This is a genomic window from Neobacillus sp. Soil_C_43, assembly GCF_057656715.1.
Genome location: NZ_JBDGJV010000019.1, coordinates 1 through 56665 on the forward strand (window position 1 = coordinate 1; position 56665 = coordinate 56665).

Sequence of the window (56665 nt, forward strand, 5' to 3'; positions counted from 1 at the left end):
GTAGTTCACTATACTCATTCTTTTTTTACAAGCGAAAACATTGTTGACACTTTTACACAATTAAATGGACTTGACTTTCTATGCGACCGAAGAGAAAGAAAAAACAGCAAAAGGGCTCATAGAGGGGTTCTATGCGACCGAAGAGAAAGAAAAAAACAGCAAAAGGGCTCATAGAGGGGTTCTATACGACCGAAGAGAAAGGAAAAAATAGCAAAAGGGCTCATAGAAGGGTTCTATGCGACCGAAGAGAAAGAAAAAAACAGCAAAAGGGCTCAAAGAGGGGTTCTATGCGACCGAAGAGAAAGAAAAAAACAGCAAAAGGGCTCATAGAGGGGTTCTATGTGACCGAAGAGAAAGAAAAAAACAGCAAAAGGGCTCATAGAGGGGTTCTACGTGACCGAAGAGAAAGAAAAAAACAGCAAAAGGGCTCATAGAGGAGTTTTATACGACCGAAGCCAAAGGGAAGGTTCTGAACCCGAACGGTGGAGAAAGAGAGCCCAAGGTAACGTAGGAAAATTCTAACTTTAAATTGAACAAATCCCTTCGTACATATCTTTGTCATAACATTTCTAACAAACTGTGAACTTATCACTATAGCCATGTTATTTAAGCGAAAAAGTAATATATTGTAACTATAAAGAACAAAACAAAAAATGAAAGAAGGAATCATTTATGTTTAACAAATTTTTAAGAGAAAACAAAATTGCATCTGTTATCTTAACAGTCTTACGTTTATACCTCGGTTACTCTTGGTTTACTGCAGGGTTCCATAAATTAACTGGCGGTTTTGACGCTGCTGGATTCTTAAAAGGAGCCATTGCTAACCCGGTAAAAGGTCCAGATGGCGCAGTCGTTTTTGGCTGGTACGTTGACTTCTTGAAACACTTTGCTCTTCCAAACGTCGATGTCTTTAACGTTCTTGTTCCTTGGGGCGAAACATTAATTGGTTTAGGCTTAATCCTTGGATGCTTAACAACTGCCGCTATGTTCTTTGGTCTCGTCATGAACTTCAGCTTCTTCTTAGCTGGCACTGTATCTCACAACCCTAGAGACATCTTCCTTGGCTTCATTATCTTAACAGCTGGCTACAACGCTGGTAAAATCGGTTTAGACCGTTGGGTTGTACCTTATTTCAGAAAAATGAGCAAGGGTACTGTAAAACATAAGAAAACTGCTTAACGACGGTGGAAACAAAAAGAGAGACTGCAACTAGTTTGCAGTCTCTTTATATTTATATAGGTAGGGGGGATGTTGTTGTTTGAACCGATAATGATTAGATTACGCAGTGCGTTTCATGCTTTTTAAAATAAAGCTTACAATAAATACAAGGACAATCGCACCAATCAGAGCCGGGATGATAAAGAAACCTCCGACTTCAGGACCCCAGCTTCCTAGTAGGAAGGATCCCAACCATGCTCCAATGAACCCTGCGATAATATTTCCAATGATACCACCTGGCAGGTCACGCCCCAAAATAAGTCCGGCTAACCAGCCAATAATTCCTCCGATAATTAATGCCCAAATAAATCCCATGTGATTTCTCTCCTTTCTTTTTTTCAAGTAAGTAACTCTGCTTATTAAATACCCGCTTTAAGCAGCCTTAAACCTAAAAATTAATTTATTGAAACTTTACACTATTTTTACAAATGATAGGACTTCTTGTCCATCTAACCATCTATATCCCAGTGTTATAATAGCGGTGTTATATTTTACACAAAGAAAAAATCAATCGAACACAGGGGGAGTCAAACGTTTATGCCGTCTAAGACACAGAGTACCTTGAAGAAAGTTTTTTCTATCGGAGCGTTATCAACTGTCCTATTTTCTACTCTTTTTACAGGAAATGAACCTGCAAAAGCTGTAACCAATTCACCCGTGGCCATTAATGAAGTGGCATGGATGGGTTCAAGTGCAAGCTACAACAATGAATGGATGGAACTTAAAAACAACACCAGCCAGGATGTATCTTTAACAGGCTGGAAGCTGCAGGCGAAAGACGGAACTCCTGCAATCAATCTATCTGGTACGATTAAGGTGGGCAGCTATTTTCTGTTAGAGCGTTCGACCGATGATGCCGTGGTTGGGGTAAAAGCCGACCAAATCTATACGGGGGCATTAGGAAATTCAGCTGAAGCGTTAGAGTTGTATGATGCAAATGGTAATTTAGTAGATACAGTGTCTTCGTGGTACGCCGGTGACAACAATACGAAAGCTACCATGGAACGTGTCAATGCGGCAGAAAGCGGCGATGTTTCTACCAATTGGAAGACAGCAACTGCAGCCTATGATGGGGGATATGGGACACCGAAACAAGCGAACTCTGTGGGGACAACACAAGGGACCGTCCACCACTTAAATCACGTATCTAATGCGGACGGTGCCATCAATGTATATTTTAACAAAACAGCACTGCCGCAGTTTGCCTATGACGGAAATGAAGCGAATTGGAGTATCAATTTAGAAGATCAATTAGTGAATCGCATCAGTCAAGCCACCAGTTCGATTGATGTAGCCACATATGAATTAAACCTGCCTAAAATAGTGAATACCTTAGTGGACAAAGCCAGCCAAGGCGTGCAGATCCGAGTGGTTGCTGATGCAAAAGACGTGGACCCGAATGATACAGAAAACCGTTACGGCATTCATAGACTTAATTTAGAAAAATTAATTCGGGGGAAGGACCAGGTAGTGGGAACAGCAGATGATGCCCATATATTAGGCGATTCCGCGATGTTTGTGGAAGAAGACGCTACCTTACGTTCGAAATACGGCCTTCCGGCTACATTCGATGATTTCCCTGTTCAAACGGTGAAAATAGGTTCAAGCAATCAAACCGGACATCTGTTAGTGGATGCTGAACGAAAAGCTGATGGGTCTTACTATGCTCCTGGTGATCAAATGCATAATAAATTTATGATCATTGATGGGAAGTGGGTGTGGACAGGTACGTGGAATTTTACCGAGACGGGTACATACGGAACGGATGAAGATATGAATCAAGATTTGTTGAACGGCAATCAAAACCAGACAGTAGAAATTAACTCTGTTGACCTAGCTTCGATTTACAAAACGGAATTTCAAGAAATGTATGGAAGTAGCACGGCTGTTCCAAATCCAACAAACGCGAAATTTCATAGCCGGAAAACCGATAATACTTTGCATCAAGTCAATGTAAATGGGACGCTGGTCGAGGTCTATTTTTCCCCTGGCGATGGCGCGTTAAATCGTATAACCAATGCAGTAAAAAATGAAGCACAACATCGTGCCTATTTTGAGATTTTTGCATTTTCTGATCAAACCTTAGTCAACGAATTAAAGTATAAGTGGGAAGGTTCCTATAATGATATGGAAGGAACTCGTACGGGATTTGATATGAAGGGATTGTTTGATCCGAGCTTCTGGAATCAATGGTGGTCGGCTTCTGTAGACATGACGCAACGAACCGCATCGCAAACAAGTGTGGACAATCCGAATACTCGTTGGAACACGCCTGCGCCAGTTTTTGCTGGAAAAGAATCGCGTAAGCTTCATGCCAAGACGATGATTATCGATCCAAATACGAGCAGTGATCCGATGGTAGTAGTGGGCTCAACGAACTGGAGCTCAAACGGGGATGCAACCAATGATGAAAACATGCTCGTGATTCACAGCGATAAAATTGCCAACCAATTTTTACAGGAATTTTATGCTCGTTATCAAGTAGCAGGTGGACAGGTTCCATCACAGGAAGCATTCATTCAATAATTTATATAGGAAAAAACTCGACCGCTGAACAGAACTGAATCCATACGGCCTTGTTCAGCTCGTCGAGTTTTTTTGTTGTTAGACTACATCTCTATTATGCTGCACTCTCTCACGTAATCGTGCAGTCGGGTGGGGAGCGCCCGTCTTTAATGCTTTCTCGCAGGCTTTTAGTTCTTTGGTGAGCTTTTTGAAGCCATCTTTGTCTCGCTCATCCAGACAGGTGTCGATTTTCCTCTTTAATAAACTAATCTTAAAAATCAGTTCGGTTTGACGCTTCTGTTCTTCATGATAGACTTCTTTCCATTTCTTTGATTCCTCCCAGCGATAATCGCTGAGCTTCGATAATCGGCAACCACACTTGCACAATGTTTCGTGCATATTAATGACGTAAAATTCAGCGTTTCCACAGTTTTTACATAGAAGTTTCCTCATCCTTCATACACCTCCATAATAATTGCAGCTTGTAGCTCGTCTGTAAAAATCTACTTCCTATATACCCACAGTGAATTCATTTTTAACCCTTCAAAATTTTTAAAATTGGTTGTGTTAAAGAACATTGTTGATTTTTATACTCTGTTGATTGGAGCGGAAGGTGCGAAGACTCCTGTGAAAGTATGGTTCAGGGGAGACCCCGCAGGCGCTAGCGCCGAGGAGGCTCGCCGAAACACCCACGGAAAGCGAAGCACCTGGAGCGGAAATCAACAGACTAATTTACAAAACCATAAAATTAATAGGTTTTAATTTTTCAGGAGCGGTTATATAACAAGTAGAACGACAAGCTGCTAATGAAAAAGGCAGCTCCATCAAATCACAAGGAGGAAACAACAATGGAAACAGTTAAAGTCGTTGAAAATGGTGTACAAGCGAAGAAGGAAATTGAACAGTTGATGACGCAGGGCTATACGAAGGATGAGATTTATTTATTGGCGCACGATAAAAATCGCTCTGAGAACCTAGCGGATAATCTGGATCTTACCGATGTTGGTGTCGCCGAACAAGGCTTGTTTGATAGTATGGCCAATGTTTTTCGCTCACGAGGAGATGAGCTGCGCTCGAAGTTGGAGTCGTTAGGCTTGTCGCAAGCAGAGGCTGAGCGCTTTGAGGAAGAAATGGATCATGGCCGAGTGGTCGTTGTAGCAACAAAATCAGCATGAAGTCAAAACTTGATAGGAAGCAAAAGCGTGGGTCTTTTGTTTCCTATCGATTCAATTTTATTAAAAAAAAGGAGAGGAACGAGATGAAATTTTCGAATTTAAGTTTGGAGAAATTAGTAGGAGCCAGTGAGCGAGCACGTCATAAAATACGGTCAGACCGCAACCTGGAGCAACATTTTGAGACTCCTATTATCCACCGAGAGATTCAGGGCGACCGAGTGTACGTCCCATTAAACCTTTATCGAGTATGGAATGAAGCGTAAATTAAAAAATACACACCCAAACTAGCTGCCTAAATCCCGTTAAGAGAAGGACGAACGGAATTTAGGCAGTTAGTTTGTTATTTGGGGGAATATTGGCGATTTGCAGGAATGGATTTCACAATTCAGACACAATTCAGGGGGATTTTGAAAAATATAGAAACTGTTATATCTTTCCTTCGTCTATATGATAGAATAATCCTTGTGTGTAAAAAGGGGGTAGCAGAATGATAAATGATTTTGGGCAAATGGCGTTAGTAAGCATCCTGTCACATTTGGTTTTTATTGCAATTTCCTGGTGGGCACTGCAGTCGATTCGCTTAGAAAAGCTGATTAAGGCTAACCATGTCTTTCAAGCTCGGCTTCTCTTCATATTGTTAGCCATTTTCATTGGATCATCTGTTAGTAATTTTTTCCTGGATTATCTTCAATGGTCCAGACAACTGCCATTAATTTTCAGTAATTAGAAAAAGTGGTTTAAAATGACAAACTTACTAATCCTGTACATACAAATTGGTAAAAATTTAGGTCTTCGTACATGTTCCCATTTGTCGATATTTTGAGTACAATCATCTTTATGTGGAAAGCTAAGGTTGTCTCCCTTAGGAACTTGTCTAATTTTAGATGGCTTTAAGGTTAAGTTTTTGGAACTTGTCTAAATGTGACGACAATTCCCAAGTATGCTCACCCGCTACCTGGTAACAATGGTAGTAAGGGGGAGTAGAGAGATGAAAAGATATTGTATGTTTTTTTTATCTGTGATGACAATTTTGAGTTTGATCCTGGTTGTTTTCGGGTACAACACAACTGAAGCAAATGGTAATGGTGCTTTTACACGTCAAGCGAATCCGGATGGTGCCGACGATCTGGCAAAAATCGGCTCTGTTTTAGATGCCGAAAATATTTTGCTCGATGAATGGTCTTTTTATGCAAGAGAAAAAATGACCGGCATAAAAAGTGAGCAGGACGTGAAGGAATACGCCGAAAAACTTCAGGAAAAGTTCCCCGATTGGGATTGGTCTATAAAAAATACCAGCCAAAAATGGGAAGTAACAGCAGTATCTCCAACATCTAAACACCACAGCGAAATGCTTCAAATTATGGCAACCCACACAAAACAACCTGTTAATGCGTATATAGTATATAGTGTCATTGGAAAAGAGTGGAATAAGGCGATAGCGGCCTATTTCGCTACTGAGGAATTTAAAAGTAGGCTATCCGACATATTTCGAGGAAAACCTACAGTTTTTTCTTGTATGAAAGGCGTTTTCAGTGATAAGATTGATACGGCTTTACCCATAACAGTAAAGAATTTACTGTCCGTTTTTCATGCAAAAGAGATCGAAGCGTTAAAAGAGGAGACATTCATGTCTGTTTCGGCGAATTCGCCGATGTTTACTGGCTCCATAGAAAATCAAAGAGATAACATGAATTTACAAATTGGCATACGCTCCGAACGATTGGGCGGTAAGACTACCATTGTAGTTGGCACACCAATCATAACGATTGAATATTAATATAGAGAAAATGGACGCGGAGGGGAATACTCTTGGAAAAGATCATCGTCCGCGGCGGACAAAGGCTTACAGGAACGGTTAAAGTAGAAGGCGCAAAAAATGCCGTCCTGCCTGTTATCGCTGCAACATTATTAGCAAGTGATGGAAAAAGTGTGATACGTGATGTACCTACACTCTCCGATGTATATACTATCAATGAAGTTTTACGCAACTTAAATGCTGAAGTCGTATTCGAAAACAATACAGTTGTCGTCGATGCATCCAGAGAGTTGAAAGTAGAGGCGCCATTCGAATATGTTCGAAAAATGCGCGCGTCTGTTCTAGTCATGGGATCTTTGTTAGCACGCAATGGCCGTGCCAGAGTCGCTCTTCCTGGCGGCTGTGCAATCGGATCTCGTCCAATCGACCAGCACTTAAAAGGCTTTGAAGCCATGGGTGCAACAGTGAAGGTTGGAAATGGCTTCATCGAAGCGGAGACTGAAGGCCGCTTAAAGGGAGCAAAGATTTACTTGGATTTCCCAAGTGTTGGTGCTACTGAGAACATCATGATGGCAGCGACTCTTGCACAGGGTACAACCATCATCGAGAACGTCGCAAAAGAACCAGAGATTGTCGATTTGGCTAATTTCTTAAATAAAATGGGCGCTAAAGTAAGAGGCGCAGGTACGGGCACGCTTCGTATTGAAGGTGTCGATGTGTTATTTGGTGCCGACCATAACATTATTCCTGACCGTATCGAAGCAGGTACCTTCATGGTTGCTGCTGCGATTACTGGCGGAAATGTATTGGTAAAGGGTGCAGTTCCTGAGCATCTTTCTTCTCTTATTGCAAAAATGGAGGAAATGGGTGTTGAAATCAGTGAGGAAATGGACGGCGTCCGAGTCATCGGTCCTGAAAAATTAAAGGCCGTTGACATCAAAACGATGCCACATCCAGGCTTCCCAACAGATATGCAATCCCAAATGATGGCGTTATTGCTTCGTGCAGAGGGTACTTCTATGATTACGGAAACGGTATTCGAAAACCGTTTTATGCACGTAGAAGAATTCCGCCGTATGAATGCGGATATCAAAATCGAAGGCCGTTCAGTTATTTTAAATGGTCCTTCTAACTTACAAGGTGCGGAAGTATCCGCAACAGACCTTCGTGCAGCAGCTGCCTTAATCTTAACTGGATTAGTATCAGATGGCGTGACACGCGTGACAGAGTTGAAGCACTTGGATCGCGGTTACGTGGACTTCCACGGCAAACTAGCTGGATTAGGCGCTGACATCGAACGCGTCAAAGAAGCAGACGAAATCTTCGTTGCAGAGGAAAAATTTGTCTCCGACATGAACGCATAATGTAAATAATTAAGACAACGGACCCTGATGGATATCGGGGTCTGTTTTTTATGGGGTTTTGAGGCATCGTACTTTGTGCGGTGCCTCTTTATGTGGTGCCTGACACCGTTGAAAAAGTACTGTATATGGTGCTCTCGATAGGGTGCCTGACACCAATCATGGACATCTGTGTGCGTGCGATGGGCACTGGTTTGGTGTACTGACTTAATCTCAGCTAGAACCTTGTGGGGTGCCGGGAATGGAGTTCATTTTTATAAAAGTTTGTGTAATAAATGCTTGTCCGCTTCCATATGTATGAATGAGACGCAACTCGGCTGATTTGCGCCGGGTGTGAATTTTACAAACTGGAGGCACATTCATGAAAAAAATCAAACCACTCATCGTACTAGCGACACTCCTCATTGCCCTGACTTTAGTTGTTCCAGCTGTTCTTGTGTTACCGTTCTCGGATGAGCATAAGGCGAGTGGAAAATTAGGTGAAGATTTGAAGAAGACCTCGGCAGAAAATGCGAAAGCGGCGTCACCTTCCGCGGATGCTGCGGTCGAAGTAGCGGTGTTTCGTTCCGCGAAATCAAAGATCGAGACAGTGAACTTAGAAAATTACCTCGTTGGCGTTGTGGCAGCAGAGATGCCGGCAGATTTCAAAGAAGAAGCACTCAAGGCCCAGGCACTAACGGCGAGAACGTATATTGTGAAGCGATTGGTCAGTAAGGATACGCTAGGGGCTCCTAAAGGGGCGCAGGTCACGGACACGCAAATTCACCAGGTGTACAAGAGTGATGATGAGCTAAGGAGAGCGTGGGGCGCGGATTATTCTTGGAAAATGAAGAAGGTAGTGGAGGCGGTTCGTTCGACGGCAGGGCAAATTTTGACCTACAAGGGTGAGGCGATTCAGGCTACTTTTTTCTCTACTAGTAATGGATATACTGAGAATTCGGAGGATTATTGGCCAGGTAACATTCCTTATTTAAGGAGTGTGTCGAGCCCGTGGGATAAGAGTTCACCGAAGTTTAATAGCCAGAAGGTGATGACGGTGAAGGCGTTTGAGGCGAAGCTCGGTGTGAAGGTGGGCACAGGGTCGCAGGTGGGCAAGATTGTGGAGCGTACGACGGGTAAGCGTGTGGCGAAGGTAGATTTTAATGGCAAGGTACTGTCTGGCAAGGAGATCCGCGAGAAGCTGGATCTTCGGTCATCGGATTTTGCTTGGGAGCGCAAGGGCACGAATATTGTGATTACGACGAAGGGCTTCGGCCACGGTGTGGGGATGAGCCAGTATGGTGCGAACGGAATGGCGGAAGAGGGCAAAAATTATAAAGATATTGTGAAGCACTATTATCAGGGGGTCGAGATTACGTCGGCAGAGAGTTTGATGGCGACGATTACGGCGCAGAAGTAGTGGTGTGTGGGAAAGCTGGGCGTGGGTGCCTGGCTTTTTTTGTGTTTTGTAGGGTATTTGTGGTGGTGGCTGATAAGTTGGTGAAAGTGGCGGATAAATTCAAAAAAGTGGCCGATATCTCAGGGCAAGTGGCCGATATTGTATTCAAACCGGCTGATAAAGGAGAATAAATATAAAAAAAGGTAACTTTAATGACCTTGGGGAAGGGCATTAAGATTAAATATGATCTGAATTTTGGGATTGCACCAGACCGGGGGAGTTTTTTTGGGTATTCAGAGTGTGGTGGCTGATAAATTGGTGAAAGTGGACGATAAACTCAAAAAATGGCCGATATAATGTTAGAAGTGGCCGATATCCACTCAAAACCGGCTGATAACGTAATTCATTACCTATCTATAATTGTAATTTTCACAAAATAGACAAGAAGAGTGGGATTTTTTCGAAGGAAATCATCTAAGAAAGGTGAACTTTTAACAAAAAAAGAAAGGAATGATGCAATTGATCGCAAAAGAATGCAAAGTTTCGTTGAGAATTCAAAAATATGAAGCGCTTGATCGGAGAATTCGAGCAAATCATCCGATCCGCCCACTATTAGCTGAGGAATACCATAATTGGATGGCTGGGTACAAAGGAGAAGAGTCTTTGGTATATCACTTAAGTATGCTTCCTGAGGCAAAATATCTGATTTTCCACAATCTTCGTCTTTTACTAGGGAAGTACTACTTTCAGATGGACTACTTTATCCTATGTGCAGCATTTGGCTTGGTTCTTGAAGTGAAAAATCGAAAAGGGACATATTTTTTTGAAAAATACCTAAATCAAGTCACTCTCAAGACCCCGGAAAAAGATAAACGAATTAAGAACCCAGTGTTGCAAGCAAAGCTGCAGGCGACCAAATTAAAGAGGTGGCTAGCAAAGCACAATTCTCTGGAATTCCCAATCCATTATCTTTTTGTAAATAGTAACAACAAGGCAGTCATCCGAATTGAGCCTGGTCACGAACAGATCCTGCGGTATATCTGCAACAGTGAAAGCTTGGTGGATAAAATAACTCTCATTAGCAACTATGAAAAGAGGGAAATAGTAGACACAAAGACTTTACGTAAATTGAAGAGGCTTCTTTTATCCAGTGATACACCTGAAATTTTCGATATTCTAGAACACTTTCAGCTTACTCTCCATGACATCATCACCGGTGTCCAATGTCCCGAGTGCGGCTTTTTGTCCATGGTTTATAAATATGGCACATGGTACTGTCCAAACTGCCTTTGCCATTCAAAAACTGCACATATTCAAGCCATCCGTGATTATTTCCTCTTAATTAAGCCCTCGATTACCAATTCGGAGCTGCGGGCATTTCTACACATTGATTCCCAAAAAGTGGCCAATAAAATTCTTAGACAATTGAATTTACCTTCGAAAGGCACCTTCAAAGGTAGGATCTATTTTCCAAAAGCAGAATGGTTATAAGCGTTTCAAAACTTTCCCCAACCATAGAAATCTCCCTCCAAACAACGCCCCTCTTATAAAATAAAAACACACGCTGATTCCAATAATATCTTTTACAAAATCGAATAGCGACGAGGAGCGGTAGGGTACGAATGATTGGTGAATTTCATCGCTGATTCCGTAGAGGGCGGCGAATACGGCGCAGGCTACGTTTAGGAATGGTGTAAACTGGCGGCTTCGCGTTAAGAAGGCCAACACTAGTAAAACATACAAAATCGCAAATTCTATTAAATGCAAGGATTCCTTGATGGTCGAGTCGAGGGATGCATCAGGCAGTTCAACAAAATGGTCGGATGGCAGGCTGGATTGGATCCAGATGATGGCCATATACACAAGGGGCAGAACCCGTAAGCCCCATTTTAATAGTATGTTCATGTGAATATTCCCCCTAGTAGTAAAAAAATTTTCAGCTTCATGCATAAAAAGAATAGGGTTGTCGAAAAATAACTGCAAAAAAATTTTTTTGACTTGTGTATATAATTCTACTTATCTGTTCAGAATGATTGCTGAGGTGATGAAAATGAGAGAGGAAGAAAACAAACGATCTTCTCAAAGTTCCAGTGTAAAACGCTTTTTCAAAAAGCGTTGGGTATTTCCAGCCATTTATATTGCAAGTGCAGCAATCATTCTGACCGCAGTTCTATGGTTCCAAACTAGCAATAGTGCGACAGACAAATACGATTACAAGTCCACTGATCTTGCTGGTAAAAAGAATCAAACACCAGCAGTTGAAGTTAACAAAGCTCTTGAAAACTTCAAAATGCCGGTAGCCAAGGCTGATGACGCAGTCGTAAAAATGAAATTCTATGATTTCCAAGGCAAAGCTGAAGACCAGGAAGCAGCATTAGTATTCTACAACAATACGTATGTGCCAAACACTGGTATCGATATCACAATGAAAGACGGCGAAACGTTTGATGTAGTTGCATCATTAAGCGGTACCGTTACTCGTGTCGATGAAGATGCAGTCCTAGGTAATGTCATTGAAGTAGAGCACGACAAAGGTATTGTAACACAATATCAATCAGTTAAAGATATAAAGGTCAAGGTTGGCGAACAAGTAAAACAGGGACAAGTTCTTGCCAAGGCTGGACAAAGCTTGTTCAATGAAAAAGCTGGAACCCATGTACATTTTGAAATTCGTAAAGACGGTGTTGCTGTAAACCCAACGAATTATTTTGAAAAATCGTTGACTACATTACAGGAAGACAAGCTTTCGGATGATAATTCAAGTGATTCTGTAGATAGTCCACAAATCAAGGAAGATGAGCAAATGATTGATGATCCTGCGAACTCTACCGACGAAAAAAAATCAGGCGACGACAAGTCTTCTGATGAAAAAAAGGACGACGAATCAACGAACTCAACACAAAATAAAAACTCATAATATGAATGTGACCAAAGGGGAAGGGGAAATACTTTCCTCTTTTTTTTGTCTTTATTTGGGTGTCATGCCCCACAGATAGACACTTTCCACTTGAGGAGGTCAAATGTCCACGAGTGGTGCCTGACGCCCATCTTGTATCCAATTTATGTTAAAATGGGTTTAAAGGGAGGGATTGGTTTGAGGAGAGTTGCAGGATTTATGTTTGTGGTGCTGCTGGTTGTTGCTGCGCTGGCCGGGTGCAGTAAGGAGCCGACACCGCAGGATCGTTTTTCGGAGTACATAGCCTTATGGAATAAACAGAAGTTTGATAAGATGTATGACTATCTTTCAAAGGATGCAAAACAGCATATCACCAAAGAAGAGTTTACGAGCCGCTATACAAAAATCTACAAAGACCTTCAGATTACAGACCTCAAAATTAACTTCAAAAAACCAAAAGAGGATAAGCAGGCTGACAAAGAACAAGCCCAGTATTCTTTTACCGCAAAAATGAGCAGCAGCGCAGGAACGATTCAATTTACCCAACAAGCGAAGTTACAAAAGGAAGAAAAAGACGATAAGAAAAACTGGTATGTAGACTGGCATACAGGGTTCATTTTTCCAAAGATGAAGGAAGGCGATATGATCAGTTTGAGCACGGTGGCGCCGACCCGAGGGGAAATCCTTGACCGCAATGGAAATGGGCTAGCTGTGAATGGCCAGGTGTATGAAGTAGGTGTGGTTGCCGGGAAGGTGGATGAGGCGATCATCGCACAGGTAGCACCACTCTTAAAAATGACACCCGAACAGATCCAGAAGGCGCTAAGCGCAAGCTGGGTAAAGCCGGAGCTGTTTGTCCCGTTGAAAAAGGTGTCGATGGATGACCAAGAGCGGATCGCCCAGTTGATTGCGCTCGGGCCTGTGCAGACGCGGAAGGTAGGGGCACGGATTTACCCTTATAAGGAAGCGGCGGCGCAGTTAATCGGCTATGTGGGGCCGATTACGGCGGATGAGCTTGAAAAGAGGAAAGACAAAGGTTACACGAGTCGAGATGTGATTGGGAAACGCGGCCTCGAGCAGGTGTTGGATGAGCAGCTGAAGGGCACGAGCGGCGTGAAGATTATCATTAAGAAGAAGGCTGGAGGCGAGGAAGTGCTCGCCGAGAAGCCTGTCGAGAACGGGCAGAATGTCAAATTAACGATTGATGCGGAGTTGCAGCTGGCGGCCTTTAATGAGATGAAAGGGGAGGCCGGGACGGCAGCAGCGATGAATCCGATGACAGGCGAAACGTTGGCGCTTGTGAGCAGTCCGTCGTTTGACCCGAACCAAGCGGTGATAGGATTCTCGGCGGATGAGTGGAAGGCGTTGCAGGATGACGTGAAGAAGCCGTTAACGACCCGGTTTAAGCAGCTCTATGCGCCGGGCTCAGTCATGAAAGCAATCACGGCGTCTGTGGGGCTTGATAAGGGAACGATTAACCCGGTGGAGGCAGTTCCTATTCTTGGTCCGAAATGGCAAAAGGATCAGTCGTGGGGCGGCTATTTTGTGACGCGGGTACATGTGGGCAGTCCGATTAATTTGGAAAAAGCACTCGTGTTCTCGGATAATATTTATTTCGCACAAGCAGCGTTGAAGCTGGGGAAGGAGGGCTTTGCGGATGGCCTGAAGAAGTTCGGGTTTGAAGAGGAGCTGAAGTACACGTATCCTCTTGAGACATCGCAGATTGGAAAAATGGACAGTGAAATTTCACTCGCGGATTCTGGGTATGGTCAGGGGCAAATCCAGATGAACATCGTGCATTTGCTGGCATCCTATACTCCGTTTATGAATAATGGCAATATGATTAAGCCGACGCTTTTAGCGGATGAGCAGCAGGGTCAAGTGTGGAAGGCGGCGGCGGTCTCTAGTGAGCATGCTGCACTGATTGCTGCGGATTTACGGAAGATTGTGGGCGATGCGGGCGGAACGGCGCATGTGGCGGAGATGGCGGATTATCCGCTTTCCGGTAAGACAGGGACCGCGGAGATCAAGCAGAAGCAGGGGGAGACGGGTTCTGAAAACGGCTGGTTCATTGCCTATAACACGAATTCGCCAAGCTTGCTGGTGGCAATGATGGTGGAAAATGTACAGAACAGAGGTGGCTCGCAGGTGCCTGTGAAAATGGTGAAGAATATTTTTATGAATTGGAAATAATGTTTGTGTTTTGGCGCCTGGGGGGACTGGGCGTTTTTTTGTTTAAAATTTTGGTGATCTTCTTGGTCCCTAGCATTTTGTTTGGTTTACTCGTCGTTTTAGGAGATTTACTCGTCTGAATTTATGAATACTCGTCTATTTCTTATTTTACTCGTCACTGCACCCATTTTACTCGCCAACCACATAACTACTCCCAATCTCCACTAAAAAGCCAGGCGTTTAGCCTGGCTCAGTTATCTTCCTTTGAAAATATGTGAAGATTTCCTATTAAAGTAGCATTGAAAATTACCTTTTTTATATGCTTCCTTTCTTACTCGTCACTTTTGTTGATTTACTCGTCTATATTCATGATTACTCGTCAACTTTCTTATTTTACTCGTCACTATTTCCATTTTACTCGCCAACTACATAACTTCCGTGAGATTGGTTTGTCTGAAGGCAGTAATTACGGCTCCCACTGATATTTCTCCAAATCAATCAACCCGCCAAGACCAATCTCGACGCCTTCCGCTTCCAACGACAGCACTTGCTCGTTATAGGCTTCGTCTTCCTGTAGGGCGATTTGCCCTTTCACGTTGATGACGCGGTGCCAGGGGAGGCGGTGCTTCTTGCTCATGGAATGGAGGATGCGGACGACCTGGCGGGCAGCACGAGGGCTTCCAGCGAGGCGAGCGATCTGGCCATAGGTCATGACCTTGCCTTCAGGGATGCCACGGATAATTTCAATTACATTTTCGGTAAATGGAGTCATAGGTAAGTGTTCCTTTCGGTGTCTGGATTTTACAGGAAAATCCTTCTAATCAGTCTATGAACATTATATAATATTTTGAAAAAAGATAAGAGGGGAAGCAGCAGATGAAAACGTTACTTTTAACAGGGTTTGAGCCATTTTTGGAGTTTCCGATTAATCCGACGGAGAAAATTGTTAAAGAACTTGATGGAGCCTGTATTGGCGGCTATCAAATTAAAGGCTTATTGTTGCCGGTGGATTATCGGGAGGCGGGGGAACGAATCCTAGAAGAAATCAAAAAACAGGAGCCCGGTGCAGTGCTTTCCCTTGGGCTCGCGGCAGGGCGTTCAACGATCACTCCGGAGCGAATCGCTATCAATTGCCGCGATGGCGCGCCAGACAATAATGGCGTCGTGCTGAATGATGCTTCCATCATCGAGGATGGTCCGGATGGTTATTTTTCCACACTGCCAATAAGACAATTCGTCAATAAGCTCAATGAAAGAGGTTATCCGGCAAAGATATCAAATACTGCCGGGACGTATCTTTGTAACAATGTCATGTATGTGGCGCTGCATGAAGTGAAGGATAGGCCGGTGGGATTTGTTCATATACCAGCGTCGCATGAATTGGTGCTGAGTGGAAAAAAAGAGATGCCGTCATGGTCAGATCGAGATCTATTAGAGGCAGTTAAGGTCATGATTGGCACTTTAGAATAATATTTTTTTGAAAAAAATATCCAATTTTCGCTCGACAAATTTCTTGGGAAATATTGTAGGTGCTCCTATATTTCCACGCAGAAATCCACCTATCACAGGCTTTTTCCGCATTGTCGAACCGTGTTAAATTGTCCAATTTTCAAAAAACTTTTAGGATGCCTTGTCCCGTTTGTGGATTTTGTGCATAAACCCGTATCCAAGCTAATAAAATGGTTACAAACCTTTACAAAGAGAGTGTTTGAGGTGAAGAGTCGTTTGAAGTTAGCGGATATTCAGTCGGGGACATGATTATTCATTGTATTGTCAGAAGGTAGATTACTTTCTGTCGTGTGGAGTTCGACAAGATTACCTATTTCGAAAGGCTGTCCATTGTAGGCGGACAAATGTCTTTTGATGGTGCCTGACACCCATCCACACGGAAGTAGAATTCGTCGAAGTGATAAGCGGGTCTCATTTCACACTACTCACATCCATATTAGGGAGGGCGAGAGTGTGCACGATTACATCAAAGAGAGAACTATCAAGATTGGAAAGTATATCGTGGAGACGAGGAAAACGGTTCGCGTAATTGCGAAGGAGTTTGGCGTATCCAAAAGTACAGTCCATAAGGATTTGACAGAGAGACTTCCTGAAATTAATCCAGAGCTGGCAAATGAGGTTAAAGAAATCCTAGATTACCATAAATCGATTCGTCACCTCAGGGGTGGGGAAGCGACAAAGATGAAGTATCAAAAAGAAGAAAAGGAAGGCGAGGCTGTCAAATAGCCGCAACATTAGAGGGGTACATGGGGTTATCCGTGAAACCTTAAAGGCGTTCTCTTGGAATCCTTTGTCAAGAAAACATTTCCGACATAATTCAGCAAAATTCCAGTAAAACGTTATGGAAATTTTAAGGATTATGATACAATAGAAAATTAGGAAATGCATGTGGAATTCCGCTTTGAGGAGGAAAGAAAAGAGAATGTTTGCAAGGGATATTGGGATTGACTTAGGGACGGCTAACGTGCTAATACACGTAAAAGGCCGTGGAATTGTATTGAATGAGCCATCTGTCGTAGCAATTGATAAAAATACAAATAAAGTGCTTGCTGTTGGTGAGGAAGCTCGCCGCATGGTCGGCCGTACACCAGGCAACATTGTCGCGATCCGTCCATTGAAGGATGGTGTTATCGCTGACTTTGATGTAACAGAAGCCATGCTGAAGCATTTTATTAATAAGTTAAACGTAAAGGGCTTTTTATCGAAGCCGCGCATTTTGATCTGCTGCCCAACGAACATCACAAGTGTTGAGCAAAAGGCGATTAAAGAAGCAGCTGAAAAAAGCGGTGGGAAAAAGATCTATCTTGAAGAAGAGCCAAAGGTAGCAGCAATCGGCGCTGGAATGGATATTTTCCAACCAAGCGGTAATATGGTAGTGGACATCGGGGGAGGAACGACGGATGTTGCAGTTCTTTCTATGGGCGATATCGTGACTTCTTCCTCCATTAAAATGGCCGGCGATAAGTTTGATATGGAAATCCTCAACTACATCAAGCGCGAGTACAAGCTCTTGATTGGTGAGCGTACGGCTGAAAATATTAAAATCAACATCGGTACAGTATTCCAAGGTTCACGTTCAGAGGAAATGGAAATTCGTGGCCGTGACATGGTGAGCGGGTTACCGCGCACTATCACTGTTCGTTCGGAAGAAATCGAGGGTGCCCTTCGTGAATCTGTGGCTGTGATTGTTCAGGCGGCAAAAAGTGTTCTTGAGCGCACTCCACCAGAATTATCAGCGGACATCATCGACCGTGGCGTGATTTTAACTGGCGGTGGCGCATTGCTGCACGGAATCGACATGCTGCTTGCTGACGAATTAAAGGTTCCAGTTCTTGTAGCTGAAAATCCTATGGACTGCGTTGCCATCGGAACGGGTATCATGCTTGATAACATCGACCGCATTTCTAATCGTAAGTTTGGATAATAGCTTTGTTGAAAAAAAAAGCATCTTTTATTGTGTTCGTGGTGGTATGACATCTAACCAATGGTGAAATAGTCCCGAACCATACATGAAAAGTCTAATGAAGCAGGCAGGACAAGCCTCAGTCATTGGGCTTTTTTATTTGTCTTGGGTTCCTCTTTAATAGGCGGATTTTGCGTTTTTTTACATCAATTGACTTTTTTCGCAAAAAATTAATGTGCAATGGGGAATATTTTTTTATAATAGAAGTAATGAAAATTTTTCAACAGTTTGCGAAAGCAATTTTTATAAAAGAATTCAAGTTACCGATTTTAAAAAAGTTGGTTATAATATGTATAACTCACTGGGCCCATGGGGCAGTCCGGTTAAAGGGGAATTAGTGAATGTCTGTAAACAATCAAGCCAAGACGAGAGAAGAATTTAAACGAGCTAAATACGAGGAACAGCAAAAGATAAAAGCTGAAAAGCAAAAAGCCAAAGATGCAAAAGCTATGGTGAAAAAGGATCCCGCAAAGGTAGATCGTACAAATGAAAAGGTGGAGGCCGCACCACACACCTACAAACGAATCCGCATTCGTCTGATTCCCATCTGGCTTCGTCTGGTTCTTTTAGTTGTGTTTACGTTTGTCAGCTTGATGGCGGGAGCAACAGTGGGCTACGGGATTCTTGGCGGTGGAAAAGTGGCGGATGTTTTTAAACAATCGACCTGGACGCATATTCAAGATTTGGTGGATAAGAAATAAATTGACTGGGAAGGGACCGAAAGCCCTTCCCTTTTGTGTATCTTTTCGAGTAGAATAGAGAATAATACTTGTTACTAGTAGGAGGTACTAATTTATGCTTGATACCGAACAAATTAAAGAAATTATCCCGCATCGCTACCCATTTTTGCTGGTCGATCGTATCTTGGAAGTAGAAGAGGGCGTAAGAGCGGTTGGGATTAAGAATGTTTCAGCCAATGAAGAGTTTTTTAATGGGCATTTTCCTGATTATCCTGTGATGCCTGGTGTACTGATTGTTGAGGCACTGGCACAGGTTGGCGCAGTGGCTATGTTGAAAAAAGAAGAGAACCGTGGCCGCTTAGCATTTTTCGCTGGAATTGACGGCTGTCGGTTTAAAAAGCAAGTAAAGCCTGGTGACCAGCTTCGTCTTGAGGTGGAAATTATCCGCCTGCGCGGACCGATCGGAAAAGGGAAGGCCGTTGCAACGGTTGACGGCGAAGTGGCATGCGAAGCAGAAATTACGTTTGCATTGGGTGAGAAAAAGGAATAGGGATAGGGTTAAGACGACTGGAAGCCTTGAGCTTTTGGTCGTTTTTTTTTAAGCTTCGGAAATCAACAGGCAAGTTTACCAGGGACTAAAAAAGAAAAAATATAATTCTGTCCCACCACAGTCCTTAATAACTGTGGTGTTTTTTTATGGAAGGAGTGGGTGTAGATTAGTGGTTGGCGAGTAAAATGGAGTTATTGACGAGTAAAGTATGAAGGTTGACGAGTAAATGCATGCATTTGACGAGTAAATCACCGAAAGTAACGAGTAAGATAGGAAATCATATAAAAAAGGTAATTTTAAAGGTACTTCAAGAGGTGATCAACACATAATTTGAAAAAAGATACTTGATCCAGGCCAAACGCCTGGCTTTTTCGTGTCAAAGTATAAATTTTTTTTTGACACTCAGTTGATTGGAGCGGAAAAATCAACAGACAATTTTAACAGGGCAGGACTAAATGTAAATAAATTCAAGCCATCATTTTTTTACCAATGGGAATGCTAAAAAAAGACCATGGTAAGTCAAGGTCAATCGAAGATGGTGAAAGGGGCTTTTACGCTTGAAGAAAAAGTTATTTATGTTACTTGCGGGTTCTGTCTTATCGGCTGTGTTGTTAGCGGGATGTAATAATGACAATGATGATCAAAATCCACCATCGCCTACAAACAACAATATTAATACACCGACAGATAACCGTATGGATAATGATTTAACACCTAACGATAATAACGATGTAATCGATGACAACATCATCGACCGCAACCATTATCCGGAATCTGAAGATAAAAATACGCCACACGATAAAGACCCAGTCAAGGACAACAATACTCCGCAAGAAGACATGATCGAGGATGACATCGACGTTAACGACAGAGATAACAAAGACGAGTAAGACAAAAAGGACAGGCAATCGAGCCTGTCCTTCTTCAAAATATTTGGTGCCTGACACCATTGAGAAATTGTAGTGTCCATTCCAGGTGGAAAGTGTCCATGCGTGGTGCCTGACACCATCAGAGTGACATCACCAAAGCATCGATCAAGGCCCAAAGCCATTCGCAAATAGTACGGCAGCAAGAACGACTAAGACGATGAAGGCCAGGTAAAGGAGTCCGACGACGATAACCATAATCCAGCCAACAACTTTACGGCCAGTTTTAATAAAGTAGATTCCTAAGGCAAATGGTCCGAAGAAAAAGCCTAGAATAGCCCAAAGCCATGGACTCTTATTATGTTTCGGCGCGTCAACATATAAGAAAATAGCAATAATAATTTCAACAATAAAACTAACGATTCCTGACATAACTTCCCCCCTAAAAATATATTTTTCAACTTACACTTTAAGTATCCCTAGGGAAACGGAAAAAATCAACAAAAATGTGAATTTCTCGCTGTGAATAAGATGAAAAAACCAGTCCGAAGACTGGTCAAGGTCAGAATCAAATGTAACAATTAAGGGTTTTTTACTTTAATCTTCGGTTTACTCTTCATTTTCTCCTTAAATTCCTTAAGAAGGGCATGGCCCTCCAGCCCTTTTTGCATCAGGCTATCGAGCAGTAACTCTGAGTAATCACTTTTATTACGGCGGAGATGACCTTCGAACAACACGCTGATGTGCTTTTCAAATTTTTTCAGAGAAACAATCTTTGTTTGGAAATAAGCAGGCGTGTTCTCTTTCTTCGTAATCACAGCTTCAACAATTAAATCGCGGCTTTGATCGTGAATCGTTTTAAAAAAATCATAGAGAGACAAATCTGTATACGCCTCAAGCAGCCAGGTGGAGCGTTCATCTTCCTTATTAAGAATCAAGCCGTCTTCTAAAGGAACTTCAACCGAAGTTTCACCATCCATAACGTCCAATGAGTATAACTTAAAAGATTTCATCGCAACCTCCAGTTACTTTTTTCTAAATTATAACATATGTCGAGCAGAAGCAAATGTCGAAAAATATTTGTCGAGTTTTGTAAAAATCATATTTCTGTGAAACGTAAAAGCACTTTTTGATCAAAAACTCGGAGATAGAACACTTATCCGCACGAAAAGTCCCGGATACGTCATTTAAAGTCGTTTTACAAGAAACACCTCATGGGTCTATGATGGAACCATCAAATAAAAAGGAGTTGAAACCATGATTAATCAGGTCACGCTTGTTGGCCGACTAACGAAGGATCCAGAATTAAAAAAGACGCCGGAAGGGAATTCGGTCGCACATGTCACGCTCGCAGTCAGCCGGCATTTTCGGAATCACAATGGGGAGATTGAGGCCGATTTTGTGCAATGCGCACTTTGGCGGAAAGCCGCTGAAAACACATGCCAATACTGCCGAAAGGGATCCGTTGTAGGAATCACTGGCAGATTGCAAACCCGGAACTATGAAAATAAAGAGGGAAAAAGAGTGTACGTTACAGAGGTAGTGGTGGAGACAATCCGTTTCCTAAGTGCCAAGCCTCACGATGTGGTGACGGAGCAAAAAAGGGAGGAAGCGGGCGTTGGAATTTAGCAATGAAGCAGCGAGGAATCTAGAACAGTTACTAGAAACATTGATAAAGATGGTTGGTAAATCCAATCAAAAAATTGACAGCCTGGAAAAACGGGTCAGCCAGTTGGAATGGCTCATCAGGGAACAGCAGTTAGAGCAAAGGGACAGAACTCCAATCTCAATGTACTCCAGAACCCCACACCCATCTTCTGAAAAAATGTCCTTTCATCTTTGATCCTACATTGTTTTTCAAACATTTTCATCCAAGACGTACCCCAACGAGTAGCTTTTCGGCGAGTTTTTGAAGATTTCCCCGCAACCGGTACCTGTTGTTAAAAAGAATCAAAGACCTCTCCGTATGCATCCTCATTTTTTCCGGCTAACCATGGCCGGAATTTTTTTTGTGGAAATAAATAACGGTGTAAGGCTCTGACGGAGTTTAAATTTCAGCAAGCGGGGTAAACTAGTTGAAAAACCCCCCTGTTTTTTTGATAAGAAGCCGCTGAACTCGTGTCAGCGGCTTCTTTGATGTTTTAGCCCCTTTTTCCCCATGTCGGAGAAAAAAACTCCCACAATTGCCTTTCCAATTTAAAACTTGTGTTTATTTCGTTAATAAATTTTATGAATTACCAAAAAACTAGGTATTCCTTTGCAGGAAAAAATAAAATTATTGTCGAATAGTAAATATCGATGTCATATATTGTTAAAAATGGAGGTATTTGATTGAATGAAAAGGTTGCCTTAATATTTATCGGAGAACAAGTAAGTAAGCAAGAATGCTGGATTAAAAGCAAGCCTAGTTTTTCTGATGCCATCGTCCTATCAAATCAGTCAGCCCATCAAACATCATGCGTTTCCTATCAACACATTCTTCTAGATTACAAAAACAATTCTTTTCAATTCTCTGATTCCGATATCCAACTCACCTGTGACAGAGACTCATTAATGATTACACAAGTAAGTAAAAGCAAACAGCTTACGGAAGAAGAGGTATTAGAAATCATCAATAACTTTGCCTTCAAAAAAGGAAACAAAGTTACCTTCCTACGTACCATCCCATACCGTAAAAGCAAAAAAAGAAAAAAGGACAAGAACCGTGTCCTCGAGGTAGGAAAGAAACTAGAGGTCTAATAATGGAGATGCAAGCAAAGTGTCCTTTCTAGATGGACACTGTCCACGCGTGGTGCCTGATACCATTCTCTGACACCATTCACCATTGCTGTAAAATGCTGGTGCTGTTATGACACAGAATTGACACTTTCCTTGCAATTAAGACAAAATGTGATACACATTTAATATTCTTGTAACATAACTGGTACATTAATCTGTTATAAATAGGTTAATAAGGAGGGGGAAGCGTATGCAAAAGACAACTAAGCGTATAATTCTCATGTTACTTACAATGATGTTATGTGTATCAGGGAATATGATTACATATGCACAAACCAATAGTGATGCCCTACATAATGCTAAACAAGCGCTAAATGAAAAAACTAGATTAGTAGAGCAAAAAGAGCAAGAAAAACAAGCCGTGAATAAAGAAATAGAAAATATTCAACATGAGTTAGAGTCTTTATATAACACTATTACGGCCAACAAAGATGCAATGGCCAAAACACAGAAGAAAATGGAAGAGATCAATCAATTAATCGAAGAAAAGAAAGAGGAAATCGTCCAGTTGGAGGATAAAATCCTTGCCCGTAAAGATATTATGAAGCAGCGAGCTGTTGCAATGCAGCAAAATAATAATATCAACCTGATGATTAACTTATTCTTCGAATCTAACAGTATCTCTGATTTCATCCAGCGTGCGAGCGCTGCGTCCACCCTGATTGATGCAGATAAAGACATCTTGACGGCCCAAAAAGAGGACCTTCAACAGATTGAGAAGGACAAAGAAGAAATCGACAAGCAGGAGCAGTCACTTGAAAAAGAAAGACAAACTCTTGCCGTGCAGCAGGCAGAGCTTGATCAAAACCTGCAAAAGAGACAAGCAACCTTAACAGCCATGCAAGAAAAATATAATAGCATCGTGCAACAAATGGCGCTTGCCGAGCAACAGAAAGCTGGCATTGAGTCACAAATGAAAACCATTCAGGCAAAAATCAGCCAAGAGCAGGCAGCGGCAAAGGCTCGTCCTGTTTCAGCATCATCTTCTACACCAAGCAATGATACCGGTGTAGCCATCAGCGGCAAAGAGATGTATGTAACAGCAACGGCTTATACTCCGTATGATTCTGGATCGATTACGGCTTTAGGCTACAATATCGGTGCTAACCCGAACATGAAATTAATCGCTGTCGACCCATCCGTCATCCCACTTGGAAGTAAAGTGTGGGTAGAAGGATACGGTGTCGCAATCGCTGGTGACACGGGCGGTGCCATCAAGGGTCACAAAATCGATATCCTCGTGCCAACGAAAGCACAGGCACTACAATGGGGAAGAAGAACCGTAAAAGTTGTTATTTTACAGTAAACACAAAGAGCTTGGAGTCCGCCTCCAAGCTCTTTTTTATGGTTGTTTTTATAAAGATGTTTGTTGTTGAGATTAAAGATTTATTGGAATATCCTCGATTTGGACAGAGTTGGTGGAAAAACAAGAAACATTGTCAGAAGTCGAGGGAACTTTGGACAGAGTTGGTGGAAAAACAAGAAACATTGTCAGAAGTCGAGGGAACTTCGGACAGAGTTGGTGGAAAAACAAGAAACATTGTCAGAAGTCGAGGGAACTTCGGACAGAGTTGGTGGAAAAACAAGAAACATCGTCAGAAGTCGGGACAACTTCTGACAGAGTATCTTGTGGAAAACAGCCAAGCCAGTCAGAATTCTAGTTATGGTTGAAAGCATAGACCATACAGAAAGTATCAAATTATACAAGTGGAGAATTTTTATTTAGCACGCTTATTCTCCGGCTGCTTCAGCCAATAGCGAAGGCCTTTACCTGCTAATGGTTCATCATTGTACCTCGGAATAACATGTAAATGGCTATGCAAAATCGTTTGATTGGAAGCCTCACCGACATTCCATCCAAGAGTATAACCATCTGGTGCGTAAGTTTCATCGAGATAGTCCTTCGCTTTTTGTAAAAGCTCATACGTATCGTTCCACTCTTCTGTTGTCAGCTCGAACGCATTTGCAAGGTGCTTTTTCGGGACAATCACACCAGAGCCTTCCAACACATCCTGCTCACGATTATGCTGCAAAAAGTAACACGTCTCATTTTCAAATACAATATGCTGTTCCTTATCTTGATGTGGGGAACAGAACGGGCAATTTGCTGCGTAACTCATCTTAAAGCTTCCTCCCATTTCTTCTTAATTATGGCTCGCTGACTTCAAGGATACTTTTGCCTCATCCCCGTGAACCCGTTGATCCAAACCAGGCAAGATCCGGTAGAATAACAAAATTCCGATGACGCCCATGCTGGAGATAAAAATCGTGGTCGCCATGCTGGATAAGAACGAGCTCAACGTTACCGTGATGGAACAAATGAGCATCGCGAGATTAAACGTTAATCCAGACACCGCCATATAAGAGCTTCGTGCATGCTCCGGGGGCAGCTCCGCCATATAGTTTTGCTGCACAGGTACTCGGAGCACTTCAGCCACCGTCGCTGCCAGCATTGCAAAGAACAACAGCCAGATATTATTGGAAAAAGAAATCACCGCATACCCCGCGACAAACACCATACAGCTGACAATCACGGTATGCCGATCCTTAAAACGCTCCACAATTTTGGTAGCTACCAAAGCCATCAACACGACTAGAATCGTATTTTCTGTCCGGAGGAAACCAAGCATTTCAATTCCTCCAAAGGTCCAGCCAAAAAGATGCTGTTCGCCCATCTCATTTGCCAGACGAATCCCGATATAATTGGTCAGCTGGAATTCCATCGATAGAACAAGCAAGCCTGCTAGAACAAATAGGATGAACATCCGATCGAGAAAAACCTCCTTGTAGCCGTTCAACATTCCGCGCGCATGCTCCCTGACTGCCTTACCAACCATTTTTTCAGTGGCGTAGCTTTCTTCGATAAAAAAGGTGATGAGTACCCAAGTCAGTAAAGCTGCCGCAGACAATGCTAGTAACAATTCAAATAAGTAATTTTTAAATAAAAATCCACCGATGACACCGCCGAGCGCAATCGACAGGTTATTGGCCCAATACATAATCGAATACATCGCTTTCCGTTCCTCAGGCTTACTCACATCAATCAGCATCGCCTGAGTGGCCGGCCCCGCCAGTCCCCAGCAAATACTATTCGCCGTCATTGTGAAAAACGTCAGCAATGGCGAGAAGAACCACGGGGAATTACTTAACATCATGGTAAAAAAGGCAAAGAACCTTAGTGTTTCGGCAAAAACAATCACCTTTTTCCGGCCAAACTGGTCAGAAAAATAACCGCCGAAAAAGTTAATCACAATGCCGATGAACACATTTACGAGCAGCAATAAGCCCGCCGTTTTTGCCCCAAAATGATGAGATAAATAAATCGCCATAAATGGGAAAATCATTCCACCGATGGTTGAGCTTAAAAAGGACTCGACCAGTCGTATTTTAATATTTCGGTGAAACTTTAAGATATTCATATTGTTTTCTCCTAACCTAGGTTTCTAGCTCCTTCAAACGGTTGGAAAATGTCTCCGTCCAATCCTTTGAAAGTTCGGCGAGACTCAGCATCTTCTTCATCCCGTCTAGATTCGTCTTGTCTTTATATTTCAGTTTGTTTGCGTAAGAAATACTCACACTTTCCTGGTTCCGTTCCACTAGTTTTAAAGAATCCTCGCTTGAAACATAGCCTTCTTGTAAGACACGGAAATAGAACCCGGTATAGCCGGTATGCTGCACCATAAGAGGTAATTTAGGCTGGTTCAGCTTGGTTGCCAATTTAAAACAAGGCTGCCGTGGCTGCGTCACCTGGACAACGGATTCCCCAAGTTCGAACACATCTCCGATAAAAATATCTTCCTCGGTGATTCCTTTTACCGTCAGATTTTCTCCATAGGCTCCGACCTCAAGCTTCGTATCAAGCACACTTTCCCAAAACGAATAATGATCATGGGAATAGACGCAAACCGCTTTATCAGGCCCGCCGTGAAAATTCAAATCAGCCTGCTGGTCTCCTTCGAAATTTAGTGTAGATAGAAACACCTTTCCAAGAACCGGCTTTTTATCGATGGCAGAAAGCAATGTTTTCTCTCCGTATGTGAAATCCTGCGGTGTCCGCACGTTAATGGATAATATAGCTATGTCATTCATTAAGTTTCCTCCTCTAGTCAGGAACTTTGTAATATACCTATAGTAAAAAATAACAGGTTTGGATGTGATAGGAAAGTGAAAAAGATGAAAATAGGAATTTTCACCCGTTGGATGATAGCGTTTTTTCAAAAGGTTGATTTTGGAATTGACGGTAAAAATAAGGATGAAATAAAATGAATTAATATAGTTATAAACTTGTAGATAGGGTGGGATTACGTGATCGAATTAAAGCTGCGTTCGATTTTAAAGCAGGTAAAAAGTGAAAATTCGCAAAAAAGATACGAGGCTCTTGACCAGCTTTTTCAATATAAGCAAGATGAAGGACTGGAAATTCAAATAGATGTGTTAAAAGATGTCATCAAAACGGCGGCCTCAGGCTTCCCGGAGCGCGTCGATAACTGGGACAATCCATCATTTTATCTGATCGATTTTGTCTGTGACTTCCCGATGCCGGATGTAGTGGAGGGTCTCCTCAAGCACTTTGACGGGCTGGACCTGCAGGCAAAAGAGCGTGCCATTGAGTTTTTACTGGGAACAGAAGATGAGGAAATTTTTTATCTATTGGAGGAAAAAATCGTCGGTTTAATCCAATCATCGGAGAATTTCCTCATCCCAATAAGAGAGCTCGCCAACTATCCGATGCTAATCAAAGGAATCCTTGATAAGACCGTGGACAAGCTGGACAGCAAATACTATAAATTTATGCTCTATGATTTATTATTATCGCTTAACTCCTCCGGCTATGAAAAAGGCTATCAAAAGGGGATTGTCCTCCCGTCCTTGCTTAAGGATTATCAGGTGGAAAAAGAAGAATACTTGAAATTCGATGCCGATTTTTCCAGTAAGTATGTGTACACTGCTTGGAAAAATAGCTATTTTGCCGTTCGGACACGGATTCGATTGTTTATTAGTTTAATGGAATACTATTTTTCAGAGGAAGTGGGAGCGGAGCTGGAGCAGTCCATGCGTTTCCGCGATCCATTTATACAAACCGAAGCTCTATTGGTGTGCATCGGTAAAAATCTTCCTTATGATGCAAGCAAATTAGCAGAAGCGGCCAATCAGATCGAAACAGCTGAAATGGTTTACTGGGAATTGAAGGAGAAGAATCTCGAGCATTTGTACCCAATTAAGGAAGGCAAGCAGCCGCATTTGGCGAAAACGAGGCTTTTTTCAACGATTATCAATCTGCCTGAGGAAGAAGAAGGTGTAATCCGTTTCCCTGAAGATATCCAGGTCGTGGATAAAATCGAAACGGAAAATATATACGGCCAGCCGGTCCGCTATTATTTGATGAGCTTTGTCGAGAACGGGACAAAGTATGTGGGCTGGGCAGGAGGCTACGCGCTCGAGGAAGGCGATGATACTGCTGAGCTATGGGACGGCAGCTACACGGATTTTGTTGAGTGGGATGCAGCAAGCATCGAAGGGCACAAGGCGGCCTTTTTCAAAAAAAGAGCGGAAGAACAGCAGGAGCATGAATCGAGCATTTATTATGAAAGCTCGCCGCGCCTCAGCCGTGGCGCCTGGTTCTTCCTAGGCCTGGCGATTGTGCACTGGGTGAAGGCGGTGTTTACTGGTTTTGCCGAGGATTCGATTCCTATTTTGGTGCTACTCACAGTCATTGGCGGCGGTTTATGTGTATATGAACTATCGAAAAATAAGAAACGCAAGGTTCAAATTGTCGGTCAGCAACTTGTGAAGGTGGACGGATCGAAGCAGCACGTCATCGAGATTGTTGATATTAAAAAGATGGAGTACAACAAAAAGAACGTTGTGGTTTATAACAAGAAGAACGAAGTGGCGTTTTCCATCCCTCTCCGCTGGGTGCACTACGACCTGTTTTATGCGCACATGAAGGAACACACCAACCATTTGAAAGAACAGCCATTTATACAATCATAGCAATAAAAACTGTGGGGACAGTCCCCCACCGCTTTAAAGCGGTGAGGGACTGTCCCCAGCTACATTATGGAACGGTTTGCCAACCAGTATAATGGATGATGAATCGTTTTTTTTGTTTTGGGTGATGAAGGGAATGAAGGACAAAATTGAGAAGGAAACGTGGCAAAATGTCTTTCATAAAGCTGATGAAGAACAAAATGCTAAGAAAAATTGAAAAAAGGTCCTTCATACTTTACATGTCCCTCTGTAAATTAAGCATTTTTTACATGAAAAGAGGAAAACCATAGGATTGAGTTGAAATAGTGTAATAAAAGATGAGAGGAGAGCTTACCTACATGTTTGTTTTACTATTAAAGTACATTAAGCCAATAGAAGAAGTAGAAAAACAATTAGAACCACACAGGGCCTACCTAGAAAAATACTATTCCTTACAAAAGTTCATCTGTTCCGGTAGACAAAATCCAAGAGTAGGCGGAGTCATACTTTGTAAGGCGGAAAACCGCGAAGAAGTCGAAACCATCATTCAAGAAGACCCCTTCTACAGTAAAAAAATAGCCACCTACGAAATCATCGAGTTTACACCAACCATGCATGCGGATGGATTTGAACAGTTTATCAGTATGTAAAAAATGGGGACAGTCCCCCACCGCTTTAAAGCAGTGGGGGACTGTCCCCAAACCCTATTCTTTCAACGGCTCATTCAAAATGTTCTCCTCCAGCACAGAGAACTTGTCCCCATATACCCTGGTAATATGCTTCTCACCCCAAGCACAAAGTGAATCCAGGATCCCCTGCAGCGACCAGCCATATTCACTCAGCTCGTACTCAACCTTCGGCGGTACTTGATTATAAACAATCCGATTAATAATGCCATCCGCCTCTAACTCACGCAACTGCTGGGTCAACATTTTCTGCGTAATATTCGGCATCAGCCGCTTCAAATCACTCGTCCGCTTTTTCCCATGCGTCAAATGACAAAGAATCACACTCTTCCATTTCCCGCCAATCACTTCCAGCGTCGCTTCAACCGATATATTATACTTCTTCTTTTGCATCGTCATCATTTCCTCCTCATTTCACAGGCACTAAAAAGTACCTATAGAACTAAAAGGTACCTATATCACTTCAAAGTGCGTACTTCTCAATAAATTATCTATCATCCATAATAACACTTGCCGGTCGAAAATAATCATACACTTTTTTACAACTCACATACAACCCTACAAAAATGAGGAGGAATCACATCATGTCTTTAAATAAAAAACAAAGCACACTCGCACTGCTAGCCTTAGCAATCAGTGCATTCGCCATAGGAACCACCGAATTTATCAGCGTCGGTCTGCTGCCGCTGATTGCGAAAGATCTACACATACCTGTAACAACAGCAGGACTAACCGTCTCGTTATATGCCCTCGGCGTCACATTCGGGGCACCGGTCCTGACATCCCTAACATCCAGTATGTCACGCAAGACCTTACTGCTCTGGATCATGATTATTTTAATTATCGGCAATAGCATCGCCGCGAGCGCGACCACCATAAGCGTGTTACTCGCCGCCCGCGTCATCGCAGCATTATCGCACGGCGTCTTCATGTCGATTGGCAGCACCATTGCGGCTGACCTCGTGCCCGCCAACCGCCGCGCGAGCGCCATCAGCATCATGTTCTCAGGCCTCACCGTCGCCACCGTAACCGGCGTACCGTTTGGAACCTTCATCGGCCAACAATTTGGCTGGAGAATGGCCTTTATCCTAATTGTCGCCATCGGCATCGTTGGCCTCATCGCTAACAGTGTTCTCGTTCCTTCCTTTTTGAAAAAAGGAACAAAAACAAGCTTCGGAGACCAGTTCAAGCTCCTGACCAATGGCCGTCTTTTATTAGTATTTATCATCACTGCCCTGGGGTATGGCGGGACATTTGTTGTCTTCACCTATTTAGCACCATTACTACAAGAAATAACTGGTTTTAAGGAAGGCACAGTAGCCATCATCCTACTTGCATACGGTGTGGCCATTGCCATCGGTAACATGGTCGGTGGAAAGCTTTCGAACCGCAACCCGATTGGATCGTTACTCTACATGTTCATCATCCAAGCGGTAGTACTCTTTGTATTAATGTTCACCGCACCATTTAAAGTGGCTGGTCTCATCACGATTATTTTTATGGGACTGCTGGCCTTCATGAACGTACCGGGACTACAGGTGTACGTCGTCATGCTAGCTGAACGATTCGTACCAAGTGCGGTCGACGTAGCGTCAGCCATCAACATCGCTGCTTTCAACGCAGGTATCGCCATCGGTTCCTACCTGGGCGGTGTCATCACTGACTCCATTGGCCTCATCCATACCACCTGGATTGGAGCCCTAATGGTCCTCGGTGCCGTCATCCTAACTGGGTGGAGCCGCGGCCTTGAAAAGAAAGACCAGCAAGCTAAAGCCTTTGCAAAAGAAGCCTGCTAAAGGTAAAATGCAAGAGGTTAGGGTGTCAGGCACCACTTGTAGACATCTGTATTTTTACAGTGGACATCACGGTGCCTGAGCCCACTAAAAGACATTTGTCCTCCTAGAGTGGACGCGAAATACAAACTATACTTTATTTAAAACTAGAGGAGGTTTTTTACTATGGTTAAGACTTTACAGGATACTACCACGTTAAGTAATGGTGTGAAGATGCCTTGGTTTGGGCTTGGAGTGTTTAAGGTGGAAGAGGGTTCTGAGGTAGTGGAGTCTGTGAAAGCAGCAATTAGAAACGGATACCGCAGCATTGATACCGCAGCAATCTACCAAAACGAAGAGGGAGTCGGACAAGCCATCCGTGAATCAGGAATCGCCCGTGAGGAGCTATTCGTGACTTCCAAGGTATGGAACGCTGACCTTGGTTACGAATCTACAATCGCTGCTTACGAAACAAGCCTAAAGAAGCTAGGATTGGACTATCTAGACCTTTACCTTATTCACTGGCCGGTAGTGGGTAAATATAAGGAAGCATGGAGAGCGCTAGAGACCCTTTACAAAGAAGGTCGCGTAAAAGCAATTGGCGTAAGTAATTTCCATGTGCACCACCTAGAAGACATCTTGAAGGATGCAGAAATCAAGCCAATGGTGAACCAAGTAGAATACCACCCACGTTTAGCGCAAAAAGAAGTACGTGCATTCTGCCAAGAGCACGGCATCCAGCTTGAAGCATGGTCCCCATTAATGCAGGGACAATTGCTCGACAACGAAGTACTTCAAGGAATTGCACAAAAATACAACAAATCCGTGGCTCAAGTCATCCTCCGCTGGGATTTGCAAAACGGCGTTGTGACGATTCCAAAATCAACAAAAGAACATCGAATCATCGAAAACTCACAAGTATTCGATTTCAAACTTACCGCAGAGGACATGGAGGCCATCGACAGCCTTAACCAAGACCAACGTGTCGGTCCAGACCCGGATAACTTTGACTTCTAAGATAAACGAAAAAAGGTAGCTTGACGGCTACCTTTTTTCATAGCTTTTTATAAAAATAATTTAATTCGCTGATAAAATATCATATTCGCTGATAAAAGGGTTATATTCGCTGATAAAGATCAAAAAACGCTGATAAATTCTAAAATCTATTAAATAGGGTAATTTTATACCAATAAACAGCTGATTCTAACCAATTTTATACGAGAAATGCTTTTGTTCGTACCTATTTCTTCCCGGTCTTCGCAACATTCCGCAAAACTGAATAAACAAATCGAATGCTTTTCCCAACATATCCGGTACGATTAAAGTTGCCAATGATATACACATCAAATCCAGGGTTATACAGCATAAACGAACCCGTCGAACCTAAATGGCCCCAGACATTATACTTCTGCGTGAAAGGCTGCATCCGCACCCGCATCAACCCGAATCCATAATCAACACCGACCCACATTTTCGTCCACTTTTGCATCGTCACCAATGACTCTCGGCTAATCAGCTGGCCGCCCTCCAAAGCCTTCATAAAAAGGAACAAATCCTCAGATGTGCTCACCGTTTGCCCACCCGCATAGATACTGCTAAAGCTCTTATGCTCTGTTACATCCACCTTCTTATCCTTCATATAAATAGTGGCAACAGGATAATCGCTCACTACCGCCGGTTCCGAGTAATGGCATAAATACGAGTGCTTCATCCCAAGCGGCACAAATATGTATTCATGCAGGACCTCGTGGTACGGCTTTCCGGTTACTTTTTCAATAATCATCCCTAATAGATTAAAGCCGGTATTGGAATAGTGGCAGCCCTTACCCGGAGCAAACTTCGGCGTCAAATGCTGCTTTGTCCATTCGATTGTTTCCTCCGGTGTCCAAAAGCGGGACGGTTCCTGAAACAACAATTCCTGAAACGAAGGACCCGTTTTCGGCTTCAGCTCATAGTAATCCGGCAATCCAGAGGTATTGCTAACCAAATGGTTGATTCGAAGATCCTGCGAGTAATCAGTGCTTTTATATATGTGCAAGCCTTGGACCAATTCCGCCGGCAAAAATTTGGCAACCCGATCCTCGTAGCTAATTTCACCCTTTTCAACTAACATCGCAATCAAGACCGCTGTAAACGTCTTTCCGATGCTCGCTGTATGAAAAGGCTGCTCAGGGTTAGCAGGCACGTCGCCTGTTTTTCCGCGTGCTACATTCAAATGAAGATTAAGAGAATCCGAGTGTACGAGCAAGTAGGCGTTATCAACCTTGGTATCAGAATCTACGGTCTTGCTGAGCTTTTTTTCAATGACTTGAAACATGCTTTCCCCTCGCTTCCATATTTGTTTATATGAAACTATTTAATTTTAATTACAGTTATTATAATAAATGGAAAAAAACACCTCGTTACTTCATCTTATCATCCGATAGTAATAAAAGTAAAAACATTATGAAACTGATGATTGGCTGATTTGTTTATAGACACTCACCTATGTGAACCAAATGGAATATCTTATGCTTAATTACCATATGAACGGAGGAAAAGGCATGGGATACTTTGTTTCGGTGGAGCAGGGAGTAAATCTATATGTGGAAGATTTGAATCCAAGCGGTAGCAAGACGATCGTGTTCATCCATGGTTGGCCTTTGAGCCATAAACAGTTTGAATATCAGTTTAATGTTCTCCCAGCAAGGGGGTACCGCTGTATTGGCATCGACTGGAGGGGCTTTGGGAATTCGGATAAGCCAGTGAATGGATACACTTATGACCGATTGGCAGATGATATCCGCGTGGTGATTGGTGCACTTCAATTAGAAAATGTGACACTTGTTGGTCATTCCACAGGGGGAGCCATCGCGATCCGATATATGTCTCGATACAATGGGTATGGTGTGTCCAAATTAGTATTGGTTGACGCAGCAGCTCCCACAGGTTTTACATCAGAAACGGCGAATAAGTTTCTGAAGGATACGTTAAATGATCGCCCAAAGATGATGCAGGAAGTAACAGATGGCTTTTTCTTTCAATATATTACGCCCCAATTCTCAGACTGGTTTTTCCAAATGGGCTTACAGGCGGCAGGATGGTCGACCGCGGCAGTGGTTGTTTTACTGAGGGATGAGACGGTGCATGCCGATCTTCCAAAAATAAATGCACCCACGTTAATTATTCACGGAATTCATGACAAGGTGATTCCTTTTCAGCAGGCACAGGAACTCCATCGAAAAATAAAAAACTCACAGCTCGTCTCGTTTCAATATAGCGGCCATGGCCCTTTCTGGGAAGAACGTGACAAGTTTAATCAGCTATTGATACAATTTACTAGTTAATTATCGAACTATAAAGCTGCTTTAGTAAAACAATAGCAATCCGCAACGACGAACGGATGGGAATAGCGCGTGTAACAAGACAAAAAATAAAGCTTTGGATACAAGAGGATGTCCAAAGCTTTTTAATAAAATTATAATGTTTTAACTTGCTCAATTTTTAATCCGAAAATTTGAGGTGGTTTAATTTTGTTTATTTGTAAATATGTAGAGATTTGTCCTCGATGATGGATTTCATGTTCCGGAATTGCCATAAGTATTCTCCACAGGCTAACTTCATGACCATGAAGAGTTAAAACTTTTTTTGTCAACACATCGTTGCCAACTTTTAATAGACCCTCTGTTAGTTTAATCTGACACGCCTCTAAATAAATTGAAATTTCTTCAAGAGAAGCCCCTTTACCAGTATCATGTCCTGTGTATGTCCACGTTCCATGTTCAAATATACCAAGAAACATCAATCGAGATGATGCGATATGTCGCAATAAATCCCCTATAGAAAATTTATCTTCAGAAGGCTTCCAATCTAATAGTTCATTAGGTATTGCTTTCACATATTGCATCGTTCGTTTATGAATACCATCTAAATATTTTACATATTCCCTTATATCATGAATCATATTTCCACTCTCCAATTTTCAAACTTTTGTTATTTATATTCTAAATTCATTGGAAATAACCCTTATAAATTGTGACTTAAATAATAAAGTAGAGCTAATTCATATGCGAATTGCTCGGCTGTTATAGTTGCTTTTATACGTGCGGGTACATCAAAAGAGAATGGCTTATTAAAATTGAACAAGCATTTTATTTGTTCTACAATAATTAGTACAATACAAGCAAATAAGGAGTAGTGAAAATGATGGATCATTCTGTATCAATGGAAGTACAAACTGTCTACGAACAGCTTTTAGATGCATGGAATAATCGTCAAGCCCGTGGAATGGCAGATTTATTTACGGAGGATGGAGAAAGCATTGGATTTGATGGAAGCCAATCGAAGGGTAAAGAAGAAATCTATTCACACCTTAAGCCGATCTTTGATCACCATCCAACAGCACGATTTATTAGCAAGGTTAAGGATGTGTGTTTTTTGAGTGCGGACATAGCCATTTTGCGTGCCATTGCTGGTATGGTGCCTCCTCAGCAGACCACCATCAACCCTAAAGTAAACACACACCACACTCTTGTTGTTGTAAAAAAGGAGGAAGATTGGCGTATCCAATTGTTTCAAAATACTCCTGCACAATTTCACGGCAGACCTGAGTTAGTGGAGCAAATGACAGCGGAGTTAAGTCAGTTAGTAAAGTAGCGGGTGAGTGTAGATGACATAGGAATTAAAAAGTATCAGAATATACATAGAAATTCTATGTATATTCTGATACAATTACCGTAGCTAATGGTTTAGTTTACATATTGGCTTAATAAATACAGAAGGTGAGTAGGAATGAAAAACTTTTTAAGAACCATTTTTCATTTAGTGATCACAACTCTTGTTTACCTCATCTTTAATGAAGGGGCAATGTTCACCCTTAATCAGAGGACAATCCTCTCAGGGGCCATTACGGTAGTTGCTTTTTTGACTTATGGCCCAGTTTGTTACTTCATAGCACGCAAATTTGATTTTGGAAGATGGAAATATGTATTGTATATTCCCTTTATTAATGAGTTCCTCTATATTGTAGGAATCTACACATTACCCATTCGTACCTATTTACCTATGGAAGACGATAATTATGGGATAGGAATGCTGATATTGCCGTTAACTTTAATTATGTGGATCATCTTTCTTGTAGCAACCTTGATGGGGATCCAGTTCAGGAAGAAGACAATTTCTTCGAGTCTTTAAGGGTATCTTATTCAATCAGCGGGAGCGAATCTTCTTTAACGGAAGGTCGCTTTTTTTAGTAGGTTCATTAAGAACGCTTTTTTCTTATAACGAGAACCGAAATCCAGACCACCATTGCACTGAGAAAAGCGATAAAAATAGGAACAAACACATTGTTTACCATAGAAATTCCCCCTTTAGGCGATATTATCTATCGTACCACAATTAGAAAATATTGGATATTCAAAATATGAATCTCTTTGTATTATTTCGCATATTGAAGCCATGCTTAAAGGTGATTTTAGTATAAATGTTGAAAGAACACTACAGCCTCCATTTGTTGGCGGTTTTTTATTGAGGAAAAAATTTTTTTAATTATTTTGTAACGAAAAGGACTTTAATCGGATATATAGAGCGAAAGGAGGAAAGGCCTTGGGAGAACTAGATGAAATATATTACAAATATGCGGATGATGTCTTTAAATATCTGATGTGTCTTTGCCATAATGCGGACCTAGCAGAAGAACTTACACAAGAAACTTTTTTTCAAGCGGTGAGATCAATAGATAGATATAACGGCGAATGTAAAATGTCAGTTTGGCTTTGCCAAATTGCGAAGCATTCCTATTATAAATACCTTGAAAAAAATAAGCGGCAACGAAATGAATTTTTTCCAGACGATCCTTTACATACTTCTCCTGAAGCTGAATTTATTCATTCGGAAGACAAAATTGCTCTATACCGAATCATACACCTGCTTGAAGAACCGTATAAAGAGGTGCTTTTGCTACGAATTTTAGGCGGTCTAAGTTTTAAGGAAATAGGAGAAATTCAGCTGAAGAATGAAAATTGGGCAAGAGTGACGTATTATCGAGCGAAAATGAAATTAAAGGAAAGGGGTAAGATGGGGAATGAACAATAAGTGTCATATTGTAAGAGATTTACTACCATCTTATATAGATGAACTGTGTAGCAACGAGAGTCGACAGTTTATCGAGGAACATGTTGCTTCATGTAGTACATGCAGGGAAGTACTACATACCATGGAAAATGATGTGGAAGTTTCTGATGAAAACGAACAAACGAAAAGGCTGGAAGCGAAGAAACCATTCAAAAAAGTAGCTGCATTTTTCAATACTCAGAGAAGGCTAACTAAATATATCCTTATAACTGCACTCATTTCATTGGGGTTAGGAATCTGTTTTCTTGCCAATTCGATGGCGAAACAGAAAGAATATAAGGATGAAGTATCTAAGCTGGAAATGGTCGATCAAGAAAAGGAAGATATTATGGAGGAAGTTTTTCATGTTCTTGGCTCTTCAAATGAAGTGACGAAACAAGAAGAAGAACAACTTCTCAAAGTATTTGAAAAGTATAAGGAAAAACTACACTTATTAGCGGTTTTCCCTGCAGCCGATGTAGAAGATTGGATAAAAGAAAACCCTTCTGTTAAAAAGGAACCTACAACCATATATCCAATTGAATATAATAAAGCTGCCGCTGTTATTGGAAACGAGGGTGTTATGGGACAAAATAAACAAATTATTCCTAGTCAATATGATTTAGGAACGGTAGTCATGGCGAATTCAAAGTGGGTGATTCAATATGAATACAAAAGTTCGTATGAAAAGACTGTGGAGAGGCATCATCAGTTTAAATACTATGGACCAAGCGTTTGGAGCTTTTTCCAGTTGCCTATTCTTTTATTTGCTATATTTAGTGTTCTATTAATTGTTTGGTTGTTCCTGAAAAAACATAACAATCAAATAAAAGATGTAATGGGGTAAAGTACGTAAGACCGCTCAAATTGGGCGGTTTTTTTTCATAATATTGGATATTTTAAAAAAGAGATAAATAGAGGGTGAGGTGAAATCACAATAATGAAATCAAAGAGGCACTCGGTATTTAATCTATTAATAATATTGATTCCCTGGTCATCGTTGTTATTTATAGGAAAGCGTAGTTTCAAACGATATTCGTTTGCGGGCGTTTTTATTGTTATTTTTGAGATTATCAACCACTTGTATGGACACAAAAAGAGGTGGTGGAAGTTTTACGATAAGCCGAGATCTTTTATTAAAGATGAACTTCCCTTTAGTATAGGTCCTTATATGCCTTTTTCCATGTGGTTACTCAAAATTTCATATGGTAACTTTAAAAAGTTTGTGTTCCTTAATGTGATTGCTGATGGGCTCTTTGCTTTTGTCTTTATGGATGTTCTAAAAAAATGTAAAATCATCCGTCTAAACCGCCTAAATCGTTTTCAATTTTTCATCTACATACACTATAAAGCGTATTTATTATATGGAGTACAGTATTTAATTGAAAAAGTAAAAAAGAGTTGAGGAACGAAAACAGCCAGGAAAAAAAGAACTCAGTGTGTGCCTCTTTTCCTGGCCGATATTTTTATCGATTCATCGCCTTTTGAATCTCTGGATGATTCATGAGGATTTCATTGCCATAATAATAACTTAGAGACAAAGCAAGGACGAGACCTATATAGATGAGAAATAATTTCGCTTTTGTTTTTTTATTAGTTTTATAATAGGTTTCGGTAATCTTAACCTCTTTTTTATACTCGGCTAGTTTTTCTTCTAAGCGGCCGATTAACCCCTCAATCACTTGTTGATTGTCAGCCACGGCATCCTCATTCACAGAATAGGCCCCCGTTAATTGTTGCAGATAGAGCTCCCTTTTCATTTTTTCAATTTCCACATTTAATGAGCGGAGTACTTCTGTAATCTCAAGGTTCTTAATGCTCCATCTAACCTTTTTAACTGTTTCCTGGACCGAATCTAGGTGATGTGATTCATGCTTTAATTTTTCTATTGCGGACTCCAGTTCTTGTATTTCTAATTTATGTGCCTGTAGATTCTTTTGTTTTTTATATAATTTGTACCATTCGGTTGAACCCAAAACGACGATCAGGAACCCTATAAAGCTTAGATTCATGACTGAATAAGTGAGTAATAGGATAATTCCTAATCCCCATAGCTTCGTGCTGATTCCAGCTGCAATCCTTCCACCATCTAAGGGGGTAATTGGGATTAAGTTAAATAAATTTACCATCCCGCCTAAAATAATTAGAAGAGCCCAGAATGGTTCATGTGTAAAGATATACAATGGAATGGCAGGTAAAAAGGATAATAGTCCAAATAAAGGACCCATGTACGCAATAAATCCTTCATCTTTAGCATTCTTGGGCATTTCCTTCAAGCCGATGACCGCACCAACAAACGGGATAAATAACGCGGGGCTAACTGGCAGTTTGATTCGCTTTGCCGCATACAGGTGGCCCATTTCATGAACAAACAATAAATAGACGAGGGCTACTGCAAACTTCCAACCAAAAATAAGTGCGTAGGTTCCGAGATAAATAAACATGCTTACAAGTGTTTGTAGTTTAAGTATCTTAAAAATAACTAAAAGATATTTAAATTTACCCAATAATAGAGCGCCTATGGTACCTATTACTCCCCAAGTGGTTTTCTTGCTGCCCGTGACCATCTTTTTCTCCACGCAAACATCCCCTAAAAACAAAGTCGTATGTCTATTATACAAGAAATAAATGGAAAATGTATTTTAAAAAAGGTTTAATAATAATGGAAGGTTTGAGACTTAAATGAAAATGGTTAAGCTATTTTTAATATGATAGGTAGGAAGGATGATTTAGTTGAACAATCTAACGAAGTTTAAAATAGGTAAGCCGGCATATGAAGTTTTTGAAGCCTTCGTCGATCCTTCGAAAGTCGGGAACTTTTGGTTTTCCTCCAGTTCTGAAAGATGGGAAGAAGGCAAGGCCATTACATTGAGATATGATGAGTACAATGCTGAAGTTGTTATTAAAGTATTGGAAGTCGTAGAAAATAAGAAGATCGTGTTCTCGTGGGGTGAAGCAGAGGAAGCCCATATTGTAACAATAACACTAAAAGAGACTGAGAATAGGAATACAATTATTGAGGTGAACGAGGAAGGATTTAATGAAGCAGAGGATGAGTTTATTCATCATTTGATAGACAACAAAGAAGGATGGGTCTATATGCTAAGTTGCTTAAAGGCCTATTTAGAATTTGGAGTGACGAAGTTGAGAGCCGGGCTCGTGAAAGAATAACCCATTAATGAAAGCAGCTATTTTTAGCGGCTTTTTCTATTTGTATGAACGATATTAAATTCTTCTTGTTCTCTTTTCAGTATCAATCTCATTATTTGAGGAAATATATAAAATATAGAAAATTGGTTTTGAGGATGATAAGTAATGGTCGAACATATGCCCAAGTTAACGTCTGCTGAATTGTCGATGCTGTGGAGTACATATATTGGTGACACGATGTCTATTTGTGTGCTGAAGCATTTTTTACAAACCTGCGAAGATCAGGATATTAAGCCAATTATTAAACTGGCACTCAGCTATTCCTACGACCATGTAACTCAAGTTTCCGATCTATTTACAAAGGAAGAGATTCCTCTGCCTAATGGATTTGGAGAACAAGATGTGAACATGCAGGCAAAGAAGCTTTTTTCCGATGTTACCTACATGCGTTATTTGCAACATATGGGGAGAACCGGATTGAACTCATACAGCTTAGCGAAGTCGGTTTCCGCGCGGAAAGATGTCCGTGCCTTGTTCAAACAGTTTCACAGTCAAACAGAAACGTTATATGACCGTAATGCAGAGCTCATGCAGGAAAAAGGAGTCTTTATTCGAGCCCCTTATATTTCTTATCCTGATAAAATAGAGTATGTGACGGATAGAAAATTCCTTGGGGGATTAATAGGTACTCCTCGGCCGCTTCTTGGAATAGAAATTGCTCATTTAGGAGTAAATATCGAGGTGGCCAATGTAGCAAAAACAATGCTTTTAGGTTTTAGCCAGGTAGCTCAGTCCAAGAAAATGAGTGACTACTTTAAAGAGGGTTACGATTTAGGGAAGAAGATGGTGGAGGATTTTATGATTAAACTAAAGGAAGATGACAACTCCTATCCATCCACATGGGATTCAACGATCACAAACAGTACAGAGGCACCATTTTCTGATAAATTAATGTTATTTCATACGAATGCTCAAAGCGCGATTGGTCTGGGCGATTTTGGACTGGCCATTGCTTCATCCTTTCGAAAGGATTTAATCCTAAGCTATGAAGGGTTTATCCTTAAGGTAGGGGCCTATGCGAAGAAAGGGGCAAACCTCTTAATTGATCATGGATGGTTTGAAAAACCGCCACAATCGATTGATAGAGAATCAATCAGAAATCAAAACAAATAATCTCCATAAGGGGCGATGCTTCCATTGCGAAGGTCGCTTTTTTCTTAGGTGCGAACTCGAGAGGGACCTGAACCTAAAACTGAAAATTTATCAATGCGGGGAGAAAGTCTAGTCACATCCGATTACCACTCATATTCTATAAAAGCCAAAACATTTGGACGAGTCATTGTTATAGAAAGGTAAAGGGGTGCTTTATGTTTGGACATAGTTTGGATGAACAGTTACAAACAAGGATAGATTCCATCTTCAAATCATTGGAGTCTTTAGAGAAATTATCCCAAGATGTTAAGAACGTGAAAAATAATTTTAAATGGTCAAAGAGTATTAGACAAGAAAGTGCAAAAAAATATCTTGATCGGGAGTCATTAAGCAGTGACGATATTGAGGTTAGCATAATTATCCCTTCCCAAAACAAGTATCCACTAAATTTATTTACCCTCTACTCACTCGAATATCAAACCTTTGATCTATCTAAAATGGAAGTGATTCTTATTGATGATGCTTCTAAGGATGAAACCGAAGAAAAACTAAAAGATTATCACCCCCCTTATCATTTTAAGTATATTCGCAGTACAGAAAGGCTTGGTAGAGCTAGAGTCAGAAATGTGGGCATTCAAAGTGCAAGAGGCAGTGTTCTTATTTTCCTCGATGCAGAAATGATGACGGAGCCTAACTTCGTTGAAAATCATTATATAAACCATCAAACACAAAACAACCTAATTTTATCGGGTGCTCTTTATTTGAGGGCAGTATATTCATGTATTTTCCCTACCTTTTCCGAACAACAAATGAACAAAATTGCAGACGTAACCAAACAAAATCAAGAACTATATTCAAGGTATAAACAGTGTGAATTCCCGCTTGATCACCCGTATCCATTAATAGATAAAAGGGATATAGCCCAAAAAAATTTCAAAGAGCTATCATTCAATGCATACCCATGGTACCAACAAATTGTAAGGAACTTTAATGATGAATTAGAAGGGTTTGCTTTTCCTTGGATGGCCTTTTTAACAGGAAACATGTCGATTCGCAAGGATTTAATCATACAAGCTGGCTTGTTCGATGAGGAATTTTACCATTACGGATATGAAGATTGGGAATTAGGCTATCGTTTATATCAAATGGGAGCTCAATATAAAATCAGTAATGAAATTGTCACCTACCATCAGGAGCATCCCGTTGAGGAAAGTAAATGGAGAGAGGCAGTAGGCAACTTCGGTTTATTCACGATCAAACATCATGACGTGGATGTGCTGATCTTAGGATTAGAGCTTGCTAGAATGACAGATTTACTGACTATGAATCATATAATAAAGGAATATAAACTACTGCTACAATCCAATCCTACTCACTTCCAAAGCTTAAGTGAAAAATTCATTTGTATCCTCGAAACCATTGTCCTTCTGCTTGAGGTAGATATTCGTCACTTTAATCTCTTAGGTGCAGCAGGCTTTAGCTCAAAAGCGAAAAGTGATTTGAAAAATGATATGAAACAAATAAATAAATTAAAAAAATATCCTAATTTAACTGAATTTTTAGATAAAGTTATAAACGCATACTAATGGGGGGGGGATGAAAGTGGTATCCATTATTACTTGTACGATTAGAGAAGAGTTCATGGATAATGTGTTTAATAATTATCAGCAGCAAACGTGGAAGGATAAAGAGTTGATTATTATTTTGAATAAAGATTCGATGAACATGGACAGGTGGATTCATAAGGCCATGGACTATCCGAATGTCAGAGTCTATCAATTACATGAAAAAGCAACCCTAGGTGATTGTTTGAATTATGGGGTTTTACTAGCTAATTATGATATCATAGCTAAATTTGACGATGATGACTATTACGGTCCTGATTATATTACGAACTCTATGCCGGCATTTAGGGATAAGAATGTTTCCATTGTTGGTAAAAGCGCATGCTTTATCTATTTTAAAAATAAGAAAGCACTCATACATGTGGAGGGAGATGAGAACACTTCGACCGGCTCTGTGGCAGGTGCGACCTTAATGTTTAGAAAAGAAATATTTTATTATATTCGTTTTGAAAAAGTGAATCGTGCCGAAGACTACTTTTTCATTGATCAAAGCAAAAAAGAAGGATTTACTATCTATTCAACAGATCGTTATGATTTCGCTGCAATCAGGCATAACTCAGAAAATCACACTTGGAAAGTCTCTGATGAGGATCTTATGTCGTGGGGTAATTTAATCGCTGAAACGGATGATTTTCAATCTTTAGTATCAAAAAGGAAAAATGGATAAAGATGATAATAAATCTGCCTAGAAAAATGGCAGATTTATTATTTAATGAAGAAAAAGGTGCCTCTCACGTTAAACACAAAACGATTATTCTATAAGGAGTAGTTTGGGCAGGGATACTTTTTGTGGCAGGGCCATAAATAACGATGAGATTTCGGTTCGCAGGGCTTTTTGAAAAGAGTTGCCCATTGGTTAAGACCATTTGGGTATAAGGAGAGAGATTTAATCGTAATTGACCATCACTACTCACTAACTGACTATCAAAATAAGATACTTTTACATTCTGGTAAGGACTATCTTTTACCATGACAAGTGCCCGATATTGTGGTGGGTAAATGAGCGGTACAGGTGCATTCCCGTCATAATATCCAGTCACTCGATCTCCGACTGCCACCATATAATGGTCTACAAAGTAAGTGGTAGGTGACACTACGAAATTTACGGTTGCCCCTACTTCATTTTCTACAGAAATTAATTGATAGCAGCCTTCTCCTTCGCCATTTTGCCCGGTAAAAAAATCACTGATCATGGTGACGATTCCACGAAAAGAATAAAAATTAATCATATTCATACCTCCAGATGGCGGTGGACCTAGGATCCCCTAATAACAGATATATGTAGGTGACAGCCTAGATGCCTGTGCGGATGCCCATGAATTTAGGGACAGTCCCCCGTTGCGCTAAAGCGCCGGGGGACTGTCCCCACTTAGGCAAATGCCCTTTTCTTAGAGAACAAGTTGTTAGGCGTATGACCACTGAATAGGATAAGGGGAGATGAAATAATAAGGAGTGCATGGTATGTATCCTAATCCCTATAATCAGCAAGCGTATGTTTATTCAACCCCAGTCCAACATGTAGATTACCATTATATTACCCATGATGAAAGACAGTTTGGCGGGTTTCAGCCTCCGTTCGGGCAACCGGGCCAAGGAGGAGGATTCCAACCGCCATTCGGGCCGCCGGGCCAAGGAGGAGGGTTCCAGCCGCCATTTGGACCACCTGGTCAAGGCGGTGGGTTTCAGCCGCCATTTGGACCACCTGGCCAAGGACCATCAGGTCAACCGGGCCAAGGAGGTCCAACATCCGGGCCGCCAACTTCACCACCACCGTCCTATGTTCCCCAACAAGCAACTGCCTTTGCCGTTGACCCAGGCGGGATTAGACGATGTCTTTTCAGATTTACGTATATATGGCTAAGAGGAAATGAACAGTTTTGGTTTTTCCCAATCTTTGTTGGCCGTGACTCAGTCGCAGGGTATCGTTGGACCGGATTTAGATGGATGTATTTCGGAATTAGCCTGCGCCAAATCCAATCATTTACTTGCGTCTAATATAAAGGGTGTACATGAAAAGGCTGCTATCCTAGCAGCTTTTTCTATTGGTACGATAAAATGAAATCAGACAGTAAGAGCAAGAACGAGGATGAATGCAAACCGGACTTCTTGTAAAATGGGAGTAAGTTGAGGAACAATCCAATTGGAAGGGGAGTTTCCCTGATGGCAAAGCTTACTTTTTCGTTTGATGAAATGTGGGAGAAAATCATTGCCTGTGACCGGTCCTATGACGGGCTTTTTTATACCGCTGTGAAAACCACAAAGATTTACTGCAGGCCCTCCTGTCGATCCAGAAAACCGAAGAAAAGGAATGTGGAGTTCTATTTAGTGATGAGTGAAGCGGAAAAGAAGGGCTATCGGGCATGCAAGAGATGCCAGCCGGAAGCCGAACATTCCCCGCACGAAGCACTTGTACGAAGTGTGATGGTATATCTTGCTGAGCATTATAAGGTGAATCTCACTTTGGAGGATGTTTCCTCTCATATCGGCGTGAGTCCTTACTATTTGGAAAGATTGTTTAAGAAGGAAACGCAAGAAACACCGCGAACCTACTTGGAAAAAATAAGGATAGATAAAGCCGCCTTTTTGCTAAAAAGCACGGGACTCACAAACCTGGACATTTGCTATGAAGTAGGATTCCAGAGTCCTTCAAATTTTTATCGGGTGTTTAGACGAGTGAAAAATTGTACACCGAGTGAGTATCGTAATCGGGTGAGCAAGGAGGAAGTGGATGAACCAGCCGTCAATCATTGAAATCCCTACGCCGAAGGACTTTCATTTTAAGGAATGTTTAGTTTTTCTGGGCAGGTCTGATCAGGAATTGTTGCACAGGATAAAAGATGGATTTGTATATAAATTGCTTAAAATTGATCAAGATCCCCTTTTATTAAAGATCGGTTTCATAGATGATTCGCTTCAGGTTGAATTTCCATTAGGAAAACCTACGGTGAAGGCACAAAAAATGGCTTCGGATTATGTAATGGACTGGTTTGATTTAGACCGGGATTTAGCAGGATTTTATGAAATGGCACAGAACGATCAGATGTTGCAGCGAGTAGTAAGTAAATATAGAGGATTGCGGATGATTGGCATACCGGATTTGTTCGAGGCACTCACATGGGCGATCATGGGGCAGCAAATCAATCTGACATTCGCTTATACCTTAAGGAAACGGTTTGTGGAACGTTTTGGAGAAAGTGTAACGTTTGAAGGAGAAACCTACTGGTTGTATCCTACCTTTGATAGGATAGCTGAAATAGAAGTAGATACATTAAAGGAGCTTCAATTCACGGCTAGAAAGGCAGAATATGTGATTGGAGTTTCTCAAGCCATGGTGGATGGGGAACTAACGAGAGAACATTTATTCAAAATGGAATACTATCAACAAATCCATGCTTATTTGACTAAATTAAGAGGGATTGGTTCGTGGACCGCGGATTATGTGATGATGAAATGCCTTCATCAAAGTGCAGCGTTTCCCATTACAGACGTGGGTCTTCACAATGCAGTAAGAATTCAATTAGGGCTTGAGCGCAAGCCGACATTGGATGAATTGAAAGAGATGGCGGCGGGCTGGACAGGCTGGGAAGCTTACTCGGTGTTCTATTTATGGAGGTCTTTATATGTATAGATTGGATTACCCATCTCCGATTGGAGTGGTCGAAATAGTAGGCACGAATGAAGGAATTCTTTCTATTTTGTTTACTGAGAGGGACAAACCGTTGTATGCGAGAGAGTCTACGACACCTAAAGTGTTAGAGGATGCTTATAGGGAGTTGGATGAATACTTCAGGGGGAAGCGGCAGACCTTTACTTTTCCTTGTATCGTTGATGGAACGTCATTTCAGCAAAAGGTATGGGAAACGTTGAGAGGTGTTCCATTTGGTGGTACGGCATCTTACAAAGATATCGCCGTTTCAATGGATAACGATAAGGCTATTAGAGCGGTGGGAAGTGCTAATGGAAAAAATAAGTTAAGCATCGTGATTCCTTGCCACCGGATTATTGGTTCTAATGGAAAATTGACAGGATATGCGGGCGGGCTCTGGAGAAAGGAATGGCTTTTGCAGCATGAGAGGAACTTGTGCCTATTGAAAATGGAAAGAGGTACGGACGAAAGCGATTGCTGACCAACGGCAATCGCTTATTTACTATAGTTTCGGAAAAATTAAATCCTGTATTGGGCATTTATTGTATTATTGTATATAAAAAGGAGGGGATAAATGAATGTCAATTAAGCCATCCACTATTGGTTTAGTTGCAGCAATCGTATCCATCATCTTATGGTTTATCTTAAACTTCTTCAATCCATACTCAAATCAAGCTAGTAACGATACCACATTCATAACCTTATTTATGCTGGTCTTGCCAGCTTTTGCAGCCATTTTTTCTTATTATCGCTCAAAAACAATTTTTATGTTAATTGCTTTCATTTGGTCTTTACCTTTAAGTCTATATTTACTAATGACTCCGGGTATATTCCTCCTGTTTGGGATTACCAGTTTTACATATCTTATAAGTTATATTTTAATGCGAAAATCAACTGGACGAATTGAATAATAAAACCAAGGTGCGTAAATTCTTAGGATTTACGCACTTTTTATTACGGTCGTCAATAGCCTCGCTTGGCTACGCAAAAAGTCCTTGTTCGGGTGGGAAAAACCGATATCGACCTCTTTCAAAAGGATATCAACCACTTGTAGCTGGATATCGTCCACTTCCCAAAGGATATCGTCCACTTTTTAAATTTATCGTCCACTTTCAACAACATATCAACCACCACCACCCAAAACATGCAACCAACCAAGCTATTTACCTGGTGTACCCTACCCAAAATACAGTTGAAACTACTATAACTTTGAAACCATTAGCCAGTGCCGCCTATTTATGTAAAGTTTGCTTTACATCATGTATAGTTCATGTTACATTATGTATAACAAATTTTACCTAATTTGGAATTTAGAGTGCAAGGGGTGTAAACCATGACGTATCAAGAAAAGAAAAGCATCGTATCGTTAATCAGCGCCATACTCATCTTCGTTTCCTATAGCTTATATATGTATCCTCAGCATCCTGAAGGGGGGCTGGGGTCGACAGAAACCTTTCGCTATTGGGGTTCCTTTGTCCTCATCTTGACTGTGGTATCAATAGTCGCGCACATCTTAATCAGCATTATTTTTAACATCGTCTTCAGAATAACAACCAAAGAAAAAGAACCGAAATTCGCCGATGAACTAGATAAGTTAATTGACCTAAAAGCAAATCGAAATTCATTCTTTGTGTTCATCATCGGCTTTCTACTTGCAATGGGGTCGCTTGTTTTCTATCAACCGTCACAGGTGATGTTCATGATCCTGATCATTTCAGGATTCCTTTCCGATGTGACCGGCTCCATCACGAAACTTTATCACTATAGGAGAGGAGTATAAAATGGGCAAAATTCTTGTCGGCAATCACATTCGCAAATTACGATTCAATCATGATGAAATGACCCAGCAGCAATTGGCTGACAAGGTGGGCGTAACAAGACAAACCATCGTGGCTCTCGAAAAGGGAAACTACTCTCCATCTCTAGAACTCGCTTTTCGCATTGCGCACGCCTTTAACTTACCGTTAGAAGAGGTATTCTTTTACGGTGACCATAAAAAGCTGTAAGGATTGAGAGTGTTTTTGAATTTATGAAAAGGGGAGACAAAGATGAATTCAAACAAGAAGGCAGCAAAATTGGTGGGAGTACTGTTTATACTGGCAGCCGTTACGGCGGTAATCGGTCTTCTTTTATACGACCCTATCCTAAACGGCCCCGATTATTTGATTAAAGGTTCCGAACACGCAAACCAGGTGATATGGGGAGCACTTATGGAGTTAATTCTTGTCGCATCAGCGGTTGGTACGGCAACGACCATGTTCCCCATTTTAAGAAAATATAATGAAACGATCGCTCTTTGGCATGTATGCTTCAGGTTTCTTGAAGCCATTATTATTACTATTGGTGTTATCAGCGTACTGTCCTTATTGACCTTAAGCCGAGAATTTGTAGCAGCTGGAGCCCAGGATACCGCCTCTTTTCAAGCGTCGGGAACTGTATTAAAAGCCATCCACGACTGGACATTTATGCTTGGCCCCCTTTTCATGCTGGGGATAAATACGATGATGTACAGTTATATATTTTATAAAACCAAGCTCGTTCCAAGGTTTATCTCAATTTTGGGTATGACAGGGGCAACCCTTGTTTTTATTTATGGATTGTTAGTAATGTTTGGTGTAATTCAACAAATTTCTGTATGGAGCCTTTTGTCACTGCCAGTGGCAGCGAATGAAATGATTTTAGCTGTATGGCTCATCGCGAAAGGATTCAATGAATCTGTACTTGCTTCCCTTTCTGCAAAAAAAGTAGTGCCTAATTAAACGCTTCTAGTTTTAACATATTTTCTCTCCACAAAACCAGGCCCCTCTCAAATGAGAAGGGGCTTTAATCATACTATGCCAAAATTAATTCCGATTACGGATCGACTGAATCACTGCTGCGATGGTTATAACGGCTGCAATAGCAGTAACGATAATAGCTATTGTAAGCATTATAAGCCCCCCTTATGTTTATTCCTCCCGTGTTTCACCATATACATGGTGGGTTTGTTATATGCCTAAAAATGAATCTTTCATTTATTTAAAACAGTCTATTGACATAAACGTAAAAAAGTTATAAGATTATCTCAGATTCAAGATATCTTAATTCAAAATAAAGAAGGAGGTGAGAGCATGAACAGAAAATGTACAAATTTGCCCTTTCTTGTATTGATGCAAACATCCAAAGAAATTCAGGAGAGAATGAAGTTGGAAATGACAAAATACAACCTTAGTATTACAGAATTTTCTGTTCTCGAAGTGCTTTATAACAAAGGAAAACAAACCATACAACAAATTGGTCACAGAATATTAATTTCTAGTGGTTCTATGACCTATGTTATTGATAGATTGGAACAGAAAGGCATGTTAAATCGCAGTGCTTGTCCGAATGATCGGAGAGCCATACATGTTGCGTTAACTGCTCATGGCAATAGCTTGATGGAGGAAATCATGCCGAAACATCAGGAGTTAGTTGATCACATGTTTGGTTCTTTAGACTCTCATGAGTCGGAGCTATTGGTTAAACTTTTGAAAAAGGTAAGTAATGAAATATAACATTTTTTTGGAGATATATCTCGAATTCGAGATAAAAGAACTTTAGGAGGATATAATAATGATAAATCTTGGTTTATTAATCATTCGTTTGGTTGTTGGTGTATTATTCATTGGTCATGGGGCTCAAAAATTGTTTGGTAAGTTCGGAGGCTACGGATTAAAAGGTACAGGAGGCTGGTTTGAATCCATTGGAATGAAACCAGGTGTGACGATGGCGCTTTTCGCAGGATTGGCAGAACTTATTGGTGGTATTTTGTTTGCTGTAGGATTCTTAACTCCGCTTGCGGCACTGTTGATTGCAGGGACTATGATCATGGCTATTGTAAAAGTGCATGCTCCAAACGGATTATGGGCAACATCAAATGGATATGAATATAACCTAACTTTGCTGGCAGTTGCTATTGGTGTCGCTTTAACTGGACCTGGCAAATATGCGCTAGATATATTTTTCTTCTAAAAAATAATCCTATTGAATTTTTATAAGGAGGGTTAATAAATGAGCAAGAAAACAATGGGTATTCACCATATTACAGCCATCGTTGGACATCCCCAAGAAAACGTGGATTTTTATGCAGGCGTGTTGGGTTTGCGTTTGGTTAAGCAAACAGTGAATTTTGATGATCCAGGTACCTATCATCTTTATTTTGGAAATGAAGGTGGGAAGCCTGGAACTATCATTACATTTTTTCCATGGGCAGGAGCTCGTCAAGGAACCATTGGAGACGGCCAAGTAGGTGTCACATCTTACGTTGTTCCAAGAGGTGCCATGGAATTTTGGGAAAAAAGGTTAGAAAAGTTCAATGTTCCTTTTACTATCATGGAACGCTTCGGAGAGCAGTATCTGGAATTTGATGATCCACACGGTCTTCATTTGGAAATCGTTGAAAGAGAAGAAGGAGAAATCAATCATTGGACCTTCGGTGACGTCACACCTGAAGTGGCTATTAAAGGCTTTGGAGGTGCCACTCTATTATCAACCCAGCCTAATAGAACGGCTGAATTATTAGAAAAAGTAATGGGTCTTGAATTAATCGGTAAAGAAGAAGACTTTGCTCGTTATCGTTCCACTGCGGATATTGGGAATGTGATTGACCTTAAATTAACTCCGATTGGACGCGGGCGAATGGGGGTAGGAACTGTTCACCATATCGCATGGCGCGCTATTGATGACCAGGATCAACTTGATTGGCAGCAATATGTGGCGGCAAATGGTTATGGTGTCACTGCTGTTCGGGATAGAAATTACTTTAATGCAATTTACTTTAGAGAGCATGGAGAAATCCTGTTTGAAATCGCGACGGATCCTCCAGGATTTGCTCATGATGAGTCCCTAGCGACCATGGGAGAAAATTTGATGCTGCCATCACAGTATGAGTCGCAAAGAGCGCAAATTGAACAAGTGTTAGTACCGTTTGATGTAAGAGAACTAGACTGATTCTGTGAAAAGGAATGATTTCTTTGCTTTCAATCGATCCTGCATCATTATCTGAAAGAGACAATTATAAATTTCTAATAGGTAGCATCATACCTAGGCCAATCGCTTTTGCCACAACTCTTTCAAAAGACGGTGTTTTAAATGGAGCACCATTTAGTTATTTTAATATCGTGTCATCTAATCCCCCAATGATTTCTTTATCGATCCAACGGTCATCAGGGAGGCAAAAGGATACAGCGAGAAACATGATTGAGTCCAAGCAATTTGTGGTTCATATCGTTGATGAGCAAAATGTTGAAAAAATAAATAAAACAGCAGCAAACCTTCCACCTGATCAAAGTGAGATAGAGTTAGCTAACTTAACACCGGTAGAAAGTATGAAAATATCAGTTCCTGGAGTGAAGGAAGCGAAAATCAGAATGGAATGTATAGTAGAGCATTCTTTGGAATTGAATGGCTTGGATACGCCGGGGTGTGATTTGATAATAGGAAAAGTTGTTCAATTTCATATCGAAAGAGACATTTATGAAAATGGAAGAATCGATACAAGGGGCTTAGCCGCGGTTAGCAGATTGGCTGGCAATAATTACGCAAAAATTGGTGAGATTTTTGAAATTGAAAGACCGAATTAAATCGTTTTAAAACCCATTGAAAAATGGAGGGGATAGCATGCAAAAAACAGCAGGGATCCATCATATTACAGCAATGGTGAATGATGCTCAAAGGAACATCGACTTTTATGCAGGTGTGCTGGGGTTACGACTTGTTAAAAAAACGATTAATTTCGATCGGCCAGAAGTGTACCATCTTTATTTTGGGAATGACACGGGCCAACCAGGTACTGTTATAACTTTTTTTCCTTGGGCTAAACAGCTGAAAGGTCGAATTGGAACGGGGCAGGTCGGCGTAACTAGTTATGTTATCCCGAAAGATACCGCTCTATTTTGGGAGAAACGATTAGATAAATTTTGTGTTGAATTTACCACATCCCTTCGCTTTGGTGAAAAATATATAAAATTTAACGACCCTGACGGACTTCAAATTGAATTAACTGAAAGAGACGAGGGACCAAGGAATACTTGGAACTTTGGAGGAGTTCAACCAGAAAATGCGATTAAAGGATTTGGCGGTGCTGTTCTGTTTTCGGCACAGCCACATAAAACGACAGACGTGCTAGAAAATGTGTTGGGATTAGAATGCATGGGTCAAGAGAATGAATTTCTACGATTTAAGTCAGAAGGCAATGTTGGGAATACTATCGATATTCAGTTAAATCCATCAGTCCGGGGACTGATGGGAGCCGGGACGGTTCACCATATAGCATGGAGAGCAAAGGATGTGGAGGATCATCAAAGGTGGAAGTCCCTTCTTGTTGAAAATGGATATTATCCGACAGAGATTCTGGACCGAAACTACTTCAAGGCTCTTTATTTTCATGAAGCAGGGGGAATCCTTTTCGAAATAGCGACTGACCCACCAGGTTTTGCAGTGGATGAACCTGCTCAAGAACTTGGAAAAAAACTTATGCTACCGTCTTGGTTAGAGTCCAAAAGAGAAGAATTAGAAGAAACTTTACCGCAGGTGGAGGTTCGAGTTCTGGAAGGAGATAAATAATGAAACATATATTCAATAAAGGGCAAGATCCAACAAAACCAACGTTATTATTGCTTCATGGTACGGGTGGCAATGAATTAGATTTGTTGCCTCTTGCAGGAAGAATTGATGATGAAGCTTCTGTATTGAGCGTTCGAGGAAATGTATTAGAAAATGGAATGCCTCGATTTTTCCGAAGATTAGCTGAGGGAGTATTCGATATAGAAGACCTTATTTTTCGAACAAAAGAACTAAATGAGTTTCTAAATGAAGCAGCAGAAAAATACGGTTTCGACCGAGATAACATAATCGCTATTGGATACTCTAATGGTGCGAATATAGCTGCAAGTTTATTGTTTCATTATCAAAACGCCTTAAAGGGTGCCATTCTCCATCACCCCATGGTACCAAGAAAAGGGATCGATCTTCCGGATTTATCAGGTAAGTCAGTGTTTATTGCTGCTGGGACAAATGATCCGATTTGCTCGCCAATGGAATCGACCGAACTACAATCCTTATTAGAAAAGGCTTATGCGAATGTGGAACTTCATTGGGAGAATCGGGGCCATCAATTAACACTCCAAGAGGTTGATGCTGCGGCTGACTGGTATCGCAGGGTAATTATTAAATAAATGCATGTAATGGTATAAACAAGACATAATAGGTGGTGTGTTTAATTGGGTTTCTTATCCAAATTGTTTGGGAATTCATCTGATAAGGAGACAGGGAAAATGACAAATGTGAAATTAGCTGTGGTTTATTACAGCATGGGTGGAACTAACTATCAATTATCCAAATGGGCAGAAGAAGGTGCGAAAGAAATTGGGGCAGAAGTCAGAGTCTTAAAAGTTCCTGAGTTAGCACCACAATCAGCGATCGAAGGAAATCCTGTTTGGAAAGCGCATGTAGAAGCAACCAACGATGTACCAGAGGTTCAATTGGAAGACTTAGAATGGGCAGATGCCATCATTTTCAGTGTGCCTACTAGATTTGGTAACATGCCTTCACAAATGAAGCAATTCCTCGATACAACTGGCGGTCTATGGTTTAATGGAAAACTGGTAAATAAGGTTGTAAGTGCGATGACCTCTGCTCAAAATCCACATGGCGGACAAGAGGCTACAATATTATCGCTTTATACGACTATGTATCACTGGGGTGCAATCGTTGCTGCTCCTGGTTATACAGATCCTGTAACCTTCGGGGCAGGCGGAAACCCTTATGGAACAAGTGTTACAGTGGGGCAAGATGGAAAAATGATTGAAGATGTGCAGGCTGCAGTTAAACATCAAGCGAAACGTACAGTTACAGTTGCAGAATGGGTAAAAAAAGCAAACCAATAAAGGGTAGAAAAGCTAATTGACGATGGTCGATTAGCTTTTTTTGTTATCTAGCAAACCAATTAGGTTTCTAAAATAAATGACATCTAAAAGGGAAAATACATTTGTTCCCAACTACAATGATTACAGAAATCAAAAGTGGGACTCCTTTTAACTTGGCAGGGTGAATTGGAAAATGATTTCCAACTTTTGAAGAATTCCTCCTTGGTTTTGTAGAATAAGTTGAAATTTTGTAGAATTCGCTCTCAATTTTGTAGAATTCCTATGTGAATCAGTCATTTTGAGGTGGAATTGGAAGATTGTTTCCAACTTTTGTAGAATCCTTCTTCGATTTTGTAGAATTAATTAAAATTTTGTAGAATTCCTCTTCATTTTTGTAGAATTCTTATTGAACAAACGATAAATGTATAAATATCTTGCTCATTTGTTCGTAAAAAAGGCAGAGGGAACAGCCCACTGCCTTTCTGCTATCCTAATATTCGCAAACTCTCTTCAACAAAGGCTGGTATGTCATCCGGCTGTCTACTGGTGACAAGCTGATTCTGGCACACGACTACTTCTTTGTCATGCAAATGACCGCCCGCATTCTTTAAATCTACATGAATAGATTTATAACCCGTTACATCACGCCCTTGAAGCGTTTCAGCTGTGATAAGTAGTTGGGGTCCGTGGCAAATGGCTAAGACAGGTTTTTTAGCATCCATAAATGCTTTGGCGAAGAGAACAAAACGCTGGTCTGCACGAAGAATATCCGGTGAAAATCCACCTGGAATGAAGAGTGCATCAAAATCCTCAGGAGAGACATCATCGATGCTTGCATCAATGACGACTTCACTCTTTCCTTGCTTTCCCTTCACTGTTTTATCCTTCTCCATTTCGATTGCGGTAATCGTATAGCCCTTTTCCTTAAAGGACTGTACCGGTTCCATATATTCGGAGTCCTCAAAATGATCAGTTACTACAACAGCAATTTTTTTACCCACATTCATTCACTCCTTATCCAAGTCTCTAAATTAAAGTACCCTGATCGACAATTGTTGAAACGAATTTAGTCGATGGAATGCTAAGAAGAAGAATCTTGGAAGGCTGTGAAAAAGAAAAAACACTCAGGGCATTGAAAACTAGTATCCCATCAAAAAATTCCGGTAAGTAACTGCAGCTGGTGGTACCGGCGGTGGAGGAATAAAGGGAACGACCATTGGTTTATGCCATGGATAGTAGGGGTGATATAGTATGTAATAATACATTCTTATCATCCTTTCATGTCATGTACAGTAGATTATGAGCCGTCACCTTCGTATGATTGGATGCATGCCTACTTTCCTTTTTACAAAAAAAAGAAGCAAAAATATGCTTCTTAGCTTGTTCCCTTATCTAATTTAGAAAAGCTCTCCATATTTGTAATCCAATAAGCTGTAAAGTAAAGTAGTAGAAAAATAATAAAATCATAAAAAGAGGACCAATGTTTCGGGTCATAAAAGCCGATTGCGTCAAAGAACTTCATTCCTCCAAAAGCAGCAAGGGCAGAGAATATGGCTCCTTTTAATAAGGGATTCATCTTTGGCTTGATCTGTAGAGCGAGCATAACCCCAACGGGTGCTAAAGAATAGTGATAAGGTAAAAATAGAAAAGGTGCCAGAGGAATGATTGTCATTGGGTAAGACCAGAGCCCAAGAGATAAGGCAGCAAGATCGATTGTAAGAGATAAAATAACGGTCAGTAATCCTCCTAAAAGCAGACGTCCCGTACTCTTTTTATCCCGGAAAATGAACCAAACAATCCATGGGACGATAAATAATGCCAGACCAAACCACCATTGCCATGTCGAAAGAAAATCTTCTCTCACAGCTTTTACAAATAACGAAC

The 56665-nt window shown here is 41.1% G+C and carries 66 protein-coding genes (1 of these 66 cut by a window edge); 50 read left to right on the plus strand and 16 right to left on the minus strand.

The window, feature by feature from the left end; genetic code table 11:
• Nucleotides 1-672 precede the first annotated feature (672 nt).
• Nucleotides 673-1179 carry a DoxX family protein gene (locus AC3A54_RS20790; protein ID WP_487656029.1) on the plus strand — a complete coding sequence of 169 codons (507 nt, stop codon included), beginning with the start codon at nt 673-675 and terminating at the stop codon, nt 1177-1179.
• Between the two features lie 99 nt (nt 1180-1278).
• Here AC3A54_RS20790 and AC3A54_RS20795 read toward each other — a convergent pair whose 3' ends face one another.
• Nucleotides 1279-1533 carry a GlsB/YeaQ/YmgE family stress response membrane protein gene (locus AC3A54_RS20795; protein WP_308081873.1) on the minus strand — a complete coding sequence of 85 codons (255 nt, stop codon included), beginning with the start codon at nt 1531-1533 and terminating at the stop codon, nt 1279-1281.
• A gap of 222 nt (nt 1534-1755) precedes the next feature.
• Here AC3A54_RS20795 and AC3A54_RS20800 point away from each other — a divergent pair, with 222 nt between their 5' ends.
• Nucleotides 1756-3744 carry a phospholipase D-like domain-containing protein gene (locus AC3A54_RS20800; protein WP_487656030.1) on the plus strand — a complete coding sequence of 663 codons (1989 nt, stop codon included), beginning with the start codon at nt 1756-1758 and terminating at the stop codon, nt 3742-3744.
• A gap of 78 nt (nt 3745-3822) precedes the next feature.
• Here the strand turns inward: AC3A54_RS20800 and AC3A54_RS20805 are convergent, their stop codons facing one another.
• Complete coding sequence (locus tag AC3A54_RS20805; protein ID WP_487656031.1) at nt 3823-4176, minus strand: IDEAL domain-containing protein; 354 nt, start codon at nt 4174-4176, stop codon at nt 3823-3825.
• Between the two features lie 395 nt (nt 4177-4571).
• On the opposite strand from AC3A54_RS20805, the gene AC3A54_RS20810 reads away from it, so the two are divergent.
• From AC3A54_RS20810 to AC3A54_RS20840, 7 genes are all read left to right on the plus strand, one after another.
• Nucleotides 4572-4898 (plus strand): YflT domain-containing protein, encoded by a 327-nt coding sequence (locus tag AC3A54_RS20810; protein ID WP_308081875.1) that lies wholly within the window; start codon nt 4572-4574, stop codon nt 4896-4898.
• 83 nt (nt 4899-4981) lie between these two features.
• Nucleotides 4982-5161, plus strand: a complete 180-nt coding sequence (locus tag AC3A54_RS20815) for a hypothetical protein (RefSeq protein ID WP_308081876.1) — start codon at nt 4982-4984, stop codon at nt 5159-5161.
• 224 nt (nt 5162-5385) lie between these two features.
• Complete coding sequence (locus AC3A54_RS20820; RefSeq protein ID WP_487656032.1) at nt 5386-5625, plus strand: DUF1146 family protein; 240 nt, start codon at nt 5386-5388, stop codon at nt 5623-5625.
• Between the two features lie 261 nt (nt 5626-5886).
• The gene (locus AC3A54_RS20825) at nt 5887-6675 is read left to right on the plus strand and encodes a YwmB family TATA-box binding protein (protein ID WP_487656033.1); all 789 of its coding nucleotides are present in this window, start codon (nt 5887-5889) and stop codon (nt 6673-6675) included.
• A 32-nt stretch (nt 6676-6707) separates the two neighbouring features.
• Nucleotides 6708-8018: a UDP-N-acetylglucosamine 1-carboxyvinyltransferase gene (gene murA, locus AC3A54_RS20830; protein WP_308081881.1), complete on the plus strand. Its 1311-nt coding sequence runs from the start codon at nt 6708-6710 to the stop codon at nt 8016-8018.
• Between the two features lie 358 nt (nt 8019-8376).
• Complete coding sequence (gene spoIID, locus AC3A54_RS20835) at nt 8377-9414, plus strand: stage II sporulation protein D (protein ID WP_487656034.1); 1038 nt, start codon at nt 8377-8379, stop codon at nt 9412-9414.
• A gap of 498 nt (nt 9415-9912) precedes the next feature.
• Nucleotides 9913-10884 carry a nuclease-related domain-containing protein gene (locus AC3A54_RS20840; protein WP_487656035.1) on the plus strand — a complete coding sequence of 324 codons (972 nt, stop codon included), beginning with the start codon at nt 9913-9915 and terminating at the stop codon, nt 10882-10884.
• Here the strand turns inward: AC3A54_RS20840 and AC3A54_RS20845 are convergent.
• Nucleotides 10879-11298, minus strand: a complete 420-nt coding sequence (locus AC3A54_RS20845; protein WP_487656036.1) for a VanZ family protein — start codon at nt 11296-11298, stop codon at nt 10879-10881. The genes AC3A54_RS20840 and AC3A54_RS20845 overlap by 6 nt on opposite strands.
• A 145-nt stretch (nt 11299-11443) precedes the next feature.
• Here AC3A54_RS20845 and spoIIQ point away from each other — a divergent pair, with 145 nt between their 5' ends.
• Both spoIIQ and AC3A54_RS20855 read left to right on the plus strand, forming a co-directional pair.
• Nucleotides 11444-12310, plus strand: a complete 867-nt coding sequence (gene spoIIQ / locus AC3A54_RS20850; RefSeq protein WP_335545142.1) for a stage II sporulation protein SpoIIQ — start codon at nt 11444-11446, stop codon at nt 12308-12310.
• A 177-nt stretch (nt 12311-12487) separates the two neighbouring features.
• On the plus strand, nt 12488-14482 hold the full coding sequence (locus AC3A54_RS20855; protein ID WP_487656037.1) for a penicillin-binding transpeptidase domain-containing protein: 1995 nt from the start codon (nt 12488-12490) through the stop codon (nt 14480-14482).
• A 445-nt stretch (nt 14483-14927) separates the two neighbouring features.
• On the opposite strand, the gene AC3A54_RS20860 is transcribed toward AC3A54_RS20855, so the two are convergent.
• Complete coding sequence (locus AC3A54_RS20860) at nt 14928-15233, minus strand: MGMT family protein (RefSeq protein WP_487656038.1); 306 nt, start codon at nt 15231-15233, stop codon at nt 14928-14930.
• 104 nt (nt 15234-15337) lie between these two features.
• Between AC3A54_RS20860 and AC3A54_RS20865 the strand changes: the two genes are divergently transcribed.
• The 6 genes from AC3A54_RS20865 to AC3A54_RS20890 all read left to right on the plus strand — a co-directional run bounded on the left by AC3A54_RS20865 (nt 15338) and on the right by AC3A54_RS20890 (nt 20053).
• Complete coding sequence (locus tag AC3A54_RS20865; protein WP_487656039.1) at nt 15338-15931, plus strand: pyroglutamyl-peptidase I; 594 nt, start codon at nt 15338-15340, stop codon at nt 15929-15931.
• Between the two features lie 492 nt (nt 15932-16423).
• Entirely contained in the window at nt 16424-16696 is a 273-nt protein-coding gene (gene spoIIID / locus AC3A54_RS20870) for a sporulation transcriptional regulator SpoIIID (protein ID WP_007086083.1), read from the plus strand.
• A gap of 196 nt (nt 16697-16892) precedes the next feature.
• Nucleotides 16893-17894, plus strand: coding sequence for a rod shape-determining protein (mreB, locus tag AC3A54_RS20875; protein ID WP_308081889.1), 1002 nt, complete (start codon nt 16893-16895; stop codon nt 17892-17894).
• A 380-nt stretch (nt 17895-18274) separates the two neighbouring features.
• Complete coding sequence (locus AC3A54_RS20880; protein ID WP_487656040.1) at nt 18275-18634, plus strand: DNA-directed RNA polymerase subunit beta; 360 nt, start codon at nt 18275-18277, stop codon at nt 18632-18634.
• A gap of 94 nt (nt 18635-18728) precedes the next feature.
• Nucleotides 18729-19163 (plus strand): 3-hydroxyacyl-ACP dehydratase FabZ, encoded by a 435-nt coding sequence (fabZ, locus tag AC3A54_RS20885; RefSeq protein ID WP_308081891.1) that lies wholly within the window; start codon nt 18729-18731, stop codon nt 19161-19163.
• A 557-nt stretch (nt 19164-19720) separates the two neighbouring features.
• Nucleotides 19721-20053: a hypothetical protein gene (locus AC3A54_RS20890; RefSeq protein ID WP_335545146.1), complete on the plus strand. Its 333-nt coding sequence runs from the start codon at nt 19721-19723 to the stop codon at nt 20051-20053.
• 144 nt (nt 20054-20197) lie between these two features.
• Here AC3A54_RS20890 and AC3A54_RS20895 read toward each other — a convergent pair whose 3' ends face one another.
• Both AC3A54_RS20895 and AC3A54_RS20900 read right to left on the minus strand, forming a co-directional pair.
• Complete coding sequence (locus tag AC3A54_RS20895; protein WP_335545147.1) at nt 20198-20461, minus strand: hypothetical protein; 264 nt, start codon at nt 20459-20461, stop codon at nt 20198-20200.
• A gap of 149 nt (nt 20462-20610) precedes the next feature.
• Nucleotides 20611-21042: a YwpF-like family protein gene (locus tag AC3A54_RS20900; protein ID WP_487656041.1), complete on the minus strand. Its 432-nt coding sequence runs from the start codon at nt 21040-21042 to the stop codon at nt 20611-20613.
• Between the two features lie 244 nt (nt 21043-21286).
• Here AC3A54_RS20900 and ssb point away from each other — a divergent pair, with 244 nt between their 5' ends.
• The 5 genes from ssb (at nt 21287) to AC3A54_RS20925 (ending at nt 24478) form a co-directional block, all read left to right on the plus strand.
• Nucleotides 21287-21658 (plus strand): single-stranded DNA-binding protein, encoded by a 372-nt coding sequence (ssb, locus tag AC3A54_RS20905; RefSeq protein ID WP_308081895.1) that lies wholly within the window; start codon nt 21287-21289, stop codon nt 21656-21658.
• Nucleotides 21648-21872: a hypothetical protein gene (locus AC3A54_RS20910; RefSeq protein ID WP_487656042.1), complete on the plus strand. Its 225-nt coding sequence runs from the start codon at nt 21648-21650 to the stop codon at nt 21870-21872. Before ssb ends, AC3A54_RS20910 begins: the two co-directional genes overlap by 11 nt.
• A gap of 488 nt (nt 21873-22360) precedes the next feature.
• Complete coding sequence (locus tag AC3A54_RS20915; protein ID WP_487656043.1) at nt 22361-22768, plus strand: hypothetical protein; 408 nt, start codon at nt 22361-22363, stop codon at nt 22766-22768.
• A gap of 229 nt (nt 22769-22997) precedes the next feature.
• A complete protein-coding gene (locus tag AC3A54_RS20920) occupies nt 22998-24113 on the plus strand; it encodes a 3D domain-containing protein (RefSeq protein WP_487656044.1) in 1116 nt (371 codons plus the stop codon).
• Nucleotides 24114-24169: 56 nt separating this feature from the next.
• Nucleotides 24170-24478, plus strand: a complete 309-nt coding sequence (locus AC3A54_RS20925; protein WP_487656045.1) for a hypothetical protein — start codon at nt 24170-24172, stop codon at nt 24476-24478.
• Nucleotides 24479-24525: 47 nt separating this feature from the next.
• On the opposite strand, the gene AC3A54_RS20930 is transcribed toward AC3A54_RS20925, so the two are convergent.
• The 3 genes from AC3A54_RS20930 to AC3A54_RS20940 are packed head-to-tail and all read right to left on the minus strand — an operon-like array spanning nt 24526 to nt 26896.
• A complete protein-coding gene (locus AC3A54_RS20930; RefSeq protein WP_487656046.1) occupies nt 24526-24927 on the minus strand; it encodes an HIT family protein in 402 nt (133 codons plus the stop codon).
• 24 nt (nt 24928-24951) lie between these two features.
• A complete protein-coding gene (locus AC3A54_RS20935; protein WP_487656047.1) occupies nt 24952-26226 on the minus strand; it encodes an MDR family MFS transporter in 1275 nt (424 codons plus the stop codon).
• A gap of 16 nt (nt 26227-26242) precedes the next feature.
• Entirely contained in the window at nt 26243-26896 is a 654-nt protein-coding gene (locus tag AC3A54_RS20940; protein WP_487656048.1) for an MOSC domain-containing protein, read from the minus strand.
• A gap of 216 nt (nt 26897-27112) precedes the next feature.
• On the opposite strand from AC3A54_RS20940, the gene AC3A54_RS20945 reads away from it, so the two are divergent.
• Both AC3A54_RS20945 and AC3A54_RS20950 read left to right on the plus strand, forming a co-directional pair.
• Nucleotides 27113-28801: a hypothetical protein gene (locus AC3A54_RS20945; RefSeq protein ID WP_487656049.1), complete on the plus strand. Its 1689-nt coding sequence runs from the start codon at nt 27113-27115 to the stop codon at nt 28799-28801.
• A 335-nt stretch (nt 28802-29136) separates the two neighbouring features.
• Nucleotides 29137-29427 (plus strand): YciI family protein, encoded by a 291-nt coding sequence (locus tag AC3A54_RS20950; RefSeq protein ID WP_487656050.1) that lies wholly within the window; start codon nt 29137-29139, stop codon nt 29425-29427.
• A 54-nt stretch (nt 29428-29481) separates the two neighbouring features.
• On the opposite strand, the gene AC3A54_RS20955 is transcribed toward AC3A54_RS20950, so the two are convergent.
• A complete protein-coding gene (locus AC3A54_RS20955) occupies nt 29482-29856 on the minus strand; it encodes a winged helix-turn-helix transcriptional regulator (protein ID WP_308081904.1) in 375 nt (124 codons plus the stop codon).
• Between the two features lie 191 nt (nt 29857-30047).
• Here AC3A54_RS20955 and AC3A54_RS20960 point away from each other — a divergent pair, with 191 nt between their 5' ends.
• Nucleotides 30048-31259 carry an MFS transporter gene (locus tag AC3A54_RS20960; protein ID WP_487656051.1) on the plus strand — a complete coding sequence of 404 codons (1212 nt, stop codon included), beginning with the start codon at nt 30048-30050 and terminating at the stop codon, nt 31257-31259.
• Nucleotides 31260-31421: 162 nt separating this feature from the next.
• Nucleotides 31422-32252: an aldo/keto reductase gene (locus tag AC3A54_RS20965; protein WP_487656052.1), complete on the plus strand. Its 831-nt coding sequence runs from the start codon at nt 31422-31424 to the stop codon at nt 32250-32252.
• Nucleotides 32253-32475: 223 nt separating this feature from the next.
• Here AC3A54_RS20965 and AC3A54_RS20970 read toward each other — a convergent pair whose 3' ends face one another.
• On the minus strand, nt 32476-33552 hold the full coding sequence (locus AC3A54_RS20970) for a serine hydrolase domain-containing protein (RefSeq protein WP_487656053.1): 1077 nt from the start codon (nt 33550-33552) through the stop codon (nt 32476-32478).
• Nucleotides 33553-33778: 226 nt separating this feature from the next.
• On the opposite strand from AC3A54_RS20970, the gene AC3A54_RS20975 reads away from it, so the two are divergent.
• Nucleotides 33779-34561, plus strand: coding sequence for an alpha/beta fold hydrolase (locus AC3A54_RS20975; RefSeq protein ID WP_487656054.1), 783 nt, complete (start codon nt 33779-33781; stop codon nt 34559-34561).
• Between the two features lie 131 nt (nt 34562-34692).
• Here the strand turns inward: AC3A54_RS20975 and AC3A54_RS20980 are convergent, their stop codons facing one another.
• Nucleotides 34693-35178 carry a DinB family protein gene (locus tag AC3A54_RS20980; RefSeq protein ID WP_487656055.1) on the minus strand — a complete coding sequence of 162 codons (486 nt, stop codon included), beginning with the start codon at nt 35176-35178 and terminating at the stop codon, nt 34693-34695.
• Between the two features lie 242 nt (nt 35179-35420).
• On the opposite strand from AC3A54_RS20980, the gene AC3A54_RS20985 reads away from it, so the two are divergent.
• The 4 genes from AC3A54_RS20985 to AC3A54_RS21000 all read left to right on the plus strand — a co-directional run bounded on the left by AC3A54_RS20985 (nt 35421) and on the right by AC3A54_RS21000 (nt 38172).
• Nucleotides 35421-35870, plus strand: a complete 450-nt coding sequence (locus AC3A54_RS20985) for an SgcJ/EcaC family oxidoreductase (protein ID WP_487656105.1) — start codon at nt 35421-35423, stop codon at nt 35868-35870.
• Between the two features lie 135 nt (nt 35871-36005).
• Nucleotides 36006-36407 carry a hypothetical protein gene (locus tag AC3A54_RS20990; protein WP_487656056.1) on the plus strand — a complete coding sequence of 134 codons (402 nt, stop codon included), beginning with the start codon at nt 36006-36008 and terminating at the stop codon, nt 36405-36407.
• A 411-nt stretch (nt 36408-36818) separates the two neighbouring features.
• Nucleotides 36819-37307 (plus strand): RNA polymerase sigma factor, encoded by a 489-nt coding sequence (locus AC3A54_RS20995; RefSeq protein WP_487656057.1) that lies wholly within the window; start codon nt 36819-36821, stop codon nt 37305-37307.
• Nucleotides 37297-38172 carry a zf-HC2 domain-containing protein gene (locus AC3A54_RS21000; protein ID WP_487656058.1) on the plus strand — a complete coding sequence of 292 codons (876 nt, stop codon included), beginning with the start codon at nt 37297-37299 and terminating at the stop codon, nt 38170-38172. The genes AC3A54_RS20995 and AC3A54_RS21000 overlap by 11 nt, the downstream gene beginning before the upstream one ends.
• 619 nt (nt 38173-38791) lie before the next feature.
• Here the strand turns inward: AC3A54_RS21000 and AC3A54_RS21005 are convergent.
• Entirely contained in the window at nt 38792-39904 is a 1113-nt protein-coding gene (locus AC3A54_RS21005) for a site-2 protease family protein (protein WP_487656059.1), read from the minus strand.
• Between the two features lie 154 nt (nt 39905-40058).
• On the opposite strand from AC3A54_RS21005, the gene AC3A54_RS21010 reads away from it, so the two are divergent.
• The 4 genes from AC3A54_RS21010 to AC3A54_RS21025 all read left to right on the plus strand — a co-directional run bounded on the left by AC3A54_RS21010 (nt 40059) and on the right by AC3A54_RS21025 (nt 43919).
• Nucleotides 40059-40496: an SRPBCC family protein gene (locus AC3A54_RS21010; RefSeq protein WP_487656060.1), complete on the plus strand. Its 438-nt coding sequence runs from the start codon at nt 40059-40061 to the stop codon at nt 40494-40496.
• Between the two features lie 144 nt (nt 40497-40640).
• Nucleotides 40641-41648, plus strand: coding sequence for a DUF3231 family protein (locus AC3A54_RS21015; RefSeq protein ID WP_487656061.1), 1008 nt, complete (start codon nt 40641-40643; stop codon nt 41646-41648).
• Between the two features lie 194 nt (nt 41649-41842).
• Nucleotides 41843-43213, plus strand: coding sequence for a glycosyltransferase family 2 protein (locus AC3A54_RS21020; protein WP_487656062.1), 1371 nt, complete (start codon nt 41843-41845; stop codon nt 43211-43213).
• Nucleotides 43214-43229: 16 nt separating this feature from the next.
• A complete protein-coding gene (locus AC3A54_RS21025; protein WP_487656063.1) occupies nt 43230-43919 on the plus strand; it encodes a glycosyltransferase in 690 nt (229 codons plus the stop codon).
• A gap of 64 nt (nt 43920-43983) precedes the next feature.
• Here AC3A54_RS21025 and AC3A54_RS21030 read toward each other — a convergent pair whose 3' ends face one another.
• The gene (locus tag AC3A54_RS21030; protein ID WP_487656064.1) at nt 43984-44481 is read right to left on the minus strand and encodes a hypothetical protein; all 498 of its coding nucleotides are present in this window, start codon (nt 44479-44481) and stop codon (nt 43984-43986) included.
• Between the two features lie 232 nt (nt 44482-44713).
• Between AC3A54_RS21030 and AC3A54_RS21035 the strand changes: the two genes are divergently transcribed.
• The 15 genes from AC3A54_RS21035 to wrbA all read left to right on the plus strand — a co-directional run bounded on the left by AC3A54_RS21035 (nt 44714) and on the right by wrbA (nt 54802).
• A complete protein-coding gene (locus AC3A54_RS21035; RefSeq protein WP_487656065.1) occupies nt 44714-45247 on the plus strand; it encodes a hypothetical protein in 534 nt (177 codons plus the stop codon).
• Nucleotides 45248-45412: 165 nt separating this feature from the next.
• A complete protein-coding gene (locus AC3A54_RS21040) occupies nt 45413-46003 on the plus strand; it encodes a bifunctional transcriptional activator/DNA repair enzyme AdaA (protein ID WP_487656066.1) in 591 nt (196 codons plus the stop codon).
• Nucleotides 45981-46880, plus strand: coding sequence for a DNA-3-methyladenine glycosylase family protein (locus AC3A54_RS21045; protein WP_487656067.1), 900 nt, complete (start codon nt 45981-45983; stop codon nt 46878-46880). The genes AC3A54_RS21040 and AC3A54_RS21045 overlap by 23 nt, the downstream gene beginning before the upstream one ends.
• Entirely contained in the window at nt 46873-47379 is a 507-nt protein-coding gene (locus tag AC3A54_RS21050) for a methylated-DNA--[protein]-cysteine S-methyltransferase (RefSeq protein WP_487656068.1), read from the plus strand. Before AC3A54_RS21045 ends, AC3A54_RS21050 begins: the two co-directional genes overlap by 8 nt.
• 97 nt (nt 47380-47476) lie before the next feature.
• Nucleotides 47477-47809 carry a hypothetical protein gene (locus AC3A54_RS21055; protein ID WP_487656069.1) on the plus strand — a complete coding sequence of 111 codons (333 nt, stop codon included), beginning with the start codon at nt 47477-47479 and terminating at the stop codon, nt 47807-47809.
• A 422-nt stretch (nt 47810-48231) separates the two neighbouring features.
• On the plus strand, nt 48232-48678 hold the full coding sequence (locus AC3A54_RS21060) for a hypothetical protein (protein WP_487656070.1): 447 nt from the start codon (nt 48232-48234) through the stop codon (nt 48676-48678).
• 1 nt (nt 48679) lies between these two features.
• Nucleotides 48680-48904 carry a helix-turn-helix transcriptional regulator gene (locus tag AC3A54_RS21065; protein WP_308081923.1) on the plus strand — a complete coding sequence of 75 codons (225 nt, stop codon included), beginning with the start codon at nt 48680-48682 and terminating at the stop codon, nt 48902-48904.
• Between the two features lie 42 nt (nt 48905-48946).
• Entirely contained in the window at nt 48947-49657 is a 711-nt protein-coding gene (locus AC3A54_RS21070; protein WP_487656071.1) for a DUF4386 domain-containing protein, read from the plus strand.
• A 351-nt stretch (nt 49658-50008) separates the two neighbouring features.
• Complete coding sequence (locus AC3A54_RS21075) at nt 50009-50431, plus strand: MarR family winged helix-turn-helix transcriptional regulator (protein WP_487656072.1); 423 nt, start codon at nt 50009-50011, stop codon at nt 50429-50431.
• Between the two features lie 58 nt (nt 50432-50489).
• On the plus strand, nt 50490-50888 hold the full coding sequence (locus AC3A54_RS21080) for a DoxX family protein (RefSeq protein WP_487656073.1): 399 nt from the start codon (nt 50490-50492) through the stop codon (nt 50886-50888).
• Between the two features lie 39 nt (nt 50889-50927).
• Complete coding sequence (locus AC3A54_RS21085) at nt 50928-51866, plus strand: ring-cleaving dioxygenase (RefSeq protein WP_487656074.1); 939 nt, start codon at nt 50928-50930, stop codon at nt 51864-51866.
• 23 nt (nt 51867-51889) lie between these two features.
• The gene (locus tag AC3A54_RS21090; RefSeq protein WP_487656075.1) at nt 51890-52498 is read left to right on the plus strand and encodes a flavin reductase family protein; all 609 of its coding nucleotides are present in this window, start codon (nt 51890-51892) and stop codon (nt 52496-52498) included.
• A gap of 37 nt (nt 52499-52535) precedes the next feature.
• On the plus strand, nt 52536-53480 hold the full coding sequence (locus tag AC3A54_RS21095) for a ring-cleaving dioxygenase (RefSeq protein WP_487656076.1): 945 nt from the start codon (nt 52536-52538) through the stop codon (nt 53478-53480).
• Nucleotides 53480-54091: an alpha/beta hydrolase gene (locus AC3A54_RS21100; protein ID WP_487656077.1), complete on the plus strand. Its 612-nt coding sequence runs from the start codon at nt 53480-53482 to the stop codon at nt 54089-54091. The genes AC3A54_RS21095 and AC3A54_RS21100 overlap by 1 nt, the downstream gene beginning before the upstream one ends.
• Nucleotides 54092-54190: 99 nt before the next feature.
• Nucleotides 54191-54802 (plus strand): NAD(P)H:quinone oxidoreductase, encoded by a 612-nt coding sequence (gene wrbA, locus AC3A54_RS21105; protein WP_487656078.1) that lies wholly within the window; start codon nt 54191-54193, stop codon nt 54800-54802.
• A gap of 464 nt (nt 54803-55266) precedes the next feature.
• Here the strand turns inward: wrbA and AC3A54_RS21110 are convergent, their stop codons facing one another.
• Together AC3A54_RS21110 and AC3A54_RS21115 are read right to left on the minus strand one after the other, a co-directional pair.
• Nucleotides 55267-55782: a type 1 glutamine amidotransferase domain-containing protein gene (locus AC3A54_RS21110; RefSeq protein ID WP_487656079.1), complete on the minus strand. Its 516-nt coding sequence runs from the start codon at nt 55780-55782 to the stop codon at nt 55267-55269.
• Between the two features lie 374 nt (nt 55783-56156).
• Nucleotides 56157-56665, minus strand: partial view of a CBO0543 family protein gene (locus tag AC3A54_RS21115; protein WP_487656080.1) — the 3' portion only. The gene runs 61 nt beyond the window's last position; the window shows 509 of its 570 coding nt (coding positions 62-570); its start codon lies off the right edge, out of view — the gene reads right to left on this strand; its stop codon occupies nt 56157-56159.

Bases quoted from the DNA above. Each gene is read 5' to 3' on its own strand.
- AC3A54_RS20790 (WP_487656029.1), top strand. From the start codon at position 673: ATGTTTAACAAATTTTTAAGAGAAAACAAAATTGCATCTGTTATCTTA.
- AC3A54_RS20795 (WP_308081873.1), bottom strand. From the start codon at position 1,533: ATGGGATTTATTTGGGCATTAATTATCGGAGGAATTATTGGCTGGTTA.
- AC3A54_RS20800 (WP_487656030.1), top strand. From the start codon at position 1,756: ATGCCGTCTAAGACACAGAGTACCTTGAAGAAAGTTTTTTCTATCGGA.
- AC3A54_RS20805 (WP_487656031.1), bottom strand. From the start codon at position 4,176: ATGAGGAAACTTCTATGTAAAAACTGTGGAAACGCTGAATTTTACGTC.
- AC3A54_RS20810 (WP_308081875.1), top strand. From the start codon at position 4,572: ATGGAAACAGTTAAAGTCGTTGAAAATGGTGTACAAGCGAAGAAGGAA.
- AC3A54_RS20815 (WP_308081876.1), top strand. From the start codon at position 4,982: ATGAAATTTTCGAATTTAAGTTTGGAGAAATTAGTAGGAGCCAGTGAG.
- AC3A54_RS20820 (WP_487656032.1), top strand. From the start codon at position 5,386: ATGATAAATGATTTTGGGCAAATGGCGTTAGTAAGCATCCTGTCACAT.
- AC3A54_RS20825 (WP_487656033.1), top strand. From the start codon at position 5,887: ATGAAAAGATATTGTATGTTTTTTTTATCTGTGATGACAATTTTGAGT.
- spoIID (WP_487656034.1), top strand. From the start codon at position 8,377: ATGAAAAAAATCAAACCACTCATCGTACTAGCGACACTCCTCATTGCC.
- AC3A54_RS20845 (WP_487656036.1), bottom strand. From the start codon at position 11,298: ATGAACATACTATTAAAATGGGGCTTACGGGTTCTGCCCCTTGTGTAT.
- spoIIQ (WP_335545142.1), top strand. From the start codon at position 11,444: ATGAGAGAGGAAGAAAACAAACGATCTTCTCAAAGTTCCAGTGTAAAA.
- AC3A54_RS20860 (WP_487656038.1), bottom strand. From the start codon at position 15,233: ATGACTCCATTTACCGAAAATGTAATTGAAATTATCCGTGGCATCCCT.
- AC3A54_RS20865 (WP_487656039.1), top strand. From the start codon at position 15,338: ATGAAAACGTTACTTTTAACAGGGTTTGAGCCATTTTTGGAGTTTCCG.
- mreB (WP_308081889.1), top strand. From the start codon at position 16,893: ATGTTTGCAAGGGATATTGGGATTGACTTAGGGACGGCTAACGTGCTA.
- AC3A54_RS20880 (WP_487656040.1), top strand. From the start codon at position 18,275: ATGTCTGTAAACAATCAAGCCAAGACGAGAGAAGAATTTAAACGAGCT.
- fabZ (WP_308081891.1), top strand. From the start codon at position 18,729: ATGCTTGATACCGAACAAATTAAAGAAATTATCCCGCATCGCTACCCA.
- AC3A54_RS20895 (WP_335545147.1), bottom strand. From the start codon at position 20,461: ATGTCAGGAATCGTTAGTTTTATTGTTGAAATTATTATTGCTATTTTC.
- AC3A54_RS20900 (WP_487656041.1), bottom strand. From the start codon at position 21,042: ATGAAATCTTTTAAGTTATACTCATTGGACGTTATGGATGGTGAAACT.
- ssb (WP_308081895.1), top strand. From the start codon at position 21,287: ATGATTAATCAGGTCACGCTTGTTGGCCGACTAACGAAGGATCCAGAA.
- AC3A54_RS20920 (WP_487656044.1), top strand. From the start codon at position 22,998: ATGCAAAAGACAACTAAGCGTATAATTCTCATGTTACTTACAATGATG.
- AC3A54_RS20925 (WP_487656045.1), top strand. From the start codon at position 24,170: ATGTTTGTTGTTGAGATTAAAGATTTATTGGAATATCCTCGATTTGGA.
- AC3A54_RS20930 (WP_487656046.1), bottom strand. From the start codon at position 24,927: ATGAGTTACGCAGCAAATTGCCCGTTCTGTTCCCCACATCAAGATAAG.
- AC3A54_RS20935 (WP_487656047.1), bottom strand. From the start codon at position 26,226: ATGAATATCTTAAAGTTTCACCGAAATATTAAAATACGACTGGTCGAG.
- AC3A54_RS20940 (WP_487656048.1), bottom strand. From the start codon at position 26,896: ATGAATGACATAGCTATATTATCCATTAACGTGCGGACACCGCAGGAT.
- AC3A54_RS20950 (WP_487656050.1), top strand. From the start codon at position 29,137: ATGTTTGTTTTACTATTAAAGTACATTAAGCCAATAGAAGAAGTAGAA.
- AC3A54_RS20955 (WP_308081904.1), bottom strand. From the start codon at position 29,856: ATGCAAAAGAAGAAGTATAATATATCGGTTGAAGCGACGCTGGAAGTG.
- AC3A54_RS20960 (WP_487656051.1), top strand. From the start codon at position 30,048: ATGTCTTTAAATAAAAAACAAAGCACACTCGCACTGCTAGCCTTAGCA.
- AC3A54_RS20965 (WP_487656052.1), top strand. From the start codon at position 31,422: ATGGTTAAGACTTTACAGGATACTACCACGTTAAGTAATGGTGTGAAG.
- AC3A54_RS20970 (WP_487656053.1), bottom strand. From the start codon at position 33,552: ATGTTTCAAGTCATTGAAAAAAAGCTCAGCAAGACCGTAGATTCTGAT.
- AC3A54_RS20975 (WP_487656054.1), top strand. From the start codon at position 33,779: ATGGGATACTTTGTTTCGGTGGAGCAGGGAGTAAATCTATATGTGGAA.
- AC3A54_RS20980 (WP_487656055.1), bottom strand. From the start codon at position 35,178: ATGATTCATGATATAAGGGAATATGTAAAATATTTAGATGGTATTCAT.
- AC3A54_RS20985 (WP_487656105.1), top strand. From the start codon at position 35,421: ATGGATCATTCTGTATCAATGGAAGTACAAACTGTCTACGAACAGCTT.
- AC3A54_RS20990 (WP_487656056.1), top strand. From the start codon at position 36,006: ATGAAAAACTTTTTAAGAACCATTTTTCATTTAGTGATCACAACTCTT.
- AC3A54_RS21000 (WP_487656058.1), top strand. From the start codon at position 37,297: ATGAACAATAAGTGTCATATTGTAAGAGATTTACTACCATCTTATATA.
- AC3A54_RS21015 (WP_487656061.1), top strand. From the start codon at position 40,641: ATGGTCGAACATATGCCCAAGTTAACGTCTGCTGAATTGTCGATGCTG.
- AC3A54_RS21020 (WP_487656062.1), top strand. From the start codon at position 41,843: ATGTTTGGACATAGTTTGGATGAACAGTTACAAACAAGGATAGATTCC.
- AC3A54_RS21030 (WP_487656064.1), bottom strand. From the start codon at position 44,481: ATGATTAATTTTTATTCTTTTCGTGGAATCGTCACCATGATCAGTGAT.
- AC3A54_RS21035 (WP_487656065.1), top strand. From the start codon at position 44,714: ATGTATCCTAATCCCTATAATCAGCAAGCGTATGTTTATTCAACCCCA.
- AC3A54_RS21040 (WP_487656066.1), top strand. From the start codon at position 45,413: ATGGCAAAGCTTACTTTTTCGTTTGATGAAATGTGGGAGAAAATCATT.
- AC3A54_RS21045 (WP_487656067.1), top strand. From the start codon at position 45,981: ATGAACCAGCCGTCAATCATTGAAATCCCTACGCCGAAGGACTTTCAT.
- AC3A54_RS21050 (WP_487656068.1), top strand. From the start codon at position 46,873: ATGTATAGATTGGATTACCCATCTCCGATTGGAGTGGTCGAAATAGTA.
- AC3A54_RS21055 (WP_487656069.1), top strand. From the start codon at position 47,477: ATGTCAATTAAGCCATCCACTATTGGTTTAGTTGCAGCAATCGTATCC.
- AC3A54_RS21060 (WP_487656070.1), top strand. From the start codon at position 48,232: ATGACGTATCAAGAAAAGAAAAGCATCGTATCGTTAATCAGCGCCATA.
- AC3A54_RS21065 (WP_308081923.1), top strand. From the start codon at position 48,680: ATGGGCAAAATTCTTGTCGGCAATCACATTCGCAAATTACGATTCAAT.
- AC3A54_RS21070 (WP_487656071.1), top strand. From the start codon at position 48,947: ATGAATTCAAACAAGAAGGCAGCAAAATTGGTGGGAGTACTGTTTATA.
- AC3A54_RS21075 (WP_487656072.1), top strand. From the start codon at position 50,009: ATGAACAGAAAATGTACAAATTTGCCCTTTCTTGTATTGATGCAAACA.
- AC3A54_RS21080 (WP_487656073.1), top strand. From the start codon at position 50,490: ATGATAAATCTTGGTTTATTAATCATTCGTTTGGTTGTTGGTGTATTA.
- AC3A54_RS21085 (WP_487656074.1), top strand. From the start codon at position 50,928: ATGAGCAAGAAAACAATGGGTATTCACCATATTACAGCCATCGTTGGA.
- AC3A54_RS21095 (WP_487656076.1), top strand. From the start codon at position 52,536: ATGCAAAAAACAGCAGGGATCCATCATATTACAGCAATGGTGAATGAT.
- AC3A54_RS21100 (WP_487656077.1), top strand. From the start codon at position 53,480: ATGAAACATATATTCAATAAAGGGCAAGATCCAACAAAACCAACGTTA.
- wrbA (WP_487656078.1), top strand. From the start codon at position 54,191: ATGACAAATGTGAAATTAGCTGTGGTTTATTACAGCATGGGTGGAACT.